Here is a 56,835-nt window from a genome sequence, read left to right on the forward strand (position 1 = left end):
GCGTCACCGTGGGCACGGCCCAGCCCGCGGGCGACGACCCCACGCGGACCACGGCCGCGCACGGCGACCGCGGCCTCTTCGTACGTGCGGGGGCGGAACCGCAGCGCGGTCGTCGGGGCGGTGCGGCCCCAGCCGGTCATGGACACCGTGTCGACAGACATGAAGTGACCGTATAGCCAGAGAAAACCCATTTGAGGGATTTGTTACAGCACTCACCGAAATGGGTGATTGGCGCGTCGGAAGGCCGCGGACACCGGTTTTCTGCGTGCGGAAGGGTACGCGTACGTCATGGACTGGCTGAAGAATCTCCCCCTGATCGGGCCGTTCGCCGCACGGCTGATGGAGACGCACGCCTGGCGCTCCTACGAGACGCTGGACCGGGTCCACTGGGCCAGGCTGGCGGCGGCGATCACGTTCCTCAGCTTCCTCGCGCTCTTCCCGCTCATCGCGGTGGGCGCGGCGATCGGTGCCGCCCTGCTCTCCGACGAACAGCTGGACACGATCAAGGGCAAGCTGGCCGAGCAGGTGCCGGGGATCTCCGACCAGCTCGGCATCGACAACCTGGTGGCGCACGCGGGCACCGTCGGGCTGGTCGCCGGTGCGCTGCTGCTCTTCACCGGCATCGGCTGGGTCGGTGCGATGCGGGAGTGCCTCCGCGCGGTCTGGGAGAAGGACGACCTGGACGAGGGCAACCCGGTCGTCCGCAAGCTCAAGGACGCCGGTCTGCTGCTCGGTCTGGGCGGCGCGGCGCTCGTGACACTGGCCGCCTCCACGGTCGGCTCGACCGCCATCGGCTGGACCGCCGACCTCCTCGGCATCCCCGAGGACGGCGCGGGCGGAGCGCTGCTCCAGGCGGCCGCCCTGGCCGTGGCGGTCTTCGCCGACTTCCTGCTCCTGATCTACCTGCTGACCCTGCTGCCCGGTGTGGAGCCGCCGCGCCGCCGGCTGATCGTGGCCGGACTCGTCGGCGCGGTCGGCTTCGAGCTGCTCAAGCTGCTCCTCGGCAGCTATATGAAGGGCGTCGCGTCGAAGAGCATGTACGGGGCCTTCGGGGTGCCGGTCGCACTCCTCCTCTGGATCAACTTCAGTGCGAAGCTGCTGCTGCTCTGCGCCGCCTGGACGGCGACGCCGAGCAAGGAGGAGAAGAGGGCGGCCCTCAGCGACGAGGAAGACGGCGCACCAGGTCGGGGAGCGGCCAGCGCCGGTTGACCAGGAACACCCCGGCCGCCAGGAGCACCAGCAGCCCGCCGACGATCGACAGCGCGATCCAGACCCCGCTGGAGCCCGCGGGGGCGGCGGGGGACGCGGCGGCTGCCGGCCTGTCCTCTGCCTTGCTCGAACCCCCCGCGGGCCGTGCACCCTTCCCGGTCCCCGTCGCGGCCGACTTGGGAGGCACCAGCTCGCCGACCGGGGTCACCTTGCCGCTCGACGCGAAGCCCCAGTCGAGCAGCGTGGCGGCCTCCTTGTAGACGGCGTGGCTCTCCTCGGACGAGGGGTTCATGACGGTGACGAGGAGCACCTTGCCGTCGCGCTCGGCGACTCCCGTGAAGGTGTTGCCCGCGTGCGTGGTGTAACCGTTCTTGACGCCGGCGATGCCCTTGTACGGCTCCACCCCGATGTCACCGGTGATCAGCCGGTTGGTGTTCTGGATCCCGAAGGTCCCGCGCTTCTTGCCCTTCTTCTTCTCGCCGGGGAACTGTGCGGTCGCCGTAGCGCTGTACTCGCGGAAGTCGGCCTTCTGGAGACCGCTGCGGGCGAACAGCGTGAGGTCGTACGCGCTGGAGACCTGGGTCGGGGCGTCGTAGCCGTCGGGAGAGACGACCTTGGTGTCGAGGGCCTGCAGCTCCTCGGCGTGCCGCTGCATCGCCGCGACGGTCGCGTCCACACCGCCGTACATCTCCGCCAGGACGTGCACCGCGTCGTTGCCGGACTGCAGGAACACACCGAGCCACAGGTCGTGGACCGTGTAGGTGTGGTCCTCCTTGACCCCCACCAGGCTGCTGCCCTCGCCGACCCCGGCGAGCTCCTCCTCGGTCACCATGTGCGTCATGGTCTTCGGCTGCAGCGCGGGCAGGACCGTGTCCGCGAAGAGCATCTTGAGGGTGGAGGCGGGCGGCAGCCGCCAGTGGGCGTTGTGGGCGGCGAGCACCTTGCCGTTCTCCGCGTCCGCGACGATCCACGACCGGCCGGTGAGCTTCTTGGGCAGGACCGGTGCGCCGGGGCCCAGCTCGACCTGGGTGCCCACCTCGCCCAGGCGTTTCCCGCCCACGGTCGACATCGGCCCCGTCGGCTTCGGCTGCTTGTCGTCGGTCTTGTCCTTGTCGGCCGCCCCTGCGGGACCCACGACACATACGGACAGCAATACGGCAGAGAGGACCGTCAACACGGTCTTTTTCAGAGCGGGCACGGTCGGAAACGTACAGGGCGTGGATGGGGATGGGGACCCGGATGGCCTGACCCGCCGGGCGTGACGCCGGGACAGCCCACCCCGGGAACCCGGACTCGAACGCTCCGGCGATACTGGGTCCATGAAGCTCAGCCGCCCCGTTTCCTGGTTCCTGCTCGCCTTCGGGGTGTGGAGCTGGTTCATCTGGATCACTTTCGCCAAGAACTTGTGGAAGGACGGCAGCGGGCTCGCGTTCGACGACGCCGGTGACCCGACCGCGTACTTCTGGGTCCATCTGCTGCTCACGATCACGTCGTTTCTTCTGGGGACGGCCGTCGGAGTCATCGGGTTCCGTGGTGTCAGGGCATTGCGGTCCGAACGCACATGACAACCGGGGCAAAAGTGAGAGTCCGGACAGCAGCAGTCCAGCGGGTGGGCGGGGGAGCGTAAGTGGTAGTGGTCGTTGTTCTGGTGATGGTCGTGGTCGTCGCGCTGCTCGCGGGCGTGCACCGCTATGTGTGGCGCCGGCTCGTCGGTGACACGACGGCGAAGGGGAGCCCCGCGCGGCGCGCGGGCACCATCGCCGCCTTCGTGCTGCCCCTGCTGAGCCTCGGCGCCATGACGTCGGCCCGTGCGGGCTTCCCGTTCTGGCTGCAGCAGGTGCTGGCCTGGCCCGGCTACCTGTGGCTGGCGGTGCTGCTGTACCTGACGATGGCTCTGCTGGTGGGGGAGGCCGCACGCCCCCTGCTGCACCGGTTCCTGGCGCGCAGGTCCGCAGCGGGCGCAGAGGAGGCCACGGCGGGCGCGGAGGAGGCCACCGTGGGCGCGCGGCCCGAGGCCGGTGCCGTCGCGAGCGGAGCCGCCGCGACGAGTGGGGCCGGGGCCACGGGCGAAGCCGCCGCGAGCGGCGAAGCCGAGGTCACGGGCACGGAGAACGGCTCGGACGGTGGCACCCGTACGCGCACGGACGTCGCCCCGCCCCCCGAGTCCCCGGCGGCCCCGACCGTCGTCGACCCCTCGCGACGGCTCTTCGTCGCGCGGGCCGTCGGCGGCGCGGCTGCCCTCGCCGGGCTCGGCACGGTCGGCTACGGCACCTACGGTGTGCTGCGCGGCCCCCGGGTCAAGCGCATCACCGTGCCGCTCGCCAGGCTGCCGCGCTCCGCGCACGGCTTCCGGATCGCCGTCGTCAGCGACATCCACATCGGTCCCATCCTCGGCAGGGCCCACACCCGGCGCATCGTCGAAGCGATCAACGCGACCCGGCCCGACCTGGTCGCGGTCGTCGGCGACCTCGTCGACGGGTCCGTCAAGGACCTCGGCAGCGCCGCCGAACCACTGGCCGGGCTCGAAGCCCGCCACGGAAGTTACTTCGTCACCGGCAACCACGAGTACTTCTCCGGTGCCGCCGAGTGGGTCGACCACGTGCGCGAGCTGGGTCTCCACCCGCTGGAGAACGCCCGGGTCGAGATCGCCGGGTTCGATCTCGCCGGTGTCAACGACGTCGCGGGCGAGAGCGAGGGGCAGGGTCCGGACTTCGTGCGGGCGCTCGGTGACCGGGACCGCAGCCGTGCCTCCGTCCTCCTCGCGCACCAGCCCGTCGTCATCGACGACGCCGTCAAGCACGGCGTGGACCTCCAGCTCTCCGGCCACACGCACGGCGGACAGCTCTGGCCCGGGAACCTGCTGGCCGGTCTCGCCAACCCCACCGTCGCCGGACTCGAACGCTACGGCGACACGCAGCTCTACGTCTCGCGTGGAGCCGGCGCCTGGGGCCCGCCGGTCCGCGTCGGCGCGCCCTCCGACATCACCGTGGTGGAGCTCGCATCCCGACAGGCCTGAGCGCCGCCTGATCAACTGCCCGGCCCACAGCAGGACATGACGCGCAGTCACCCCGCACGCTCACGCAACGAGCTGGGCGGGAGGCTGCGCCATGCCCAATTCCGCCTGTTTCTCGGCGTATATCAACCAAGAAGCTGTGAACACCCGATTTGCTCTTCCAAGTGTGAATAACGTGTAATCAGGTGAGGGTGAACATGCGGCAATGTGCGCATACATGCACATGGGTCGCGGCAGGGCTGGTAGAGGAGAGCACGGCACATGCGGTTGGTCCGGCTTCGGATTCTCGCGATTCTCGCGGTATTGATCATCGCCGGCGTCGGCGCCTGGCAGCTGCTTCCCTCGGACGAGGTGAGCGACGACGCGATCACGGTCGGTACGTCGGACGAGGTCACCAGCCTCGACCCGGCCGGCGCCTATGACGCCGGCTCCTGGGCGATCTACAGCAACCTGTACCAGTCCCTGATGACCTTCAAGTCCGGGGCGATCGTGCCGGAGCCGGACGCGGCCGAGAGCTGCGGCTTCGTCGGGCAGAAGCTCCAGACCTACCAGTGCAGACTGCGGGACGACCTGACGTTCGCCAACGGCCGCGAGGTCACCGCCACCGACGTCAAGTACTCCTTCGACCGGATGCTGAAGATCAGGACGGACGTCGGTCCCTCGGTGCTCTTCCCCAGCCTCGACACGGTCGTGGCCGAGGGGCGGACCGTGACGTTCAACCTCACGGCCCGGGACGCGACCTTCCCGCAGAAGCTCGCCACCGGCGCCGGGTCCATCGTCGACCCCACCCAGTACCCGAAGGACGAACTCCGCACGGGGGACCAGGTCGACGGCTCGGGGCCGTACACCCTGAAGTCGTACGAGCCGGGCGTCCGCGCCGAACTGGTGCCGAATCCCGCGTACAAGGGTGCGCTGAAGCAGACCGGTGTGGCCGTCGACATCCGCTACTTCGACGGCTCCGACCAGCTCAGGGAGGCCTGGAAGACCGGCGACGTCGATGTCGCACACCGTCAGCTGCCCCCCGAGGACCTGGCCGGGCTGGACGTCGCCTCCACCCGGCAGCGCGTCACCGAGGCGGACAGCGCGGAGATCCGCAACCTCGTCTTCAACGTCCGTGACGGCTCGGCGCTCTCGGACAAGCGGGTCCGGCAGGCCGTCGGGTGGATCATCGACCGGGGCCCCCTGGTCACCGACGTCTACAAGAGCACCGTCGAACCGCTCTACTCGCTGATCCCGCAGGGCTACATCGGGCACAGCACCCCCTTCTTCGACTCCTACCCGGAGCCCGACCCGAAGCGGGCCAGGGCGCTGATGGAGGAGGCCGGGGTGCAGATTCCGCTGCCCATCACCTTCGCCCACCGCGACGAGGACGCGAACAAGCAGGAGAGCACCGAGCTGGTCCGCCAGCTGGAGGACAGCGGTCTGTTCGAGGTCACCGAGAAGGCCGTGGAGTGGCAGGCCTTCCAGAAGAAGTACGCGGCGGGCGCGTACGACGCGTACACCGTGGGCTGGCTCCCCGACTACCCGGACCCCGACACCTTCAGCCAGCCGCTGGTCGGCCGCGACAGCAGCCTCCACAACGGCTACACCAGCAAGAAGATGGACTCGCTGATCTCCGCCACACAGCAGTACAGCGACCGCAGCCGCACCTCGGGCGACTTCAAGAAGCTGCAGGAGCTGGTCGGCGAGGACGTACCGCTGATCCCGCTGTGGCAGAAGAAGGACTACGTCGTCAGCACGGCCGGCGTGGCCGGCTCCCAGTACCTCTCGGACGGCACCGGGATCTGGCGTCTGTGGGAGCTCAGCTGGATCTGACGTCCGAGGCGTCCGGGACGTCCGAGGCGTCACGGGTGCCCGCGGTGGGGGCGTCCGGCGCACCCCGGCCCGGGCGCTTCGCCGCGCCGGGCATGAACTCCACCAGGACGTCGCTGAGCTGCCGTACGAGCGGTCGCAGCACCCGGAACCGGGAGAGCGCGATCGCCCGTGCGGCGATCGGCGCGGTGCGTTCGACGAGACGGCGGCTGCGCTCGGTGCCCTCGGTCCGGTCGTAGACCCAGAAGAGCACCAGCCCCATCTGCATCAGCCACATCAACTGCGGCAGCAGCGCCGCCAGTTCCGGGTCGTGCTTGGTGCTGGAGCCGGCCAGGCACCGCTCGTGCACGGAGATGGCCGCCTCACGGGCGGCCACGGACTCCTCCGAGAAGGGGGAGAGCGGGCTGTCCGGGTCGGCGGCGTTCTTGAAGAACTGGGCGGCGAAGCGGTGGTACTGCTCGGCCACGTCCAGCCAGCAGAGCAGCACACCGCGGAGGCGGACGGCGAGATCCCTGTCGCCTGCCAGGACCGGCCGGACCGCCGCCTCGTGCTCGGCGGCGATCCGGTCGTAGAAGCCCTGGACCAGGTGTTCCTTCGAGGAGAAGTAGTAGTAGGCGTTCCCGACGGAGACTCCGGCCTCCTTGGCGATGGCCCGCATCGTCGTCCGGTCGTACCCGTGCTCCTCGAAGAGCCTGAGCGCGGTCTCCAGGATCAGCGTGCGGGTCTGCTCGCTCTTCTGGGCCTTGGCCGTCCTGCCCGCTCCGGTCGGCTTCGCTGCGTTCGCGTCGGCCACGTCCTTCTCTTCCTTCACCACGGTCCCAAGGCTAACCGGGAGATCCGGCCACCGGATCCGGCAGCGGGCACCGTCCGTCGGCGGAGCGGCACGGCTCCGCCGTGACGGACCGGTACTTCGCCGCCGCGAGCACCGTCGCACGGGCGAACGGACGGCCCAGGGGCGTGGTGAGCCAGTGGGCCCTGGGCCGGTGCTCGGCCAGGGCCCAGAGGCAGACGATCCAGGCGGACGTCCCGCGGTAGACCTGCCCCCGGTCCCCGACCACCGTGATCTCCTCCAGCGTTCCCGCGTGGTCGAGACCGGGGAAGCGGTGACGCGCCTCCTGCGAGCCGGCCGGGACGAGATCGAGCGGGACGAGCTGACGCTGCTTCCGCAGCCAGTGCCGCAGATGGACGCAGAGCGGGCACCGGTCGTCGTAGAGCACCGTGAGCCGGGTGACCGGCGGGTACGTGACCGGGGCGGGCGCGGCCCGGCCGGGGATGTCCGTCACGGCCTGCTCACCTCCCGGTGGCGGGCGCTGCCCAGGGGCCCTGGTTCCCGGGTCCGGCCCAGCCCTGCGGCGGCACGGGCGGCGTCTGCTCGCGCTCCATCAGGCCCCGGCGGCGGATCTTGTTGAGCACGTAGACGTTGCCCAGGTGCATCACGCCCAGGACCAGCAGGACGACGCCGACCTTCACCGACAGCGCCTCGAAGAGCTGCCGGGCGTCGGCGACCCCGTCGGCGTTCTTCAGGTACAGGGCCACGAAGCCCAGGTTGACCAGGTAGAAGCCGACCACCAGCAGGTGGTTCACGGCGTCCGCGAGCTTCTCGTCGCCCTGGAGCACATCGCCGAGGAAGACCTTGCCGTTGCGGCTGAGCGTGCGGGCGACCCAGACGGTGAGCGCCACGCTGATGAGCAGGTAGATGACATACGCGAGCACAGTGAGGTCCATGCCCCACCCTCCCTTGAACGCGTTCAAAATGCTGATGTCAGTGACTGTAGACCCGTTTTTGAACATGTTCAAGCAGCGTCCCGGTGAAGGCCGGAACGCTGGATGCGGTATGGGGGTGGGCGGGTGACGCGGGATCAGTCGGCGAGGGCCCTGAGAAGCTCGGCCCGCAGGTCACCCGCGTCCGGAAGCGGTCCCGACGCCAGCACCTCGTTCCACCGGGCCGCCGCCCGGTCGGCACCGGACCGGAACGCACGCCGCAGCGGCACCTGCCCGAAGAACAGCGCGAGCGCGGCCACCGGGCGCAGCAGTGACCGCCCGCGCACGGTCAGGGTGACGCCGACCTCCCACACGCCCCCGGCGGCCGGCCGCGGAGTGACGGTCAGACGTGCCCGCCCGAGCCGGTGCTTGGCGCGGACCGCCAGCGGGGCGCGGGCCGGCGGGAGGGACCCGGGACGCGCGGTCGCGGCGGCCCACCAGGCGGGCAGGTCGAGCCCGGCCCGGCCGGAGGCGCGTTGCAGCGGACCTCCGCCGGGGTTGCGCATGCGGAATCCCACGTCCAGTGCCCCGGGCCGGTCAGGGGTGCGCAGCCGCGCGGTCAGCCGGGCGGTCAGCTCGGCGGACTCCATGCGCTGCTCGACGGCGATGGCGGTGGCGCGCCGCCACTCCCTCACGGTCACGACGATCAGGTCGTCCGAGGGGGCTGCGCGCAGGGCGTCGGTCGCCTCGTCGGCGTCCGAGGTGATCTCGTACCGGGCGCCCGGGCGCAGGTGCCGGCCCTTCAGCAGCCGGATGCCCGGGACCGTCGGCCCGCCGTCCCCCAGCACGATGTCCCCACCCCGCGCCCGCGAGGAGTCGACCGTGTCCAGGACGGCCTTCGCGCACTCCTCGAACCAGTCGCGGTCCAGGGACGTGACGGTGACCGTGTGGTCGAAGCGGGCCACGCGGGACCGTACCCGGTCTCAGACGCTCATGGAGCGCGCGGTGTTGACCTGGGCCATGACCATCGGGAAGGTCTCGGGGCCCATCGCCGGGATCATCGTCGAGTGGTGGCGTCCACCGCTCGTCACCGTGATCTGGACGAAACCGGTCGTCCTCTTCTCCTTCATCAGGAGGAAGAGCAGCCCGATCAGGCAGAAGAGCGCGAAGACGATGGCGAGCACGACCCCCACGGTGGGGATCTTCTCCTCCGTGCGCGACATGTCGGTCGCCGTCCACACCGCCCCCTTGAGGGGCATCGTGCCGGACGGCGTCACGATGCCGTCGTTCATGACGGTGATGTCACCGAGCGACAGCATCGGCACGCCGCCGCCCATGGGCTGTCCCTGCTGGACCGGCAGGTTGAAGCCGGGCTGCGTCGGCTGGCCGGGGCTCGGATAGCCGTAGCCGGGACCGGGCTGTGCGGCGGACTCGGGCAGCGGCTGCGGGTAGCCGTACACCGGAGCCGCGCCCGGCGCCGGGTAGCCGTAGCCCTGGCCGTCGGGCATCGTCGGAGGGTTGCCCGGCTGCTGGGGCGGGCCCCACTTGTATGAGTCGTCCGCGTACGGATTCGGATCGCTCACGACGTTCCCCGTTCTCCATCAGACCCTCTGCTCCCGTGCCGTGCTGCGTCGGGAGAGGGCGAGCCGGTCAGGGCTCCGCATGACCGTACCGTCCCCCGCCCCCTCGACGCACCAAGAGGCCCCGCTTCCCGCACAGTCGGTGCGGGGAGCGGGGCCTCTCGAAGACCACGGCGTGGGCCCGGGAGCCCCGGAGCCCGTGGGTCAGAAGCGACGCGTGATCAGCGCGCGCTTCACTTCCTGGATCGCCTTGGTGACCTCGATGCCACGCGGGCAGGCGTCCGTGCAGTTGAAGGTCGTGCGGCAACGCCACACGCCGTCACGGTCGTTGAGGATCTCCAGGCGCTGCTCGCCGCCCTCGTCGCGCGAGTCGAAGATGAAGCGGTGCGCGTTGACGATGGCCGCCGGGCCGAAGTACTGGCCGTCGTTCCAGAACACCGGGCACGAGGACGTGCACGCGGCGCACAGGATGCACTTGGTGGTGTCGTCGAAGCGCTCGCGGTCCTCGGCGGACTGCAGGCGCTCACGCGTCGGCTCGTTGCCCTTGGTGATGAGGAAGGGCATGACGTCGCGGTAGGCCTGGAAGAACGGGTCCATGTCGACCACGAGGTCCTTGAGGACCGTGAGGCCCTTGATGGCCTCGACCGTGATCGGCTTCTCCGGGTTGATGTCCTTGATCAGCGTCTTGCAGGCGAGCCTGTTCTTGCCGTTGATCCGCATCGCGTCGGAGCCGCAGATGCCGTGCGCACACGAACGCCGGAACGTCAGAGTGCCGTCCAGCTCCCACTTGATCTTGTGAAGGGCGTCGAGGACACGCTCCTTCGGGTCGATCGAGATCTCGAAGTCCTGCCACTGGACCTCGTCGGAGACCTCGGGGTTGAAGCGGCGGATCCGGAACGTGGCCGTGATGTACGGGGTGTCGGCGAAGCCGGCCTCGGCCTTGTCGGTCTTTTCCAGGGTCGGGGTAGCCATCAGTACTTACGCTCCATCGGCTGGTAGCGGGTCGTGACGACCGGCTTGTAGTCGAGCCGGATCGACTCGGTGCCGTCGTCGGCGACCTCGCGGTACGCCATGGTGTGGCGCATGAAGTTGACGTCGTCGCGGTTCGGGTAGTCCTCGCGGTAGTGACCGCCGCGGGACTCCTTGCGGGCCAGCGCGGAGGTCGCCATGACCTCGGCCAGGTCGAGCAGGTTGCCCAGCTCGATGGCCTCCAGCAGGTCGGTGTTGAACCGCCTGCCCTTGTCCTGGATCGACACGTCGAGGTAGCGCTTGCGCAGCTCGGCGATCTTGTCGACCGCGGTCTTGATGGTCTGCTCGGTGCGGAACACCATCACGTTGGCGTCCATGCACTCCTGAAGCTCCGTGCGGAGCGCGTGGACCCGCTCGGTGCCCGTCGAGTTGCGCAGCCGCTCGACCTGCTCCTGGACCAGCTGCGCCGGGTTCTCGGGAAGCTCGACGAAGTCGTTCTTCGCGGAGTACTCGGCGGCGGCGATGCCCGAACGGCGCCCGAAGACGTTGATGTCGAGCAGCGAGTTGGTGCCCAGGCGGTTGGCGCCGTGCACGGAGACACAGGCGACCTCGCCGGCGGCGTACAGGCCCGGGACGACGGTGGTGTTGTCGGCCAGCACCTCACCCTCGACGTTGGTCGGGATGCCGCCCATGGCGTAGTGCGCGGTCGGCTGGATCGGGATCGGGTCCGTGTAGGGCTCGATGCCGAGGTACGTACGCGCGAACTCGGTGATGTCCGGGAGCTTCGCGTCCAGCTGCTCCGGCGGGAGGTGCGTGAGGTCGAGGTAGACGTGGTCGCCCTCGGGACCGCAGCCGCGGCCCTCACGGATCTCCGTGTAGATGGAGCGGGACACGACGTCACGGGACGCGAGGTCCTTCATGACCGGCGCGTACTTCTCCATGAAGCGCTCGCCGTCCTTGTTGCGGAGGATGCCGCCCTCACCGCGGGCGCCCTCCGTCAGCAGGATGCCCATGCGCCAGATGCCCGTCGGGTGGAACTGGAAGAACTCCATGTCCTCCAGCGGCAGACCCCGGCGGTAGCAGGCGGCCTGGCCGTCACCGGTCAGGGTGTGCGCGTTCGACGTCACCTTGAAGAACTTGCCGGTGCCGCCCGAGGCGTAGATGACCGACTTCGCCTGGAAGACGTGGATCTCGCCGGTGGCCAGCTCGTAGGCGACGACGCCGGCGGACTTCTTGACGCCGTCCTCCTCGACGACCAGCTGGTCCAGGACGTAGAACTCGTTGAAGAACTCCACGCCCTCCTTGACGCAGTTCTGGTACAGCGTCTGGAGGATCATGTGGCCGGTGCGGTCGCCCGAGTAGCAGGCACGACGGACCGGGGCCTCGCCGTGGTTGCGGGAGTGACCGCCGAAGCGGCGCTGGTCGATCTTGCCCTCGGGCGTACGGCCGAACGGCAGGCCCATCTTCTCGAGGTCGAGGACCGCGTCGATGGCCTCCTTCGCGAGGATCTCGGCGGCGTCCTGGTCGACCAGGTAGTCGCCGCCCTTGATCGTGTCGAAGGTGTGCCACTCCCAGTTGTCCTCCTCCACGTTGGCCAGCGCGGCGGCCATGCCGCCCTGCGCGGCGCCCGTGTGGGAGCGGGTGGGGTAGAGCTTCGTGAGCACGGCGGTGCGGCTGCGCTTCGTCGACTCGATGGCCGCGCGCATGCCGGCGCCGCCGGCGCCGACGATGACGGTGTCGTACTTGTGGATCTGCATGGTTTCCTCTGGTCCCTCTGTCCCGGCGCCTAGCGGATGTTCGGGTCGAAGGTGAAGATCACCAGCGTGCCCAGCAGGACGGTGAACACCGTGGCGGTGTACAGGAGCATCTTCAGCCAGAAGCGGGTGTTGTCCCGTTCGGCGTAGTCATTGATGACCGTACGGAGGCCGTTGGCGCCGTGGAGCATGGCGAGCCACAGCATCGCCAGGTCCCAGACCTGCCAGAACGGCGAGGCCCAGCGGCCCGCCACGAAGGCGAAGCCGATCTTGGAGACGCCGCCGTCCAGCACCAGCTGGATCAGCAGGTGCCCGATGACGAGAACGACCAGCACGATGCCCGACAGGCGCATGAAGAGCCAGGCGTACATCTCGAAGTTGGTGCGCGAACCCTTGGGGGTCTTGCCCGTGCGCTTGCGCGGGGGCTCGATCACCGGGGCCGGGTTGTCGACGTCGTACAGGCTTACGCCCTCGACGTCGCCGATCGCGGGGGAAGAGGTCTCGCTGGACATTGGCCTCAGCTCCCGAAGACTTCGCGTACGGCGTGACCGAGGACGGGGTACAGGGCCCCGACCATCAGCACGACCCAGATACCCAGGACGGTCCAGAGCATCTGCTTCTGGTAGCGCGGGCCCTTGGCCCAGAAGTCCACGGCGACGATGCGGAGACCGTTCAGCGCGTGGAAGAGGATCGCGGCCACCAGGCCGTACTCGAGCAGCGCGACGAGCGGGGTCTTGTAGGTGGCCACGACATCGTCGTACGCCTCGGGGGAGACACGCACGAGGGCGGTGTCCAGGACGTGTACGAACAGGAAGAAGAAAATGAGGACACCGGTGACTCGATGAGCCACCCAGGACCACATGCCTTCCCGGCCGCGGTACAGCGTTCCAGCCGGCACGGAAGAACCCTCCGGGAGCGGGGATTGGGGTCGGCCGGCTTGACTGTCGGTCTGACCCGGCCGGGTACGGTCCACCGGCCCCGGCCATCGTAGCGACGGTTTGTCGGTTCGATGGCGGCGGGGCCTCCGGTGTGATCAAAGCGGCAATCAATCTGGCACGGACGGGCTATCGGACGGGCTGTCCGGCGACCAGGAAAGGGCCCTGCGAGCTGCCCGCTTCGGTCACGAGGTCGATGATGCGGCCCCGGGCGAGTCGTCGCATCTCCTCCGCGGTGAGGGCCCGCTCCTCGTCCGCGTCGTGCGCGAGCCGGGTACGGATGGCGACGAGCACCTGGTCCACGTGCTGGGAGGGCGGCACGCCGTCCAGGCAGATCACGAACACATGACCGAATCGGCTCTCGTACGCGGCGTGCGCCGCCCGCAGGGCCAGGTGGGCGGCGCGGGGCGCGTCATGGTGCAGGCAGGGGGCGCACTCCGCGGCGAGTGCCTCCGCGATGTCCACCGGGGAGAGGTCGTACCCCGCCTCGTCGGAGGCCGCGAGCAGCGCCCCGAGGTCCGGGTACGGGCGGTGGGCGGCCAGCCGCAGCGCCCAGCGGTGGCTGCCGAAGCACTCCAGCAGGGCTGGTTCGGCGGTGTCCCGGGGCCAGGCGTTGAAGCGACCGAGCCCGCTCGAGTAGGCATTGCCGCAGGTACTCGCCGAGACTGGTTGCGGAACGGAGGGCTCCGCCCCTGCCTCGTGCGGGGCGGGACCGCGGGTCTGGACGGGTACGCCCGCCCGCCCTGCCTGCTGCGGCTGCTTCGGCGGGCCGGCGGGGGGCTCGCTGGACCTGGACAGCGGGAACTCCTCGAATGAATGACTTCTGTGATCTTGGAGAGGGGCCGGAGAGCGAACAGGTTGCGTGGGGGAGAGAGTGAAGGCTGAGATGAATGTGACGCAACGCTAGCGAGACCAGGCAACGGGCGCCCGGTGGGTGCGCGAATTTCACCCGGACGGGAGAGTTTCGGAACGCTTGATGGACGTCTCGGCGGGGGTAATGACCGACTTTCTCCTCTTCTCTGACCTGTTTCTCCCCCCAACCCGGAGGATTCTGAGCGATGTCGCCCTCACGTGGAGTTCTGGTGGCCGGAGCGGCCGCCACGGTCGCCGCTGCCGTCACCCTCACCGTCGTCGCCTGGCCCGAGGGCTCCGGCCCCGGGACGCAGGGCGCGGCGTCCTCGTCCAGCACCTCGTCCTCGCCGTCCCCCTCGCGGAGCTACCCGCTCTCCACGACGCCGAGGACCATACCCGCGGTGCGCGAGCACACCCCCGCACGCGGACCCGGCTGGAAACCCGCGAAGGACAGCACGGTCGTCGTGGCCGATCCCGAGCTCGCCGACGAGGCGAAGCTGCTCGCCGAGGAGCTGGACATCCGCTACCGGGGTGAGGCCTCGGCCCGGCCCGGCGACGTCGAGCTGGCGATCGGGACACCGGGGAAGGGCGCCCCGGAGTCGTACACCCTGAAGACGGCGGGCGACCGGGTGAGGATCAGCGGGCCCGACCAGGCCGGCGTCTTCTACGGGACCCGCACCCTCAAGCAGTCGATGAGCGCCGACAGCACGATGCCGGAGGGCGTCGTGCGCGACACACCCGACCGGGCGCAGCGCGGGCTCAACCTCGACATCGCGCGCAAGCACTACTCCGCCGAGTGGATCGAGGCCCGGCTGCGCGAGATGGCCGACCTCAAACTCAACCAGCTCGGCCTGCACTTCTCCGACGACCAGGCCTTCCGCATCGAATCCGAGTCGCATCCGGAAGTGGTCTCCGAAGAGCACCTCACCAAGGCCGAGGTCCGGCGGATCCTGGCGCTCGCGGAGAGCCTCCACATCACCGTCGTCGGCGAGATCGATTCCCCCGGACACCTGGGCGCCGTGCTCCGCGCCCACCCCGACCTCCAACTGCGCGACACGCAGGGGGTCGCCCGGCAGGGCGCCATCGACATCTCCAGGACCGAGTCGGCGGAGATCGTCGACGACCTGCTGCGCGAGTACTCCGAGCTGTTCCCCGGGGCGTGGTTCCACGTCGGTGCGGACGAGTACCAGGCGCTGACGGTGAGCGACCCGCAGGCCTCCTACCCGCAACTGGCCGCGGCCGCCCGCGAGAAGTACGGCGCCGGGGCCACCATCCAGGACCTGACGGAGGGCTGGCTCAACGACCGGGCGGCGGTCGTCCGCGATGCGCAGAAGATCCCCAAGGCGTGGAACGACGGGTTCTTCAGCGGTGGCCGGGTCACCGCGCACAAGGGCATCGAGGTCGAGTACTGGACGGGCAAGGAGATCGGCGCCCGGCCGCCCCAGGAGTACCTGGCGGAGGGCCGCAAGGTGGTCAACCTCAACGACGAGTTCCTCTACTACGTGCTCGGTGAGCCCAACGACTTCGTCTACCCGACCGGCGAGCGGATCTACGAGCAGTGGACCCCGTTCGTCCTGCGCGGCACCGAGCCGGTCCCGGAGCGCTACTCGAAGCAGATCCTGGGCGGCCGGTTCGCGGTCTGGGGGGACTTCCCGAACGCGCAGACGCAGAAGCAGGTGGCCGACGGTATCCGGATGCCGCTCAACGCCGTCTCCCAGAAGCTGTGGGACCCGGGGAAGCCGGAGCTGACCTGGGCACAGTTCAAGGCGCTGGCCGACGAGGTCGACTCCTCGGACTGATCCGCAACCGCGTGGACACCTCCGTCGGGAGAGGCTAGGTTCCGCTTGCCGCGTGCCCCGGGGAGGGGCGCGCGGCAAGCGCGTTCCGGACGAATCCTGGGGGGTTCCACTTCATGCTGTGCACCACATGCCGTAAGAGACCGGCCACGTCCGCCGACGGCCGCTGCACCACCTGTGCGGCGCTGCGCCGCACGTCGGCGGGCGGACTGATGGCAGGGACCCGGGCGCCGAGGGGGGAGGGGCCGCACCGGCTGCGCTCCCCCGGGGGCCTCGCCAAGGCGGTCGTCGTGCTGCTCGTCGCCGTCGTCGTGGCGGACGTGCTCTCCGTCGCGGCGGGCCTGAACGTCCGGCGCGTGTTCGTCGCCATCGCCGGCGGTGACATGGAGGCCTACGGCCTGACGCTCCAGGCCCACCTGCTCCACCAGCGGGCGTACAGCCTGCAGCTCCTCGCGCTGGTGCCCACCGCCGTCGTCTTCGTCCTCTGGTTCCGCCGTGTCCGGCTCAACGCCGAGGTGTTCGACGCGAGCCTGCAGACGATGCGGCCCGGCTGGGCCGTCGGTGCGTGGTTCGTCCCCGTCGGCAACTTCTGGCTGCCGCGCCGGGTCGCCGGCGGTGTCTGGGCGGCCAGCACCCGCGCCGATGAAGGACGGAGCACGGTCTCCGGGACGCCGATGAACCTCTGGTGGGCGGCCTGGGTGCTCGACCTGGTCTTCGGCCGCTACGCCGCCCGGACGTACGAGCGCGCGGAGCTGCCGCAGGAGGTCGTGGACGCGATCGGACTGGTCGTCGCGTCCGACGTGCTCGACATCGTCGCCGCGGTCCTCGCGATGCTCTTCGTGCGCAGGCTGACCGCGATGCAGGGGGAGCGGGCTGCGGTCGGCCCCACGCCGCCCTCCGCACACCCGGCGAGCGACCCGGCCACGTACTGAGCCGAGCCGACTCCGCCCCTCCGCGCTGCCCGGTGGGCGGCCGGATCCGGCCGTGGCGCCCTCGAAGGGCCGCCGCCCGGACTGCGGTGCATCGGGCGTCACGCGCCCTTGCCCGAGCCGATTTTCTCCTCTTTTACGGATGGTCCGGGCATCAGGAGCCGGTCCGACCGCATCGCACTGTGTCCTCCCGAGTCGTAAGAGTGACGCTTTTCAGCCATTCGGCGCAGTATTCGGTAACGACGTGCGGCGTTCCGCCGTGCGTCGGCTTCCGGTCGGCCGACCGGGTGACCGAGGGAGACGTCGATGAGCCTGCTGGAGCAGATCGCTCTTGCCGACGAGCGAGGGCTGGCGGCGAGCGGGCTCGCCTGTCTCGACCGCTGCCTGCCACCGACCGGCCGGAGCGATCCGGAGCCGCTGCGCCCGCTCTGGGCGAGCTGTGAGAACGGTGCGGACTGGGTGGCCCGGCTCGCCGGCGTCCGCGAGGCGCTGGAGTGTGACGCGCCGGAGGGCGAGGCGTCGGGGGACACGGGGCCGGAGGGCGGCGGGGACACCGGTTCCGTGGCCGCCCGCGTCCGTGCGCTGCTCGCTGCCGCGCCTGCGGACTTCGAGGCGGAGCCGCTGCGCGCGTGGTCCGACGCCTGCTCGCTCCTCGCGCTGGACGTCCACCGCGAGTTCGACCTCCCGTCCGCGGGTGGGGCGGAGCTGCTGCGGCGCTGCCGTGCGGGCGGGACGGAGGGCGTGGGCCCGCTCGTCAGCGGTGAACTGCGCCGTCAGATCGAGATCCTGGACGTCCTGGCGGAGACCGCGGGCACGGTGGGCAGTGGAGCGGGCCTGCTCCGGGTGCTCGACCTGTCGACCGAGGGCCAGCGCGTGCTGCGTGCGGTGATGTCGCGCAGGGCGCGCAGCCGGGCCTGACGGCCGGGGCGGACCCGGGCGGGACGGAACGACGACCGGGGCCGCCACCCCCCACAGGAGAGGCCCCGGTCGTCTTCCACGGAGCCGCAGTGCGGCCCCGTACTCATCTCAGCGCCACGGGTGCGTTTTTTGTCACACCGCGCTGCGTCAGGAGACTGTTGCGGGTTGTACAAGTCATGGACGCGGAACAGTCCGACCACGTAGCGTGCTGATTCGCGCAGGGTGGCGCAGCAGCGATGACCAGCTGTGATTCGGATCAGCAGGGCGGGTTGAGGGAGTGCTGGGGGACGACGCGGAGCTGACCGCCGCGGTGCTCGCGGCACAGGACGGGGACGAGGACGCCTTCCGTACTGTGTACCGCGCTGTGCACCCACGGCTGTTGGGGTACATACGGACGCTGGTCGGCGAACCGGACGCCGAGGACGTGGCGTCCGAGTCCTGGCTGCAGATAGCGCGTGATCTCGACCGGTTCAGCGGGGACGCCGACCGGTTCCGCGGCTGGGCCGCCCGGATCGCGCGCAACCGCTCGCTCGATCACATACGGATGCGGGGCAGGCGCCCGGCGGTCGGCGGCGACGAGAGTGAACTCGTGGCCCGGGCTGCCGAATCGGACACGGCGGGCGAGGCGCTGGAGTCGCTGGCCACCGGCCGTACGCTGTCCCTCATCGCGCAGTTGCCGCAGGACCAGGCCGAGGCCGTGGTGCTGCGTGTCGTGGTCGGGCTGGACGCGAAGAGCGCCGCCCGGACGCTGGGCAAACGCCCCGGAGCGGTCCGCACGGCCGCTCACCGGGGGCTCAAGCGGCTGGCGGAGCTGCTCGGCGCGGACGACGGCCCGGAGGGCGGGATTCCGGCCGCGGGTGCGGGACTCGGAGCCGTGCCCGCACAGCGCCCCGCCCGCAACGGCGCGGCGGCGCCCGCCGGTGTGACGCATTCGCGTCCGTGGACGCAGAAGGACATGTGATGGCCGACGAGCAGGACGAGTGGCTTGACGCGGACGTGGCGGAGAATCTGCTCCGCGGCGATCCCGTCGAACCCGTCGACGATCACGCCAGGAATGCGGCCCGGCGGCTGGAAGCGGCGCTGCGCGAGGTGCGTGCCCCCGGCCCCCCGGGAGGGGAACTGCCCGGTGAGGCGGCCGTGATGGCCGCGTTCCGCGAGGCGTCCGGTGCCCGGACGAAGCGGGACGGCGGGGCGCGGGCCGCCGGACCCGGCGGGCATCAGGACACCCTGCACACCGTACGCATCGGCGCCACGCGCGCGCCCTCGTCCCGGCGCCCCCGCTGGACCCGTCCCGTGCGCTACGGCCTCGCCGTCTCGCTGGCGGGGTGCGCACTCGGCGGGGTGGCGGTCGCCGGGGGCACGGGCATGCTTCCCGCGCCGTTCGGCGGCCAGGGTTCCCCGGCTCCCGCCTCGTCCGTCTCCGTCGCGGCGTCCCCGGAGGAGCTGGGGGCCGAAGTGCCCGAGGCCGGCGGTCCGTCGTCCGCACCGGCGTCGCCCGACGTGTCCGCGTCGCCGACCGCGCCCGAAGGGGCGGACAGGGGCACGGATCCGGACGACGGGCGGAGCCGCCCCGGCGGCGGCACGGCCGGCGGGACGGACCGGCGCAGTGGCGACCCGGACGGCGAGGGCACCCCGGAGAGCACTCCGGACGGCACCGACGGACACGAGACCCCCGGCGGCTCCGCGGGCGGTAAGGGGGCCGATCTCCACGAGAAGGCCGCCCGGGCCTGCCGCGACTACCGCAGCGACGACCTGAGCCGGGAGGACGAGCGACGACTCCTCGATCTCGCGGACGGCGAGGACAACCTGGCACGCTTCTGCGACCGCGTCCTCGAGGACGACGACGCGGACGGGAGCGGCGGCGGCTCCGGCGACGGCTCCGGCGGCCCGGACGGCGGCAAGGGCCCCGGCGAGGACGGCGAGGAGTCTCTTCCGTCGATCTCCTTCCGCACCCCGCCCCCGGAGGGCGGCACGAACCAGCGGTCCACGGCGGACGAGCCGTCCGCCCTCTCCCCGGCCGCGCGCTGACCTGCGTGGATACGGCCTTCGGCCACACGGTGTGACGTTTTCCGGTTGCCCGGCGCAGTACAGAGTGCCGACTGGTCATCGGTAGCGCACACGAGCCGGGGTTCCCCCCGTACCTTCGGCTCGGCGCATCAGGCGCGGGCGGGACACGTTCCCCCGGTCCCGCCCGCGCCCCTTTACCTCTGGACGCCGCTCCCGGTCCGCGCCAGTGGGATCACCCCCGCCGTCCTCTCACCAGTGGACGACGACCTTGTCGCCGTTCTCGACCTGGTCGAAGAGCGAGGCGATCCTCCCCTCGTCCCGCACGTTCACGCAGCCGTGCGAGGCGCCGTCGTAGCCGCGGGCCGCGAAGTCCGGTGAGTAGTGCACCGCCTGGCCGCCGCTGAAGAACATGGCGTACGGCATGGGGGTGTCGTACAGCGTCGAGACGTGGTCGCGGGACTTCCAGTACACCGTGAAGGCACCCTCCCGGGTGGGCGTGTACTGCGAGCCGAAGCGGACGTCCATCGAGGAGACGACCCGGCCGTCGATCATCCACGAGAGGGTGCGGCTGTTCTTGCTGATGCACAGGACCCGGCCCGTCATGCAGCGCGCGTCCGGTTTCGCGACCGGTTCGGCGGCCGGCGGGTCCAGCTCCCGGGCCGTCGGCCTCCGGGTCATCCCGAGCAGCCGCTCCCAGGTCACGGTGTCGGTCCTGCCGGTGCGGGACAGGCCGCGCCTGCCCTGGAAGGACTGTACGGACGCGACGGTCGCGGTGCCGTAGTACCCGGTGGGGCTGCGGTGGAAGTGGCCGATCTGGCGCAGCCGGGCCTGCAGCTCCCGGACCTTCCCGCTCCTGTCGCCGGTCGACATCAGGGTCTCCGGCCGCGGCGAGGGCCGCGCGCTCGGCGTCTCCACCGGGGCGGGGTCCGTGGCCGGTTCGGAGGGCGACACCGACGGGGACGCGCTCGCCGGTCCGCTGCCCGGGGCGGCATCGTCCGTGGGGCCCGTCGCCGTGGCCGCCACCGTCGGCTCCGCGGCGCCGACGGGGCCGGCCCGGCAGCCCGCCGTGAGCGCGGCCAGGGCGAGCAGGCCGATGGCCGCCGTCCGCGCCCCGCCCGCACGCCCGTTCATCCTTACGTGTCCCATCGCGACCCCCTGGCCCGCCCGTCACCGCCCCGGTACCCGGCGCCCGCGACATGGATGTCCTGGAAGACGGATTCCCGTCCTGCCCGGTTGCCGAATCCTGCGCATGATGGGAAACGAGCGTCCGGCCCCGCCGCGGGGCGAACGCTGTGAGCAAGGTCCCAGCCGAGGGCCCTGACGGGTGGTACCGCCGCCGCTAGAGTCCGTCGCGAGATTTGTTACTGAGAAGTAGCTTGAGCGGGAGGCACAGCACATGACGCGTGAGTCCGAATCGGGGCTGCCCATCGAGCCGGTGTACGGGCCGGACGCACTCGACGGCTGGCGGCCCGAGGAGAAGCTGGGTGAGCCGGGTGCGTACCCCTTCACGCGTGGCGTCTACCCCACGATGTACACCGGCCGTCCCTGGACGATGCGGCAGTACGCCGGTTTCGGCACCGCAGCCGAGTCGAACGCCCGCTACCAGCAGTTGATCGCCAACGGCACCACGGGCCTGTCGGTCGCGTTCGACCTGCCCACCCAGATGGGCCACGACTCGGACGCCCCGATCGCCTCCGGCGAGGTGGGCAAGGTCGGCGTCGCGATCGACTCCATCGACGACATGCGCGTCCTGTTCGGCGGCATCCCGCTGGACAAGGTCTCCACCTCGATGACCATCAACGCCCCCGCCTCGCTCCTCCTCCTGCTCTACCAGCTGGTCGGGGAGGAGCAGGGCGTCCCGGCGGACCGGCTCACCGGCACCATCCAGAACGACGTCCTCAAGGAGTACATCGCCCGGGGCACCTACATCTTCCCGCCGAAGCCCTCGCTGCGGCTGATCGCCGACATCTTCAAGTACTGCGGTACCGAGATCCCGAAGTGGAACACCATCTCGATCTCCGGCTACCACATGGCCGAGGCGGGAGCCACGCCCGCGCAGGAGATCGCGTTCACCCTGGCCGACGGCATCGAGTACGTCCGCACGGCCGTCGCGGCCGGCATGGACGTGGACGACTTCGCCCCGCGGCTCTCCTTCTTCTTCGTCGCCCGTACGACGATCCTGGAGGAGGTCGCCAAATTCCGTGCCGCGCGCCGGATCTGGGCGAACGTGATGAGGGAGGAGTTCGGCGCGAAGAACCCCAAGTCGCTCATGCTCCGCTTCCACACCCAGACCGCGGGCGTCCAGCTCACCGCCCAGCAGCCCGAGGTCAACCTGGTCCGGGTCGCCGTACAGGGCCTCGGTGCGGTGCTCGGCGGCACGCAGTCGCTGCACACCAACTCCTTCGACGAGGCCATCGCCCTGCCCACCGACAAGTCGGCCCGCCTGGCCCTGCGCACCCAGCAGGTCCTGGCGTACGAGACGGACGTGACGGCGACGGTGGACCCCTTCGCGGGGTCGTACGTCGTGGAGAGGATGACCGACGACGTCGAAGCGGCGGCCCTGGAACTGATGCGCAAGGTCGAGGACATGGGCGGCGCGGTCGAGGCCATCGAACGCGGTTTCCAGAAGGGGGAGATCGAGCGCAGCGCCTACCGGATCGCGCAGGAGACCGACAGCGGCGAACGCGTCGTCGTCGGTGTCAACCGCTTCCGCCTCGACGCGGAGGAGCCGTACGAGCCCCTCCGCGTCGACCCGGCGATCGAGGCCCAGCAGGCCGCCCGGCTGGCGAAGCTCCGCGCGGAGCGCGACCAGGGTGCGGTGGACGCGGCGCTGGCGGAGCTGCGGAAGGCTGCGCGGGGAACGGACAACGTGCTCTACCCGATGAAGGACGCGCTCCGGGCGCGGGCCACGGTGGGTGAGGTGTGCAACGCGCTCCGGGAGGTCTGGGGGGCGTACGTCCCGACGGACGCGTTCTGAGCGGCCGGTCCCGTGCGCGCGGGTGATCTCCGCCGATCACCCGCGCTCCGGCGCCGTCCCGCCCCGCTCCGGCCGGCGGAGAAGGGGCTCCCCGCCCTGCGCGTCCAGGACGGATCCGCCGCATTCCGAAATGCCTGGACAGGGCGTCGTACCCGCGTGCGACACTCCGTCCATGCTGGGTGTGACCGATCTTCCGACCTATCTCGCCGGCCTGGTGCTGATCATTCTGCTGCCCGGGCCCAATTCGCTGTACGTGCTGTCCGTCGCCGCCCGGCGCGGTGTGCGGACGGGCTACGTGGCCGCCGCGGGCGTCTGGACCGGGGACGCGGTCCTCATGACGCTGTCCGCGCTGGGTGCCGCCTCCCTGCTGCAGACGACGCCGCTGCTCTTCGCCGTCGTCAAGTACGCGGGTGCGGGCTATCTGACCTGGCTGGCCATCGGGATGCTGCGTGCCGCCGTGTCGATGTGGCGCGAGCGGCACCGGCGGGTCGCCGAGCTGACGGAGGCGGACGCGGCACCCGCGGCGGCGGTCGAGCGGCCCTACCGGCGAGCGCTCGTGGTCAGCCTGCTCAACCCGAAGGCCATCCTGTTCCTGATCTCCTTCTTCGTGCAGTTCGTCGATCCGGGTTACGCCTACCCGGCGCTGTCCTTCCTGCTGCTGGGCGCCCTGCTGCAGCTCGGGAGCTTCCTGTACCTCTCGGCGCTGATCTTCGGCGGTACCCGCCTGGCCGCCGCGTTCCGCCGCCGGAAGCGGCTTTCGGCCGGGGCCACTTCGGCGGCGGGCGTGCTGTTCCTCGGCTTCGCGGCGAAGCTCACGTTCAGCGGCGTCTGAGCCGTGCGGGTCCGCAGGGCCCTCAGTGGTGCCAGGCCCGGCCCCCCACGTTGTGGATCATGCGCTGGAGGACCTTGAGGGCGGCGACGAAGTCCTCGTCGGGAATGCCGGCATGGATCTCCGCGCTCGCGCGGGAGACCCGTTCGTACGCCCTCTCCCGCAGCGCGTGCCCCTCCGCCGTCAGCCGCAGCCGGGTGGTGGCGTCCTGGGTGACCAGGCCCTTGACGACGAGCGCGTCGATCTCGGGGTCCAGCCCGTCCCCGACGTTCAGATAGCCGCGGAGCACCGCCACCACCTCGGCCCGTGGCCGCCCCGCGTCGTCCGCGTCGACGAGCTGGTTGATGACCCACCAGGGCGGCTGGGTCAGGCCGTGTTCGGCCAGGGCGGCGCGGATGTGGGTGACAGTGGCCTCGTGGGCGGCCCAGCTCCAGTAGCCGATCGGCTGCCGTGCCAGTCCCGCGTCGTCGTGTGAGTAGTCCATGTCCCCGAACGTAGGAGCTCAAGCACGCTTGAGGTCAAGGGGCGGTTCTCCGCGGGGCGGCCGAGGGCGTCAGGGCCTTCCGCAGCAGCGGGGTGGACCACCGCTCCACGTACCGGTGCAGCAGCCAGGCCAGCGCCAGCATCGCCCCGACCGTGAGCACGGCCGTGAGTGCCGCGGGGACGCCGAGGGTCCGGTGCAGCACCCCCACGACCACCCATCCCAGGTGCTCGTGGACCAGGTAGAAGGGGTACGTGAGCGCCCCCGCGACCGTCAGCCAGGGCCAGTCGACGCGGTGCAGCGCGCCCAGGGCGATGGCGGCGACCACGGCGAAGCCGGCCGTCACGATCAGGATGATCACCGCCGACGAGCGGTACGAGAACGCGTCCTGGCCCGCCGGATGCCACAGGTCCGCCACCGCGTGGTGCTGACCCAGCAGCCAGCTCACGCCGACGATGCCCCAGGCCACCGCGTCGCGGCGGTCACGGTGGACCAGGTAGAGGCCGATACCGCCGACGAAGAACGGGGCGTGCTCCGGCATCAGGAGCACGTCGAGGAACGGCTCCCCGGACGCCTTCGTGAGAGCCGCCGCCAGTGTCCACACGGCGCAGAACAGCACGATCCGCCGCCGGTTCGCCCCCGGCAGCACGACGAACAGGGCGAACAGCGCGTAGAAGCGGATCTCCGCCCACAGCGTCCAGCACACCCCGAGGACCCGGTCCGCCCCCAACGGCTGCTGGAGCAGGGTCAGGTTGACCAGTGCGTCGCTGGGCGACACCGCCTCGTACGCCACCACGGGCAGCGCGAAGACCAGGGTCACCAGCACGACCGCCGCCCAGTAGGCGGGCATCAGGCGTGCCACCCGCGAGACGAAGAACGAGGACAGCGACCGCCCCCAGCCGCTCATGCAGATCACGAAACCGCTGATGACGAAGAAGATCTGCACGCCCAGCGGCCCGTAGGCGAACCACGTGTGGGCGGTCGGGAACTGGACCGCGGGCGAACTGCCCCACGCCGCGGTGATGTCACCGCCCCGGCCACCGTAGTGATAGGCCGCGACCATCAGCGCCGCGAGCAGCCGCAGCCCGTCGAGGGCGCGCATCCGGGAGTGCCGCGGGGCCGGCGGCGAGGAGGCCCCGGATCCGTCGCCGGGAAGGGGAGGCGCGGGGACGCGTGCCTCCTCGGCGAAGCCCGTCCCCGGGGGCGCGGTGGCCGTCGACGGCCCCGCTCCGGTCCTCCCCGCGTCCTGCGGTGTGATGGTCACAGCCACTCCATTCAGCCGGTGCGCCGCGTCAGCGTAGGGCGGGGCAGAGGGACAGAACGGTCAGGAAGCGCGCAGTTTTCCGTGCTGACAGGGCGAGTTCATCTGGCGGTCGTACGGGTTTTCTACCGTGACGCCGAACCGCAACCCGCTGTGCGGACGCCACCCCCGGACCGTTTCGGCGGAGGTGTCCGTGACCGCGTACGACTCGACGCCCACCTCCCCCCACGGGCATCAGACGCTTGGAGCGCCATGACGAAAGCCCGCCCCCGTTGGCAACGGCAACGTGACGTGGAGGTCCCGGCCCCACGCGCGGGCACGGCCCCCATCGCCGTCACCCCCACCGACCTGGACGTGTGCCTGCGCGCCTGCGCCGCCCACAGCGGAAAGCTCGTCGCGGGACTCGACCGGCGTCGCACGGCCCTCGCGGAGGCGTTGCGGCACCTGCTCGCCGCCCATGCGGCGACGGCCCCCGCCGCTCCGGCGGCAGCCGTCCCGCTGCCGCTGATACGGCGCAGCGTCAAGAGCGGGGCGAGCACCGGACCGGTGCTCGGCGACGAGCTCATGGACCCGCTGCTCGCGGTCGGCAACAAGGCGCTGGAGTGCGGCTACGAGGACGAGACGAAGCTCGCCCTGCTCGTCGCCGACACCGTGCTCACCCAGCGCAAGCGCTCCCGCGCGGGCTGGCGGCTGCGCGCCCGGGTCCTGGAGGCGATGGGGTCGGAGACCGCGGCCGTCGACGCCTACGAGCGCTACCTCGGCCTGACCGACGACGACGGCTTCGGTGTGGCCGCCAAGGCCGCCGGACTGCGGCTGGGAGGGGAGATCCAGCACGAGCTGGTCCGGAGGCTGGAGGACGACTGCCCCGGGTCCCGCGAGTTCGCCGCCCGCCCCGTCATCGAGGCCTGGGCCGAGGGCCTGGAGCTGCACGCCCGCGGCGACTGGGCCGGGGCGCAGCCGCGGCTGGTCGGAGCGCTGCTGGCACAGACCCGGAACGGCACCCCGGTGACCGAGATCCAGGAGACGGCGTCCCACTACCTCGGTCTCGCGAGGGAGGCGCACGGCGTCGTCGGCGGCGGAGGCGGCACGGGCGACCCCACCGGGCCCGACCCGCTCACCGAACTCACCGAGCTCTACGCCGAACAGCGCAGGAACCGGTCGCGCGGTGCCGTGGCCGACCCCACCTTCGGGGGCGTCGAGTGGATCACCCTCGGTGAGTTCCGCAACCTGATCGCGGGCCGCTCGATCTGTCTGGTGGCCAACTCCCAGCGGGTCGGCAACGGTTCGATGGGCGCCGAGATCGACGCCTACGACCTCGTCGTCCGCTTCAACTCGTACAAGATCGACCCGGCGGCGACCGGACGGCGCACCGACATCCACGCCACCATCCACAAGCACAGCTTCAACTGGGACCAGCGCGTGGAGACCAGACTCGTCTTCGGAGGGGTCTCCGGCGGCTGGAAGCAGTCCCTGCGCAGCCGGCTCGTACCCGGAGCACAGACCTACCTCGGCGACGAGTCGCTGCGCTGGCCGCTGCGCGACATCGGCAGGACCGGCAGCGACGTGTGGCCCTCCATCCCCACCACCGGCTTCAACATGCTGTGGCTGCTGGACTTCCTGGACGTCAGCCCGCGGCTCGACCTGATCGGCTTCGACTTCTACGAGAGCGGGGCCTACCGGCTGGCCGGCGCGATGAAGATGCCCATCACCTCCGTGCACGAGTACACCAGCGAAAAGGCGTGGGTCATGGAACGCGCCCAGAGCGTCACCGATGCGAGGATCCGACTGCGATGACGACCGCGCCTTCCATCCCGACCGCCGCCAACGCGCTCACCGGCAAGCGCCGGGTCGCCTTCGCAAGCTTCGTGGACGAGAACTACCTCCCGGGATTCCTGACGCTGCTCCGCAGCCTGGCCCTCTCCAACCCGTCCGTCTGCGAGGACTTCCTCGTCCTCCACGACGGCCTGCGCACCGACTCGATCGCCAGGATCCGCGCCCTGCACCCGCGCGTGTCCTTCCGCCAGGTCGACGCCGCGCACTACGACGGCTACGCCAAGGGCGACCAGGACAACTACCTGGTGCGCAAGGCGTACTTCATCCTCGACGTGTTCCGGGTGCGTGACTACGACACCGTGATCACCCTGGACACCGACATGGTGGTCCTCGGCGACCTGGGCGAACTGCTGGAGCTGCGCGACGGCCTCGCCGCCGTACCGCAGTTCTTCTACGGACAGCACAAGCTCAACAGCGGGCTGCTCGTCATCCAGCGCGACTACCTGAGCGACGCGTTCTGCGCGAAGCTGGACGAGGTCGGGCGCAAGGGTTCGTACGAGCTCGACAAGCACGACCAGGGCATCCTCAACGCCGTGCTCGACGGCGGGTTCCTCCACCTCGACGCCCGGTACAACTTCGTCAAGCGACGGCTCTCGGGAGACCTCCCGGTCCCGGACGACACCGCGATCCTGCACTTCACCGGGCGGCACAAGCCGTGGCAGGGCGGAGAAGCCGGCTACGGCCAGGCCGAGGACCGCTGGCACGCGTACGAGCTGTCCGAGGCCGAGTTCCACGACGCCTACCTCTCCCTGCCCGGGGCCAAGCACCACGACCTGCTGGTGCACTACGGCACCCCGCACGTCCGGCGGACCGGTGACGTGGAGACCGCCCGGCGCGTCGCGAGCGCGCACATCGGGGCGGGGGAGTACCAGGAGGCGGTGGACCTCCTGGGCGGCATCCGGATCCCGGTCGACGAGGGCTGGGCGCACGAGGTGCTGGGCCACGCCCTGATGAGCGTCTCCCGCTACGGGGAGGCCCGCACCGAGCTGATGCTGGCCACCGCCGCACCCAACAGGGCGGCGACCTCCTTCGGGCGGCTCGCCCAGATCGCCTGGATCCACGGGGACGACACGGCGGCCGCCGAGTACGCCCTGGACGGGCTCGGCGTCGACCCGACGCACCGGGCGAACCGGCTGATGTACAGGCGCACCACGAGTGCGAAGCAGGCCGCCGAAGGCGCTCCGGCCGAGCAGCTCGCGCATGTCGCCTTCTACATGGAGCAGCAGGGCAACGCAGGGGACAAGCTGCTGCCGGAGAGCGTGCGCCTCGCCTTCGACCGGGACACCGGCCCCGCCCGCTGGCATTCCGTGCACGCCCACCGCCTCTTCGACGAGGCGGCGCTGGAACGGGTCAACGCCCGCCGCGGCCTGGTCATCGGCGGCGGTGGCCTCTTCATCCCGGACACCGCGCCCAACGGCAACAGCGGCTGGCAGTGGAACGTGCCCGACGCGCTGCTCGAGCGGATCGACGTCCCCGTCATGGTCTACGCCGTCGGCTTCAACGCCTTCGACGGCCAGGCCTACGGCCGGAGCCGCGACCGCTTCCTGTCCAGCCTGCGCAAGCTGGTGGAGCGCTCCGCGTTCTTCGGGCTGCGCAACCACGGTTCCATCGAGAAGGTGCGGGACCTGCTCCCCGCCGGCCTGCGGGACAAGGTGCGCTTCCAGCCCTGCCCGACGACCGTGACCCGGCAGACGACGGCGGGCTGGACCGATCCCGCCGAGCGGGAGAACACCGTCCTCGTCAACGCCGCGTACGACAGGGCCGGTCTCCGCTTCGGCCACGACTACGGGCATTTCCTCGGCGAGATGGCCACCGCGGTCAAGGGGCTCGGCGCGCATGCTGAGGTGAAGTGCGTCGCGCACTCCCTGGACGACGAGCGGATCGCGTTCGACCTGCGGCGCGAGCACGGCATCTCGCTGCCGGTGATCCCGATGTACGACTTCGACAACGACGCGATCCGGGACACCTACGCCCGTACGAAGCTGGTCATCGGGATGCGCGGGCACGCGGGGATGATCCCGTTCGGCTGCGGGACGCCGATCATCAGCCTGATCTCCCACCCCAAGATGGCGTACTTCCTGGCGGACATCGAGCGGCCCGAGTGGGGCATCTCCGTCCACGACCGGCGCCTCGGGGCACGGCTCGTCGAGCGGGCGGCCGGAATGCTGTCCGACCACGCGGCGGCGGTCGCCGATGTGCACGGCAGGCAGCAGGAGCTGTGGAAGGTCACCGAGGCCAACGCGGCGGACCTGCGGGTCATCCTGGGCGGCCGGACCGTCTGACGCCATTCCCGGGGACGGCCCGTTCCCGGGAACGGGCGCGCTCCTCGGAGGGCCCGACCCGGGGAACGGGCCCTTTCCCCACACGGGGTCGAACAGAGCCGGGCGGACCTGGTCCCAGGTCCGCCCGGCTCTCGTCATGGAGGTGCCCGCGCTACTTCCGGACGGCCCGCCGCAGCAGCCGCGCCCGGCGCACCACCCGGCGCACCGCCGCGTTCCGGGGGAGGAAGGCGAACTGGGCGGGCACTCCGCCCGGCAGCCCCAGCGAGGTGAGCCGTCGCCGCTTGAAGTACCGCCAGGTCGTCGCGTCCAGCCGGGTGGAGAGGTAACGCTCCGCGTCGGGCCGCAGACCCGGGTGTATGCGCGGCTGCATGGCGTAGCCGACGGCCCTGACCAGGGCCGGCACGTCCGGCTCCGTCCCCGCGGAGGGCCGCTGGGCCTCGACCGACGGGCGGTCGGTCAGCTCGGGGAGCAGCGCGTCCACGAGGGTGACGGGCATCCGGTTGCTGTTCTCGTACGGGGAGAGCCGGTCGAGGAGCATCTCCGTGCCGACGCGTGCGACCGGCAGCCCGTAGAGCGCCGACGCGGTGAGCAGCGCGGTCGAGAAGCAGCCGACGACCAGCGCGGGGCGCATCCGCTGGTAGAGGACCTCGGCGAGCACCGGGGTGGTGAGTATCCCGGCGTCCAGCACGGTCAGTTCGGCGCCGAGCCGCTCCGCCTCCGCCTCCATCCCCCGGGTCCACCGGGCCGGGGCGGTGGGGTGCGGCTTGAACACCAGGCGGGTGTGGCCCAGCGCGAACGCGCCGCGCATCATCCGCAGGTGCAGTTCCTCCTCCTCCTGCGGTGAGATCAGCTTCAGCGCGGAGAGGTACTGGCCGAGCAGCAGCGCCGGCCCGTCCACGGACGGCAGGTCCACGGACACGTCGGCCAGTTCGCCCAGTACCTTGAGGAAGTCCTCGCTCCCCACGACCACCGGTGCCGCGCCGAACTCGGTGAGCAGCAGCGGCTTCAGCCCCGGCACGAGGTCGAGGTGGAGCACGCGCCGCACCCGCGTCCCGACCAGCGGGTCGACCTTGTTGCGGGTGGGGCCGTAGCTCATCAGCCCGTCGGCGTACACGTCGATCGGTACGCCGGTGAAGATCTGGGCCACCCCGATGGCCGGGTCGACCTGGATGGATTCGATCGTCAGCTCGACGGCGTCGTCACCCAGACCCCAGGCGAGCCGCAGGTACCGCTCCCACAGGGGCAGATCGTCCGGCCGGGGCGACCAGGCGCTCGGGTGGAAGGGCGCGATGGTCTCGTTCCAGGACACCACGTCGTCGAACCGCCCGCGCAGCCGCTCGAACCCCGGCATCGCGTCGACGGAGAGCGACGTCTCCGGGACCGCCGCGTTGTTCGCGACGAGGAGGATGCGCCGGTCGGCCTCGCCGAAGAGGCCCGAGTCGAGGGCGGCGGCGAGGGTCGCCGTCCCGTAGAGGGTGGAGGCGAGGAAGATCTGCGTCCTGCGCCGTGCGGTCGGTGTGGTTCCGGCGGAGCCGGTGCGGGGCGTGCTCATGCCGCGGCCACCTCCTTCACGGTGCCGGGCCTGCGCCGCAGCCGGCGCAGCAGGGTCGCCCGCTCGACGTCCATGGAGTCGAGGGCGTCGTCCAGCACCCGCTGCGGCATGCGCTGCAACGCCGCCGCACTCATGGTGCGCAGCGCGCGGGCCACGGCCGGTTCGAACTTCGAGATCTCGGACAGGTGGTGCGTGATGATCGCGCAGTAGGTGCGGACGGCCTTCGGCAGGTACAGGTCCGCGTCACGGTCCAGCGAGGTGTCCGCGATGACCTGGTCGAAGGCCGGGATGAAGTCGAGCTGGCGCATGTCGCCGATCTGGGTGAGGGAGGAGGCGACGCCCCGCCGGTAGAAGATGCCCAGCAGGCCGGACACGGCGAATGACTCCGCCTCGCGGTGCAGTCGCCAGATCCACGGCCGGTCCTCGGCCGTGCGGAGGTTCTCCGGGAAGTGCAGCAGGCCGCCGTCGAGGAGCCGGCGGTGGTAGACGCCCGCCCAGGAGTACGGGTAGTCGACCGGCGTCGACCGCTCGTAGGGCAGGATCACCGCCCGCGGATCGACCACGGTGTCGCGCGGACCGTACGGCACCCGGTGGACGGTGCGCTCGGTGCCCGTGCACCGGACATGGTCCGTCCGGAGGAAATCGCAGCCCAGGGCCTCGATGTTCGCCACCAGCTGTTCGAAATAGCCGGGGGACACCCAGTCGTCGCCGTCCAGGAACGTGATGAATTCACCGCGCGCCGCATTCAGCCCCGTATTACGGGCGGCCGACACTCCGCTTTCCTCCCGTCTGATGTGAACGGCGCCGGGCAGGTCGCGTGCCGCGCGCTCCAGGATCTCCCGGGTCCCGTCGGTCGAGCAGTCGTCGACGAGGATGAATTCGAAGTCCTCGCGGGCGTTGGCCCGCAGGCTTCTCAGGGCGTCGGGCGCGTATGTCTGCACGTTGAAGAACGGCATGATGACGGAGAGCTTGACCACCCGCATCACGCTAGGCCGGGCCCTGGCATGTGCCTTGTCCCCGGCGAGGACGGCGGGTGAACGGCGAATGTAGGAATGGTGAACCGGCCGGATTCCGGGTGGGACGACGGGTGATCCGGGGCCGATTGGCCAATCGTCGGTGGGCTGTTAACCATTTGTTGCCCCCGCGTTGGGCCGCCCATCGAAATGCCTTCCTAGCTTTTAGGACGTGCCTCCACGTACCAGCAATTCGGCTGACCCGGCCGACACCGCAGCCGCCTCCCCGGCCCTCAGGGTCGCCGTGCTCGCCGACTCCGACACCCGGTGGAAGTGGGGCGCGCTCACCGCGCGCCGCCTGACCGCCCCGGGAGACGGGCCCGGCGAGGACGACCGTCCCGTCGAGATCAGCGGACTGCTGCTGCGCGGCCGTGCCACCCCGACCCCCCGGCAGCTCGCCGAGGTCGGAGAGGTCGGCGTGGACGCCGGCCGGGTGCGCGAGGTGACGGCCGTCGAATTCCTGCACGACGTGCGGGACGAGGGGTACGACGTCGTGGTGCTCGCCCTCGTCGGCGGCGCCGTCCAGGCGATGCTGCACGGCCTGGCCGCCCTCGGCCTGCCCCGCAGGCCCGTGGTCGTCACCGGGTACGTGGGGGTCGTCTACGAGAAGCTCGCCGACGGGCTCCTGCTGCGGCACGGCGCGGACATCGTCCTCGCCAACTCCCGTGACGACGCCCGGCGGTTCCGCGCGGTGTACGAAGGGGTCGGCGCCGACGCGTCGGCCGTCACGGAGGCGGCCCTGCCCTTCCTCGGCGGGGCGCCCTACCGGCCCGAAGAGGGCCGCGACACCGTCGTGTTCGCCGCCCAGCCCTCCGTACCGGCCTCCCGGGCCGACCGCACCTATCTGCTGCGCAGGCTCGTCGAGCACGCCCGGCTGCACCCGAAGCGCGAGGTGCTCCTCAAGCTGCGCTCCAAGCCCGGCGAGCACACCACCCACATCGAGGAGCTGCCCTACCAGCGGCTCGCGGAGCGGATCCCGGGCGGGCTGCCGCCCAACTTCCGCCTGGTGTACGGGCACATGGGCGAGGTCCTGGACCGCACCGACCTGCTGGTCACGGTCTCCTCGACGGCGGCGCTGGAGTCCCTGCACCGCCGGATCCCGACCGCGATCCTCTCCGACCTCGGCGTCCGGGAGACCCTCGGCAACCACCACTTCATCGGCTCCGGACTGGTCACCTCCTGGGACGGCCTCGACGGCGGACACCGCCCGCGGCCCGACGAGGAGTGGGTGTCCGGCCAGGGCGTCGCCGCCGACGGCTCGTACGCGTCGGCCTACGACACCGCCAGGGCCAAGGTCGCCGTCCTCCTCGGACGCGACACCCTCCCCGGCCTCGCGCCGTACTACACCCCCGCCACCGCCCCCGGATACCTCCCGGGCATCCTCGCCCGCCACCACCTCTCCGCCGACGGCCACCCGCTGCCGGGCGCCGTGGCGCCCGGGGAGACCGGCCGGGTCAGGGGCGCGGTGCGCCGGACCGTACGCAACGCGGCGCGCGGCGCCTACCGCCACGGCGTCCAGCGGGTCGCCCCCGTGATCCGCCGCATGGGGGACCTGTGACCGCCGACCCCGCCGCCACGACCCTCGCTCCAGGAGCAGCCATGACCCCGCCACCGGCCCCGACCGTGCTCGCCGTGATCCCCGCCCGCGGCGGATCCAAGGGCGTCCCCGCCAAGAACCTCGCCCAGGTCGGCGGCGTCCCCCTGGTGGCCCGCGCGGTCCGTGCCTGCCTCGCCTCCCCGGAGGTCACGGACGTCGTCGTCACCACCGACGACCCGGCCATCGCGGACGCGGCCCGGGCCGCGGGCGACGCGCTCGGCGAGTCCGGCCGGCTGCACTGCGTGCACCGCCCCGCCGCCATCGCCGGCGACACCGCGACCAGCGAGGCGGCCGTCCTGCACGCCCTGGACGCCTACGAGTCGATACGGCCGGGCCGCTCGGCCGACGTGGTGCTCCTCGTCCAGTGCACCAGCCCTTTCGTCACCCGCGAGGACATCGACGGCGTCGCCGCCGCGGTCGCCCGCGAGGGCGCCGACACGGCCGTCACCGTCGCCCCCTTCCACGGCTTCGTCTGGCGCGACGGCAGCCCGGTGGAGGACGACACCTACGGCGTCAACCACGACAAGGCCGTACGCCCCCGCCGCCAGGACCGCCCCCAGGACCTGCTGGAGACCGGCGCCGCGTACGCCATGGACGTCCCGGGCTTCCGCACCCACCGCCACCGCTTCTTCGGCCACACCGCGCTCGTACGGACCGACCCCGCCCGGGTGCTGGAGATCGACGACCCGCACGACCTGGCCCGCGCCCGCGCCCTCGCGCCACTCCTGGACCCGTCACCGCTGCCCACCCGCGAGGACGTCGACGCGGTCGTCCTCGACTTCGACGGCACGCAGACCGACGACCGCGTCCTCATCGACTCCGACGGGCACGAGACCGTCGCCGTGCACCGCGGCGACGGCCTCGGCATCGCCGCCCTGCGCAAGGCCGGCGTACCGCTCCTGATCCTCTCCACGGAACAGAACCCGGTCGTCGCCGCCCGTGCCCGCAAGCTCCAGGTCCCCGTCCTGCACGGCATCGACCGCAAGGACCTGGCGCTCAAGCAGTGGTGCGAGGAGCAGGGCTTCGACCCCGGCCGCGTCCTGTACGTCGGCAACGACGTCAACGACCTGCCCTGCTTCGGCCTGGCGGGCTGGCCCGTCGCCGTAGCGAGCGCCCACGACTCGGTACGCGCTGCGGCGCGCGCCGTCACGACCACACCCGGAGGCTTCGGCGCCATCCGCGAAATCGCGGCCTGGCTCCTGGGCCCCACCCTCACCACCACCCACGCCCCCACCAGGTAAGGAAGCACCACCATGAGCAGCACCTCCCGTCTGCGCACGCTCGGCACCCGCACCGCCGGTCCCGGCAACCCCGTCTACATCACGGGTGAGATCGGCATCAACCACAACGGTGACCTCGACAACGCCCTCGCGCTGATCGACGTGGCCGCCGAGGCCGGCTGCGACGCCGTCAAGTTCCAGAAGCGCACCCCGGAGATCTGCACCCCGCGCGACCAGTGGGACATCGAGCGCGACACCCCCTGGGGCCGGATGACGTACATCGACTACCGTCACCGCGTCGAGTTCGGCGAGGCCGAGTACCAGGCCATCTCCGACCACTGCGCCGAGCGCGGCATCGACTGGTTCGCCTCCCCGTGGGACACCGAGGCCGTCGCCTTCCTGGAGAAGTTCGACGTCCCGGCGCACAAGGTCGCCTCGGCCTCCCTCACCGACGACGAGCTCCTGCGCTCGCTGCGCGCCACCGGCCGCACGGTCATCCTCTCCACCGGCATGTCCACCCCGCGCCAGATCCGCCACGCGGTCGAGGTCCTCGGCAGCGACAACATCCTGCTCTGCCACGCCACGTCGACGTACCCGGCGAAGGCCGAGGAGCTCAACCTGCGCGTCATCAACACCCTGCAGGGCGAGTTCCCGAACGTCCCGATCGGCTACAGCGGCCACGAGACGGGCCTCCAGACGACCCTCGCCGCCGTCGCGCTCGGCGCCGCGTTCGTCGAGCGCCACATCACCCTCGACCGCGCCATGTGGGGCTCCGACCAGGCCGCCTCCGTCGAGCCGCAGGGCCTGCAGCGCCTGGTCCGCGACATCCGCACCATCGAGGCCTCCCTCGGTGACGGCGTGAAGAAGGTGTACGAGTCGGAGCTCGGCCCGATGAAGAAGCTCCGCCGGGTCACGGGCGTCGTCGCCGAGACCGAGAGCGCGCCGGCCGCCGAGCCGGTCGCGGTCTGACGGGCCGACCGGTGAACCTCGCCTTCGTCGAGAGCCCGGTCCAGCTCCTGAACGTCCTGGAGTGGACCCACACCCGGGGAGGCCCGGCCGACACCACGGTCGTCGTCCTCCCCCCGGTCGACCCGATGTCGCGCGGTCAGCTGCGCAGGATGGTGGAGCTGGCCCGCGACGAGGGCATCACGGTCCGCTGGCAGGAGGCGCGCGGGGAGACCGGCGCGCCTCTGAAGGCCCTGCGCGCCCTGACGGGGCTGATCCGCAGGGCCGACCGCATCGTCATCGGGGACCCGTTCTCCCGGTACGTGCAGCTGCTCCTCTCCCTGGTCCGCACCCGCCGGATCACGGTGGTCGACGACGGCACCGCCACCATGGAGTTCGTCGCCCAGCTGGCGCGCGGCGAACGCCTGGTGCGCTGGCACCGCCGCGGCAGCCGCGGCCCGCGCGAACTGCTCCTGGCCCCGGTCACCTCGGCGGCCCGCCGCAGCTTCACCCCGTCGGCGACCCGCACGGTCGAGGTGTTCACCGCGATGCCGGTGGAGGCACCGCAGGGCGTCGACATCACGTCCAACACCTTCGCCTGGACCCGCGAGCGCTTCGGCCCGCCCCTGATCACCAAGGGTGCCGACCTGGTCGGCACGTCCCTGGTCGAGACGGGCGTGGTCGACCCGGTGCCGTACCAGGAGGCGGTGACGGCCCTGGCCCGCACCCACGGCGCGACCCGCTACTTCGCCCACCGCCGTGAATCCGCGGACAAGCTCCACGCCCTGGAAGCAGCCACCGGCCTGGAGATAGTCCGCCCCGACCTCCCCCTGGAACTGATCGCCCGCCGCGGTCCCATCGGTCACACCGTCCTCAGCTTCCCGTCCACGGTGGTCCACACCCTCCCGCTGGCCCTGGTCGGCACCGGGGTGAAGGTCGCGGTGTGCGACATAGCCCCGGAATGGCTCCGCGACACGGCCTCCCCCCGGGCGCACGGCTTCCTGAGCGGCGTCACGGAGACGGCCCGGGACGTGCAACGGCTGTCGCCGTGGCGGGTCACCGCGGTGACGGCGGAGGGCTGAGGGCGGGGGGACGCACGATGGAGTCCGCCGGGCGCTCCATGAACCGGCCCTGCGGATGCCGGGGAAACCGAGGACCGCTCCGGGTGGGCAGCTCGACTGCCAGGTCACCCTGTCCGACGGACCGGGAACGTCGCGGCCGGTCGCCCATGTGGAACGCGAGTCGCCGCCCGGTGGCGTACCCGCCTACCTCGCGGCCCGAAGGAGCGGCGCCCGCTCCTTCGTCCTGTCGGCGGACGAGCACCGCCAGGCCCGGGTCGCCACCCTGGTCACCGTCTCCGCGAGGGGGGACGGGCACAACCTCCCCACCCTCCCTGACCTGTTACGACCAGCAAGTATGACCGATTCGCGGCGAAGAGTCGCGGCCGGTTGCGGTGCCCACAACTGAACGACCCCGACCAGGTGTTGATCGCACCAGGCCGGGGTCTCACCGCAAGATCCCGAAGGCGATCCCGTGGCTACCCGGCAACCTCGGCTCCGCCCTGCGCGCACCCCGCATCCTCGCGCCCGTACCCGAAGGTCAACCCCGGCTACGGCAAGAACATGACGCCGTCGCACACGTCCGGACTTCCGCACGCTGCTCCGGTCCCCCTGACGGCCCGGCCCGTCGCCCGTGAGCTCAGGAGCGGCAGGTCGCTTTCATCTGCGCGGCCGCGTGATGGGCCTTGCCCCAGCCGCTGGACCAGTCGTCACCCCGGTCGAGGAGCTTCACGCCGATGGTGGAGCCCTTCACCGGGAACGTACCGGCGCTGACCCACTGACCGCGCAGACCGGCCTGGTTGACGGTGAAACTGCTGTACTTCGTCGTGCGGTCGTTGGCGTCGACCAGCACGTGATACGTGGAGGGGTGCCCTCCCACGTACAGGGTCGTGTTGCTGTGCGGGATGAACACGGAGATCTGGCAGGTACGCGCTCCGGTGCCAGGCCGCCACCACCACATCACCCTGTTCTTGCCGTCCGTGGCCGTGGATCCCGACATGGGGACCGCAGCGTAACCACCGTTGCACCCGTCACGCGTCCAGGCTCCGGTCGTCCGGGTGTACCAGCCCGCTGTGCCGTCGCTGAAGTAGTTGACCTGCTTGTAGCCGCCACCGGACGGGACGGGACAACCGTGGCCCACGACCCCCGTGTACACGACGGCGGAGGCTGCCTGCGCCTGCGCCTTCGGTGCCTGGGACGAGGCGCCGGATTTCGGGGCGGGGGCCGGCTCGTCCGCGGTGGAGGCGGCAGCGGTACTCGTCCCGGGCTCGCCGGCCCCGCCCTTCGCCTCCTTCGCCGGGGTCTCCCCTCCCGCCGTGGAGCCGGCCGCGTCCGAGCCCGGGCCGGACACCTCCGCACCGCCGCCCGGGACCGTGGCCCCGCCGGCCTTGGGCCCCCCGCTCTGCCGGGCATCGGGTGAGGCCGCCGTGAAGGATCCTGGCGCGTCCGTGCCCCCACCGCCGAGCAGCGTGCCGGGTGCCTCGCTCGCACCGGGCCGCCCACCGTCCCCGTCGTCACCGACGAGGATCAGGAAGGGGATGCTGACGAGCAGGACACCGGCGATCGCCGCAGCCGCCAGCAGCGCCTTGCCGGGGCGGCCCACTTCCTTGCGAGCGGGCGCGCCGGTGCCCGTGGCTGTTGCCGTGGGACCGGGTTCCGCCCCGTCACCCTCGGCGCCGACGGCCGCCGTGGCCGGCCGCTCAACGTCCCTGGAGGCCAGGGACGTTCCGACTGGCGCGGACCCGGCGGCAACTCCGGCCCCTCCGGGATCCCCGGCCCCTTCGGACTGCCCTGATTCCGCGGGCTCTCCGGCCTTCGCGGTGCCCTCGGCAGCCACCGTGCCTGCCCCGGGCTTCTTCGGCTCCCCAGGCTCTTCGGTGCTCCCGGTACCGGCAGCCGAGCCCGCGGCTCCGGCCGCCTCGCCCCCCGGTTCCGGAGCGGAGGAGGACATGGGTCCGGCCGCAGGATCCCGCTCGCCGGACTCCGGGACAGAAACCTGTTCCGGATGGCCGGCCCCACACTCCTGCGTGGCCGGGTTCCTCTGCGTGGCCGCCGCCTCTTCGTGCTGGGCCATGGTGATGGGCTCCTCTGCGTGACAACTGACGGGGGCGGCATCGCGCGGCCGGCAGAGTCGCGGAGCGCGGTCCGCAACAGTTCCCGCGCCCCTCCAGCCTCACAGCGGGCGCAGCCGACAACAGCACGCCGGCGGTCTCCCGCCGTCCGCACCCGTAAACCCCCACGGGCACGGTGGATGACGCCTTCGGGGCCTGCGGCCGACGGACACGAGGCACACCGTATCGCGTGCCTGTTCGAGGGTGATCGCTCGGCCTCCTGAAGGCGCGACGGGAGTGAACAGGCTCTGTGGGAGGCGTGCCTGACGGTGCCTCCGGTAAGCGGCCGCCGGTCAGAAGACAGACCAAGGACACGGCCCGAGGAGAGGGGCGCGTGCGCACGACGGCCCACTAACCCCTCGATGCTCCGGGGGGTACGTGCGTATTGCATCGCTGGAGCCGAGCGCGCCCGGCCCCGTGTCCCGGGTCGCCGATCAGGTCGAGGCGGTGCACCTGGGATGGCCGTCGAGCTGATCGGGCACGCGCGGGCGATGCTGGACGATGCGCGCGCGGACACAGGAGAGGTCCGCCATCTCGCGGCCCGGCTGGCGGAGCCGTCACGCCGCCCTTCTCGACACGGTCGGCCGGAACCTCGGCATCCCGCGAACCCGTGCGCCATCGCACGTCGAGTCGCATCACCGCTGAGAGCTCCCTGGCGAGCCCGCGCCGCTTAACGCGCCGCCGCCGGCTGCCCGCGCGGGGAGGGGGCCGCCACCCGCCCGCAGGCGACGGGACCGCCCTCCCGCGGCCTGGCAGGCCGTACCGGAAGCGGTCCCGTCGCGTTCACGTCGGCGAGACCTCCGTGCCCATGCCCATGCCCGTGCGGACCAGGGCCAGGACCTCCTCGTCCGTGAGGCCCAGCCCCCGGGCGTCGGCGACGAGGGTTTCCACGCGGTCCAGGAGCCGGGCGCGGGCCTGGGTGTTGGGTGCGTCCAGGACCATCGCGCCGCGGCCGCGCCGTAGCTCGATCATTCCTTCGTCGCGCAGGCGCTGGTAGCCGCGCAGGACCGTGTGGATGTTGATCCCCAGCGAGTCGGACAGGGCGCGGGCCGCCGGGAGGCGGTCGCCGGGGGCCACCTCGCCGTCCGCGATGGCCCGCCGTACCCGGGCGGCGATCTGGTCGCCGAGCGGGACGGCGGAGCCGGGTTCGATGCGGAAGAGCATGTCAGGGCCTCGTACTCGCATCGGTCGAAGTGGTGCCGGTCGGCGGGACGGCCGGAACGGTGCCCGCCGTCCGGGGGATCAGTGAGTTCAGCAGGGCGGCGGCTGTGGCGGAGTCGTCCACGGTCACGGCGATCTCGCGGCCGCTCGCCCGCTTCACCACCAGCGCCTCGCCCGAGCGCAGGACGATCCCGGTGGCGCCCGGACGGATCCGCCAGCCCCATCCGCCGAAGTCGCCGAGAGGATTGACCAACCGGCTCGACGCCTCGGACATGTCGGCCAGGGGCACCTTCATCCGGGGCCGGGGGAGCACGGCGGGTGAGACGCTCAGACCGCCGGGGCCGACGGTGACGGTGAAGCGCGAGAAGCTCAGCGTCAGCAGCCCGACGAGGGCGAGCGGTACGGCCACCGGCCAGCCCACCGGCACGACCAGCGCGCAGCCCAGGGCGGTGAGCGCGATTCCGAGCAGGGCCTGTGGCCTGGACGAGACCGTGCGGGTCCAGCCGGCGACCTCGCCGTCGGCCAGGTCGAGCCGGCCGGTTGCCGCGCCGTCCTGGCCGGAGAGGCTTTCCGGCAGCGTCAGGCGCCTCGTGACCAGCCATCCGGCGAGGCCCAGGACCGCACCGACGAGCAGCGCACCGATCTGGTGCCACACCGGCATCCGGGCGTCGGCCGCCGCGTCTGTGGCGTCGGCGTTGACCAGGAGTACGGAGACCAGGGCGGACCCCACGAGTCCGACGGTCCCGTAGGCGGTGACGACCGACCAGCGGGCGAACGTCGCGCCGCGGGTGGCGGCGAGGACGAAGAGCGCGCCCGTGCCCCCCGTCAGTCCGGCGGACAGGACGGCGAATTCGGTCAGGCCGGTGAACCCGTCCGGGACGGTGCCGGCGAAGTGCGTGGCGAGCGGATCGGGCAGCCGGTCGCGCAGAACGGCGAAGAGCACCAGTTCCACGGTGAGCGCGACGGCGAAGGGAAGGGCTGTGAGCGCGGCCATGGTGCCGCGTCCTGTTATCTGCTTCATGTTTACCCCCTTGTTCGCATCATAGTAGAACAATAACGGGAAGGGGGAGTCAGGGGTGGGCTCGGCCGGGTGGAGGCCGGGCTCCGGCCTCGCGGCCCGGTCGGGAATCGCTTGAAAAGCGGGTGAGTTTACCCACCGGGATTGCCCGTCACACGCCGCAACACCATGTTTTGTTCGCCTGAGCGGCTGAAAGTTTGTTGATCTGTGGCCAGTTGAGGGGGGAGGGGGCCTACCCTTCACTGGGTGAACCAGTTGAAGTCCCGCGCGTCCCAGACCGAGGCCGAGCTGCCCGGGGGAGCCGCCCTGCCCGGCTCGCTGCCCGGTGGCCTGTCCGACGACCTGCGTGCCGAGCTGATCGCCTTCCGCCGTGATCTGCACATGCACCCCGAGCTCGGCAACCAGGAGTTCCGCACCACCGCGGCCATCAAGGCCCGGCTGGAGAGAGCGGGACTGGAGCCCAGGGTGCTCCCGACCGGGACCGGACTCGTCTGTGACGTGGGGGAGTGGGACGGCGTGACGCCGATGCTGGCCCTGCGGGCCGACATCGACGCACTGCCCATCCCCGACACCAAGGCCGGCGTCCCCTACCGGTCCACCGTGCCCGACCGCGCGCACGCCTGCGGACACGACGTCCACACGACCGCCGTCCTCGGCGCCGGGCTCGTGCTCACCGAGCTCGACCGGCAGGGGCTCCTGCCGCACCCCGTGCGGCTGCTCTTCCAGCCCGCCGAGGAGGTGCTGCCCGGCGGGGCGGCCGACGCCATCGAGTCCGGGGTCCTGGAAGGTGTCGGGCGGATCCTCGGGGTGCACTGCGACCCCAAGGTGGACGTGGGGAAGATCGGGCTCCGGATCGGCGCGATCACCTCCGCCTGCGACCGGCTCGAGATCATGCTCGACGGGCCCGGCGGGCACACCGCCCGGCCGCACCTGACCACGGATCTGGTCACCGCGGCCGCCCGGGTCGCCGTCGACGTGCCCGCCCTGCTCGCCCGCCGGGTCGACGCGCGCTCCGGGCTCGCCGTCACCTGGGGGCGGCTGGAGACCGGACACGCACCCAACGTCATCCCGCAACACGCCGAGCTGTCCGGGACCGTCCGGTGCCTCGACCTGAACGCCTGGCGCGAGGCGCCGGACCTGGTCCACGCGGCGATCGACGAGGTGGCCGGAATGCATCGGGCCAAGACCGTGATCAACTACATCCGAGGCGTGCCGCCCGTCGTGAACGACGCCGAGTCGATCGGCCTGCTGGACGCCGCCATGACCGCCCGGCGCGGATCGTATGCGATCGAGGACACCGAACAGAGCCTGGGCGGCGAGGACTTCTCCTGGTACCTGGAGCACGTCTCCGGCGCCATGGCCAGGCTCGGAGTGCGTACGCCCGGCGACACCCGCGGTCTGGACCTGCACCGGGGGAACTTCGATGTCGACGAGGACGCGATCACGGTTGCGGTGGAGCTCTTCACCGCCTCCGCGCTGCTCGACGGCAACCGCTCGTAACCGGACAGGACACCTTTCGTTCGCGACGATCCGATAACGGCTTCCGTACAGGTCATTATCTGACATCTACGCGCGTTACGATCGCGGCGAAACCAGCGCCGGAAGAGGCGCTTCGGTCAGGTTTGAAGGAGCCTTCCCTTGCGCCGGATCACCAGGATTGCCACCGTGGGCGTTATGTCCGCGGCGCTCGCGCTCAGCGTTACCGCGTGTGGCGAATCGTCCTCCTCGTCGAGCAGCAGCTCCGACTCCAAGGACAACAAGGCCGCCATCGCCTATGACATCGGCGGTCGCGGCGACCAGTCGTTCAACGACGCCGCGTTCGCGGGTCTGGACCGCGCCGAGAAGGACCTCGGGGTCAAGGGCACCGAGGCCGAGCCCTCCGAGGGCGAGTCGGACGCGGACAAGGTCCAGCGCCTCACCTCGCTGGCCCGCGCCGGCAACAACCCGGTGATCGGCGTCGGCTTCGCCTACGCGCCCGCCATCAAGAAGGTCGCGCCGAAGTTCCCGAAGATCACCTTCGGCATCATCGACGACGCCTCGGTGACCGGCGACAACATCGCCAACATCGTCTTCAACGAGGAGCAGGGCTCCTACCTCGCGGGTGTCGCCGCCGCCAAGGTCACCAAGACCAAGACGGTCGGCTTCATCGGCGGTGTCGAGACCCCGCTGATCAAGAAGTTCGAGGCGGGCTACGCCCAGGGCGTCAAGGACACCGACCCGTCGGTGAAGGTCGTCCCCCAGTACCTGACCCAGCCGCCGAACTTCGACGGCTTCTCCAAGCCCGACCTCGGCAAGGCAGCGGCCCAGGGCCAGCTCGACAAGGGCGCCGACGTGGTCTACTCGGCGGCCGGTCTGGCCGGTTCCGGTGCGATCGAGGCCGTCTCCAAGGCCGGCAAGTGGAACATCGGCGTCGACTCCGACCAGTACAGCCAGGAAGGACTCGCCGCCTACAAGGAATCCATCCTGACCTCGGTCACGAAGGACGTCGAGGACTCCGTCTTCAACCTGATCAAGTCGGTGCAGGACGGCAAGCCCGAGACCGGTGAGGTCCGCTACGGCCTCGACAAGGACGGCGTCGGCCTGGCCATGTCCAACCCGGCGTTCACCAAGATGACCGAGGTCATCGCCGCCGTGGACGAGGCGAAGAAGGCGATCATCGACGGCAAGATCACCGTCAAGACCGCCCCGTAACGACCCCGGTCGTACGGACGGAACCCCGTGGGCCCGGAGCGCGCAGCGATGCTGCTCCGGGCCCACGGGGGTGCTCCTCGAAGAAGTTCCGCCCGATGCAGTGCTCTCTCGGACAGGCTCGAACCCGGCGTTCTGGCCGTGCCAGGCGCATGCGCTTGACGATTCGGCAACGCTACGCGTGTAGACAGCCCTCTGGCGCGATAACTTCACCCAGCCCCCCTGCCCCTCCGCTCCCGCTCCTGTCCGGCCAAGGAGAGTGCGTCATCAACGCGTCCAGCAGCCCCCCTGCCGTAGAACTGCACGGCATCACCAAGCGTTTCCCCGGCGTCGTCGCCAACCATGACATCGGCATCACCGTCCGCAAGGGCACGGTCCACGCCCTCGTCGGCGAGAACGGTGCCGGCAAGTCCACCCTGATGAAGATCCTCTACGGCATGCAGAAGCCGGACGAGGGCACCATCGCCGTGGACGGCGAGCAGGTCTCGTTCACCAACCCGGGCGACGCCATCGCGCGCGGCATCGGCATGGTGCACCAGCACTTCATGCTCGCCGACAACTTCACCGTCCTGGAGAACGTCGTTCTCGGCGGCGAGAAGCTGCACGGCATCGGCTCCGCCGCACGCAGGAAGATCAAGCAGATCTCCGACGCGTACGGCCTGGGGGTCCGGCCCGACGCGCTCGTCGAGGACCTCGGGGTCGCCGACCGCCAGCGCGTGGAGATCCTCAAGGTCCTCTACCGCGGCGCCCGCATCCTCATCCTCGACGAGCCGACCGCGGTGCTCGTCCCGCAGGAGGTCGACGCGCTCTTCGCGAACCTCCGCGAGCTCAAGGCCGAGGGCCTCACCGTCATCTTCATCTCGCACAAGCTCGGCGAGGTCCTCTCGGTCGCCGACGAGATCACGGTGATCCGGCGCGGTACGACGGTGGGCACCGCCGATCCCGCGCACACCACCACCAAGCAGCTCGCCGAGCTGATGGTCGGCAGCGAGCTGCCGTCGCCCGAGACCCGCGAGTCGACGGTGACGGATGTGCCGATGCTCCGGGTCGAGGGGCTCTCCCTGACCGTGACGGACCCGGACGGGGTCGTCCGTGACGTCCTGACCGACGTCGACCTGACCATCCACAAGGGCGAGGTCCTCGGGATCGCGGGTGTCGAGGGCAACGGCCAGACCGAGCTGATCGACGCGCTCATCGGCATGAAGTCGGCCGACAGCGGGGTGATCATCCTGGGCGACGAGGACATCTCCCGTGTGCCCACGCGCAAGCGGCGCGAGGACGGCATCGGCTACATCCCCGAGGACCGGCACCGGCACGGAGTCCTGCTGGACGCGCCGCTCTGGGAGAACCGCATCCTCGGCCACGTCACCGAGAAGCCCAACAGCAAGGGCTTCCTGCTGGACCCCAAGGCGGCGCGCCACGACACCGAGCGGATCGTGCGCGAGTACGACGTCCGCACCCCGGGCATCGAGGTCACGGCCGGCTCCCTCTCCGGCGGCAACCAGCAGAAGCTGATCGTCGGCCGCGAGATGAGCCACAACCCGAAGCTCCTGATCGCCGCCCACCCCACCCGTGGTGTGGACGTCGGCGCTCAGGCGCAGATCTGGGACCAGATCCGCGCGGCCCGCCGCGAGGGGCTCGCCGTCCTGCTCATCTCGGCGGACCTGGACGAGCTCATCGGGCTCTCCGACACCCTGCGCGTCATGTACCGCGGACAGCTCGTCGCGGACGCCGACCCCGCCACCATCACCCCCGAGGAACTGGGCTCGGCCATGACCGGTGCCGCCGCCGGTCACCTCGAAGCAGCACCGGAGGACGAGGCCCGATGAGGAAATTCGACAAGGACCGCCTGATCCTGGGCTTCGCCGGGCCGGCGCTCGCCCTGGTCGTGGCCTTCGCGCTCAGCACCCTGGTGCTGCTCGTGTCGAACCGTGATCCGTTCGAGCTGTACCGGCTGCTGTTCGAGCAGGCGTCGTACTCCGACGTGCAGGTCCTGATCATCAACCAGGCCGGCACGTACTACCTCGCCGCCCTCGCGGTCGCGGTGGGCTTCCGGATGAACCTCTTCAACATCGGCGTCGACGGCCAGTACCGGCTCGCGGCGATGATGGCGGCCCTGGTCGGCGCGAGCGTCGACCTCCCCGGGCCGCTCCAGATCGCCCTCATCGTCATCGTCGCGATGCTGGTGGGCGCGTTCTGGGCAGGTATCGCGGGCATCCTCAAGACGACCCGGGGGGTGAGCGAGGTCGTCGCGACGATCATGCTCAACTCCATCGCGACCTCGCTGATCGCCTGGCTGATCCTCCCGAAGAACTTCGGTGACCAGGCAGCCGGTTCCAACAACCTGACCACGGGCGAGATCCCGGAGTCCGGCTGGTTCCCGGGGCTGTCCATGGGTGCCGACGCCGGAGAGATCTACGGCTTCACCTTCGTCGCCGCCGGCTGCGGCCTCGTGTACTGGTTCGTGCTGAACCGCACCCGTTTCGGCTTCGACCTGCGGGCCACGGGAGCCAGCGAGAGCGCCGCCCAGGCCTCCGGTGTGGACGCCAAGAAGATGATCCTCACCTCCATGCTGATCTCCGGCGCGGTCGCCGGCCTCGCGGGCATGCCGACGCTGCTGGGCGACACCCACACCTACAGCCTCGACTTCCCCGTCGGCATCGGCTTCACGGGCATCACCATCGCGCTGCTCGGCCGGAACCACCCGGTGGGCATCGCCCTCAGCGCCCTGCTGATCGCGTTCCTGGACAAGGCCTCGTCCCCGCTCGACCAGTTCGGGTTCGAGAAGGAGATCGCCACGATCATGCAGGGCCTGATCGTGATCTCCGTCGTCATCAGCTACGAACTGGTCCGGCGTTACGGGACCCGGCGTCAGCAGCAGAAGGTCGGCGAAGAGCTCGCCGCCGGCCACTCCCTCACCACCGAGAAGGAGGCGGCCCTGTGAGCACCAAAGCCCCTGCCGCACGCGTCGCCGCCAAGAAGGGCGGACGCCGCAAACTCTCCCTGCCCGTCGTCCTCCTGATCATCGCCGGTGCGCTCGCCCTCGTCTCGCTGGTCCGCCTGATCAGCGGCGCGAACGACGTGACCTCCGTGGGCCAGGTCGCGGGCGCCCTGGAACTCGCCGTCCCCATCGGCCTCGCCGGCCTCGGCGGTCTGTGGGCCGAGCGCGCGGGCGTCGTCAACATCGGCCTCGAAGGCATGATGATCCTCGGCACCTGGTTCGGTGCCTGGGCCGGATTCCAGTGGGGCCCGTGGGCGGGCGTGCTGTTCGGCATCATCGGCGGCGCGCTCGGCGGTCTGCTGCACGCGGTCATCACCGTCACCTTCGGCGTGAACCACATCGTCTCCGGTGTGGCGATCAACATCCTCGCCGTCGGCGTCACCCGCTACCTCTCGAACTTCACCTTCGCCGAGGAGCCGGGCGGTTCCTCCAAGCAGTCGCCCCGGCTGGAGGAGATCGACAAGATCACCATTCCAGGCCTGTCGGACTGGATGCAGGACCTCCAGCAACACCACTGGTTCTTCGTCTCCGACCTCGCCGGCATCATCGGCGGGCTGGTCACCGGCCTGTCCCTGCTGACCGTCATCGCCCTGCTCCTGATCCCCGTCACCTGGTGGGTGCTCTGGCGCACGGCCTTCGGCCTGCGACTCCGCTCCTGCGGCGAGAGCCCGGTGGCCGCCGAGACCCTCGGCGTGAACGTCTACAAGTACAAGTACATCGCCGTCACCATCTCGGGCGGTCTGGCCGGCCTCGGCGGTGCCTTCCTCGCCCTCGTCGCCACCAGCATCTACCAGGAGGGCCAGACCGGCGGCCGCGGCTACATCGGTCTCGCCGCGATGATCTTCGGTAACTGGATGCCGGGCGGAATGGCCCTGGGTGCCGGGCTCTTCGGCTTCACCGACAGCCTCAAGCTGCGCGGCGGCGCAGAGAACGTGCACGCGATGCTGCTGCTCCTGGCGATCCTGCTGGTGATCGCCGCGGTCTGGCAGCTGTACCGCAAGAAGTACGTCGCAGCGGTGATCTCGGCCGCCTGCTCCGCGCTGCTGTTCACCTGGTACGCGCTGACGGACCAGGTCCCCAGCCAGTTCGTCGACGCCGCCCCCTACGTCACCACGCTGCTCGTGCTCGCGCTGTCGGCGCAGCGGCTGCGGATGCCGAAGGCGGACGGTCTGCCGTACCGCAAGGGCGAGGGCAAGTGACACCGCCCGCCGCGGACGCCGGCCCGGTCGACTGGGAGGCGCTGCGCACGGCCGCCCGGGACGCGATGTCCCGGGCGTACGCCCCGTACTCGGGCTACCCGGTCGGCGTCGCGGCCCGCGTCGACGACGGGCGCACGATCGTCGGCTGCAACGTCGAGAACGCGTCGTACGGCATCGGCCTGTGCGCCGAGTGCGGCCTGGTCTCCCAGCTGGCCGCCACGGGCGGCGGCCGGCTGACCCACTTCACCTGCGTGGACGGCACGGGCTCGGTGCTCGTGCCGTGCGGGCGGTGCCGGCAGCTGCTGTACGAGTTCGGAGGGCCCGAGCTCGTCCTGGAGACCCCGGACGGTCTCCGGACGCTCGACGAGATGCTGCCGCAGGCCTTCGGGCCGCAGCACCTGGGGTAGTACGGGGAGGGGCCGCCGGGGTTCGCCCGGCGGCCCCTCCCCCCTCGCTCACCGGGTGCGGGCCGGCTCGTGCCCGGCGGGAGCGTGAAGTTCCGTACCGGGTGGCCGGCTGCGAGCCGTTCGGTGATCCATCATTCTCTATGCGCGTAGAGTCATTCGGGACTCTTGCGTACGTAACCGGCCGGAAGGACTCCCTCCCATGGACGTAATCTCCGTCATCCGCACCAAGCGGGACCGCGGCGAGCTCAGCCCCGAGCAGATCGACTGGGTCATCGACGCGTACACCCGCGGCGAGGTCGCCGACGAGCAGATGTCCGCGCTGGCCATGGCGATCCTGCTGAACGGCATGAACCGTACGGAGATCGCCCGCTGGACCGCCGCGATGATCGCCTCCGGCGAGCGGATGAACTTCGACGCGCTGTCCCGCCCCACCACCGACAAGCACTCCACGGGCGGTGTCGGCGACAAGATCACCCTGCCGCTCGCCCCGCTCGTCGCCGCCTGCGGCGCGGCCGTACCGCAGCTCAGCGGCCGGGGCCTCGGCCACACCGGTGGCACGCTCGACAAGCTGGAGTCCATCCCCGGCTGGCGGGCCCACATCTCCAACGCCGAGATGCTGAACGTCCTCGACACCACCGGCGCCGTGATCTGCGCGGCGGGCGACGGACTCGCCCCCGCGGACAAGAAGCTGTACGCGCTCCGCGACGTCACCGGCACCGTCGAGGCCATTCCGCTCATCGCCAGCTCGATCATGTCCAAGAAGATCGCCGAGGGCACCGGCGCGCTCGTCCTGGACGTCAAGGTCGGCTCCGGCGCCTTCATGAAGACCATCGAGGACGCCCGCGAACTGGCCTCCACCATGGTCGCGCTCGGCACGGACAGTGGCGTGCGGACGGTCGCGCTGCTCACCGACATGTCCACCCCGCTCGGCCTGACCGCGGGCAACGCCCTGGAAGTCCGCGAGTCCGTCGAGGTCCTCGCGGGCGGCGGCCCCCAGGACGTCGTCGACCTGACGCTCGCCCTGGCCCGCGAGATGCTGGACGCCGCCGGGCTCAAGGACGCCGACCCGGAGAAGGCCCTCGCCGACGGCTCCGCCATGGACGTGTGGCGGCGCATGATCTCCGCCCAGGGCGGCAACCCGGACGCCGAGCTCCCCGTCGCCCGCGAGCAGCACGTGATCACGGCCCCGTCCTCCGGTGTGCTGACCCGCCTGGACGCCTACGGCGTCGGTGTCGCCGCCTGGCGCCTCGGTGCCGGCCGGGCCCGCAAGGAGGACCCGGTGCAGGCGGGCGCGGGCGTGGAGCTGCACGCCAAGCCCGGCGACACCGTGACCGAGGGGCAGCCGCTGCTGACCCTGCACACGGACACCCCCGAGAAGTTCGAGTACGCGCTGAAGGCGCTGCCCGGCTCCTACGACATCGCCCCGGGCGGCACGCCGTTCACCGCCACCCCGGTCGTGCGGGAACGTATCGCCTGACCTGCGGTCTCCCCTTCCGGGCGAACGGGACCGGTGGAGCACCACCGGTCCCGTTCGGCGTGCCGGACCCGGTGACGCACCGCAAGGGGGGGCCCGGCACGAGCGCACCCACCGGGGACGTCCCCGGTGATCCGGGCCACGGGCACGGGCCCGAGCGATGAGTTTCGGGTGGCGCGCCGGTCTCTGTGGTGTGGATGCCCTCACTCCGAACGCCCTCGTCCTCACCGGCCGCGTCACCCGCGCCGATGTGCCGGCACTCTGCGCCCGGCTGCAGGCCCTGCTGGACGGCCGCGCGGTCGCGGTGCCGCCCGCCGCCGCGACCGTCGTGGACTGCGACGTGGGCGGCGTCATACGCCCGGATCTGGCCCTGGTCGAGGCGGTGGCCCGGCTGGGGCTCGTCGCACGCCGTGCCGGGGACGTCGAGCTCCGGCTGCGCAACGTCCCGGCCGAACTCGCCGCCCTGCTCGACCTCGTGGGGCTCACGGACGTGGTGGGTCACATCCGGGCCGACCCGGAGTGACCCCGCTCAGCGGACCACGGCGAAGTAGCACACGTGCTGCACCGCCCGTGTGTCCGGCGTCCCGGCAGGGAGCGGTGGCGCGGTGCCCGTCACGGACGACGGTGACGTGTCGCACGAGCCGCCCTCCGGCTGAGGCCCCGGGGCGGCGTCCCCCGGAGCGCTGCCGGAGGCCGGCGCCGGGCGCGGGCCCGCCGTGGCGGACGGCTCGCCCAGCCACAGCGCGGCCGCCCAGCCACCCGCCACGAGCAGCGCCCACCCGGCCACCACCGGTCTGCCGATCCTCACGACGCGGCGTCGTCCAGACGGTCCGGGAACCCGAACAGGGGGAACCAGCGAGGGGTGTCCAGGAAGCAGTGCATCCCGGAGATCGCGCCGTCCGAGATGTCGATGACCTGCACCGCCCACGGCACGAGGCCCCGGCCGTCCGGATCCGGCTTGTACTGGGCGAAGGCCGGGGTGCCGTTGGCCACCGTCGCCAGCAGCCGGGATCCGGCGCAGGACGCGCCGATGCTGAGCATGAAGCCCGTGATGTCGTCGTGCCCCCGCAGCCAGAGGTCGAACGGCGGCATGGTCATCACGGCGTCCTCGTGGAGGAGCGCGGTCAGCGCCGCCATGTCGTACCCCTCGAACGCCGCCACGTACCGGTCGAGGAGCTTGCGCTGCTCCTCGTCCAGCGGGTTCGCGGTGTCCGGGGCTGAGCTGTCCGTGTCCGCCAGCGTGGCCCTGGCCCGCTGCAGGGCGCTGTTGACCGAGGCGACCGAGGTGTCGAGCAGCTCGGCGACCTCGCTCGCCCTCCACGCCAGGACCTCGCGCAGGATCAGCACCGCGCGCTGCTTGGGCGGCAGGTGCTGGAGCGCCGCGACGAACGCCAGGCGCACGGACTCGCGGGCGACCGCGGCCTCGGCCGGGTCGGCCACCGACGGCAGGATGCGGCCGTCCGGCACCGGCTCCAGCCAGGTGTTCTCCGGGAGCGGGTTGAGCGCGGCCTGCGCCAGCGGGGTCGGGCCGGTGAGATCGACCGGCCTGGCCCGCTTGTTGCCCGCTTTCAGCATGTCCAGGCAGACGTTCGTCGCGATCCGGTAGAGCCAGGAGCGCAGCGAGGAACGGCCCTCGAACTTGTCGAAGCTGCGCCAGGCGCGGACGAGCGTGTCCTGGACCGCGTCCTCCGCCTCGAAGGCCGAGCCGAGCATCCGGTAGCAGTAGCCGGTCAGCTCGACCCGGTGTCCCTCCAGACGGCTGTCGATGTCGGCCGTCGCCGCCTGATCGCTCATCGCTCCACTCCACCCCTGTTGCGCTGTGACACCGCTCACCCGGCACTGTGGAAGCTACCCCAGGGCACTGACAACGGGGTGGGAAGCAGGTAAGCCGCAGCTCAGGTGCCGGGCTTGCGGCCGTACACGAAGACGTCGTCGCCCTTCTTCAGCAGGCTCCAGTACGACTTCGCGTCCGACGGGCGCATGTTGACGCAGCCGGCCGACCCGGGGTTGTTGTACATGGACTTGGTGACCGAGTGGAACGCCTGGCCGCCGTCGAAGAACTGCGCGTAGGGCATCCGCACGTCGTAGAGCGTCGACCAGTGGTCGATGTTGCGCCAGTAGATCTTCGTCGAACCGGTCCGCGTCTCCGCGCCGTTGCGTCCCGTCCGCACCGCCACCGGGCCGAACTTCAGCTTGCTGCCGTCCTGGATCCAGCTCAGCTGCCGGGTCAGGTCCACGCAGGCGATGCGCCCCTTGTTCGTGGGGCACTTCTTCGCGGCGTTGGGGTTCTTCCCGGCCGCCTTCTGGGCGGTGATCGTCTTCATCGTGCGCCAGGTGACCGGACCCGCGTACCCGACGGCGGGCGTGATGCCCTTCGCCACCTGGAACGAGCGGATCGCGTTGCAGTCCGCCGTCGACTGACGGCCGTCGGCGGTCCGCTTCAGGTACTTCTCGACCTGCTTCTGGTACGGGCCCGTCCCCGCCGTGCAGGACGCCGCCTGGGCGGCCGTCCCGGTGCCCAGCACCAGCGCCGGTGCGGCCAGCAGCCCGGCGACGGACAGCGCGGTGCCGCGCCGCATCCGTACGCCGTGTGTCTTCCCCGTGATTCCCATGTACGTCCGCTCCCCTTCGCGTGTCCCGTGCGGTGCCGTGACTCCGCTTGTTGGACGCGCACGGGGGAGCCGCGGTTGTGCTGCGGCAGGTCTCAGTTGTGCAGCGCCACCGCGCGCGGTGCCCGGCGGTGTTCGGTCCGCGCCGCCCGGGTCCCGAGGAGCGTGATCGACACGACGCCGAGGACCGCGACGAGGCCCAGGGCGACGGTGCCCGCCCACCCCCCGGTGTGGAAGGCGACCGCGCCGAGCGTGCCGCCCACGCTGGAGCCCAGGTAGTACGCGGACTGGTACAGCGCCGACGCCTGGGCGCGGCCCGTGGTCGCCGTACGGCTCACCGAGGACGAGGCGACCGCGTGTCCGGCGAAGAAGCCCGCCGTGATCAGGACCAGGCCGAGCAGGACGGCGGCCAGCTGGCCGGCCAGGGAGAGCAGCAGGCCCGCGGCGGTCGTGGAGACGGCGAGGTAGAGCGCGCCCCGACGGCCCAGCCGGGCGACCAGCCGGCCCGCGGCGGCCGAGGAGACCGTGCCGACCAGGTAGATCAGGAAGATCGAACCGACGATGCCCTGCGGGAGGTTGAACGGCGCCTCGACGAGCCGGTAGCCGATCACGGTGTAGACCGCGCCGAACACCGTCATGAACAGGGCGCCGATCGCGTACAGCCGGCGCAGCAGCGGGTCGGAGAGGTGGGTGCCGACGGTCTTCGCCAGCGCCTTGGGGTTCAGCGAACCCGGAGTGAAGTTCCTGGCCTTGGGGATCATGAAGTGGAAGACGACCGCGCACGCCACCGCGAGCAGCCCGACGGCGCCCAGCGCCATCCGCCAGCCCCACGCCTGGGCGACCCAGCCGGAGAGGATGCGGCCGCTCATGCCGCCGATGCTGTTGCCCGCCACGAACAGTCCGATCGCCGCCACCAGGGCCTTGGGCCGCACCTCCTCGGCCAGGTAGGCCATCGCCGAGGCGGGAAGTCCGGCCAGCGCCGCGCCCTGGACCGCGCGCAGCGCGATCAGCCAGCCGAGCGACGGGGCGAAGGGGATGAGCAGCCCGATCAGTACCGCGACCGTCAGTGAGGCGGTCATCATCTGGCGTCGCCCGAAGCGCTCCGAGAGGGCACTCAGCGGCAGGACGCACAGGGCCAGCGCACCCGTCGCCGCGGAGACCGTCCAGCTCGCCTGTCCGGCCGTGGCGCCGAAGGAGGCGGAGACGGCGGGCAGCAGGGCCTGGGTGGAGTAGAGGAGCGCGAAGGTCGCGATCCCGGCGGCGAAGAGCGCGAAGCTCATGCGCCGGTAGCCGGGGCGGCCCGGCTCCAGGCGGTCCGGGCCGACCGGAGCGGCGGGAGCGGCCGGAGCGGCCGGGGTGGCGGTGGTGGCGGATGACGGAGCGGAGGCGTCCAGCGCGATGGTGGACGCCCCGGTACTGGCAGGAGGCATACGACGAACGTAGGCCGAGCGGTTTCATGCGTCCAATGCATGAAACCGCCATAATCGTTCCCATGGTGCATCAGTACAGCTCACAGCCTCGGCTGTCACCGAGCGGTTACGAAGAAGACATCCGGGCCGTGCTCGCGCCACGCCTCGCGTACTTCGAGGCGGTGGCCCGGCACGAGCACGTCACCCGCGCCGCGCACGAGCTCGGCGTACCGCAGTCGACGCTGTCGCGGGCCATGGTCAGGCTCGAACAGGACCTGGGCGTGGCCCTGTTCGCCCGCCGGGGCCGGACGGTCTCCCTCACCCCCGCGGGCCGCACCTTCCTCGGCTCGGCCGAACGCGCGCTGGCCGAGGTCGAGAAGGCGGCCGACTCGGTTCGGGCGGACGCCGACCCGACCGCCGGCCGGGTCGCCTTCGGCTTCCTCCACACCATGGGGTCCGAGACGGTGCCCGCGCTCATCCGCGCCTTCCGGGTCGACCACCCCCGGGTCCGCTTCCAGCTCGTCCAGAACTACGGCGAGGCGATGATCGAGCGCCTACGGGCGGGCGGCCTCGACCTCTGCCTCACCTCACCCGTCCCGGACGCCCCCGACCTCGTCGCGCGCCGACTCGACGAACAGCGGCTGCGCCTGGTCGTTCCCGACGACCACCGGCTGGCCGGCCGCAGGCGCGTCCGGCTCGCCGAGGCCGCCGACGAAACGTTCGTCACCCTCGAACCCGGCTACGGGCTCCGGCGGATCACGGACGACCTCTGCGCGGAGGCCGGCTTCACCCCGCGGGTGGCGTTCGAGGGCGAGGAGGCCGAGACACTGCGCGGACTGGTGGCGGCGGGGCTCGGGGTGGCCCTGCTGCCGCCTCCCGCGGTCGCCCGGCCGGGCGTGGTCGAGCTGACGGTCACCGCGCCGCGCGCAGCCCGTGAGATCGGGGTCGCCTGGCTGGACGGCCACCCCGACACCCCGCCGGTGGCCGCCTTCAAACGCTTCCTGCTGTCCCGCAGGGGGCACCTGCTGCCGGACTGAGCCACGGGAACGGGACGTCAGTGGTGCCGCAGGGATTTCCCGAAACCCGCCGCCAACGGCATCCGCAGACCCAGCGGCGGCGGCGCGGCGAACGCGTCGGCGACCGGCCGGGCGTACGACCGGGAGAACAGTGACCCCCGTACGAAGTCCGCTGCCAACGCCACCACTTCGGCCCGGTGCTGACGCAGCGCGTGCCCGTCCGAGTGGACCTCGAAGCGGCAGGTGCTCCGGTTGGCCTTCTTCGCCCGCTCGGCCAGCCGGTAGGAGAGCTCCGGATCCGTCCGCGCGTCGTTCGTGCCGTGCACGATCAGCACCCGGCGCCCCGCCAGGTGCTTCACCGGCTCGGGCTCCGGCGCGCCGGCGTCCGGCAGCCAGGGGGCCATCGCCAGCACGGAGGTGACGGCCTCGTGACCGCCCGCCCGCAGCGCCGCCCGGCCCCCCGTCCCGTGCCCGACGAGGCAGACCGGGACGTCGCCGTAGCGCCGTACGACCTCGTCGGCGGCCCACCGGGCGTCGGTCACCGGATCCGCGCCGTCGTTCCAGCCGCGGCAGCGGTAGTGCACCACGTGCACCGCGAGACCGTCCTCCTGGCCGGCCCGCGCCAGCGTCCGGGCGAACGGGAGCTGTACCGCGTACGACAGGGTGGAGGGACGGCGCCGCGAATCGGGCTCGCCGTCCGGGAGCAGCAGGACCACGCCGCTGACCTCAGGTGGTGCTCCAGCCGTGTGAACGGCCCGTCCCAGCCTCGCAGCAGGCAGGGGAAGTGCGCGCTGTGCCATGACAGAACAGTGTCAGAAGGGCAGGTGTATTCCACTCGACTTCGCGGTCACTGTTACGCATCGGCAGCCAGCGCTCTACGCGCGTAGGCGCTACAGTGCCCCAATGACGAGCCAGACCCTGAACGTCCCCGGTCCCGACCAGATCCGCCGTGCGCCCAAGGTGCTCCTCCACGACCACCTCGACGGGGGCCTGCGCCCCGGAACCATCGTCGAACTGGCGCGTGAGCAGGGCTACGACGCTCTGCCCGAGACCGAACCCGACAAGCTCGGCATCTGGTTCCGCGAGGCTGCGGACTCCGGTTCGCTGGAACGCTACCTGGAGACGTTCGCCCACACCTGCGCCGTCATGCAGACCCGCGACGCCCTGGTCCGGGTGGCCGCGGAGTGCGCCGAGGACCTCGCCGAGGACGGCGTCGTCTACGCCGAGGTGCGGTACGCGCCCGAGCAGCACCTCACCGAGGGTCTGACCCTCGAAGAGGTCGTCGAGGCGGTCAACGAGGGCTTCCGCGAGGGTGAGCGCCGGGCCCGTGCGAACGGCCACCGCATCCGCGTCGGCGCCCTCCTGACCGCGATGCGGCACGCCGCCCGCGCCCTGGAGATCGCCGAACTCGCCAACCGCTACCGCGACCTGGGTGTCGTGGGCTTCGACATCGCGGGCGCCGAGGCCGGCTACCCGCCCACCCGGCACCTCGACGCGTTCGAGTACCTCAAGCGCGAGAACAACCACTTCACCATCCACGCGGGCGAGGCCTTCGGACTGCCGTCGATCTGGCAGGCCCTGCAGTGGTGCGGCGCCGACCGGCTCGGCCACGGTGTCCGCATCATCGACGACATCGAGATCGCCGACGACGGCAGCGTGACGCTCGGCCGCCTCGCCTCCTACGTACGGGACAAGCGCATCCCGCTGGAGCTCTGCCCCACCTCCAACCTCCAGACCGGCGCGGCGGCCTCGTACGCGGAGCACCCGATCGGCCTGCTGCGGAAGCTGCATTTCCGCGCCACCGTGAACACGGACAACCGGCTGATGAGCGGTACGAGCATGAGCCAGGAATTCGAGCGGCTGACCGAGACTTTCGGATACACGCTCGACGACATGCTGTGGTTCACAGTCAATGCGATGAAATCAGCGTTCATTCCTTTCGATGAACGTCTGGCGATGATCAACGAGGTCGTCAAGCCCGGGTACGCGGAGCTCAAGTCCGAGTGGCTCTTCCGCCAGACGGCCGCGACCAGCGGTTCTTCTCCCGTCGTGGGCTGAGTGAACCGAAAAGGGAACGGCCGGGACCACTGGAGCCCGGCCGTTTTCCGTGTTCCGGCATGTTTACGGGAGGGGCGGCGGGCTGCTTACGTTGCGGAGCCGCTCACATCCCCTTCCCCAAGGATGAATTTCACATGAAGCAGTCTGCTGTCAGGATTCTC

The 56,835-nt window shown here is 71.2% G+C and carries 53 protein-coding genes (2 of these 53 only partly in view); 28 read left to right on the forward strand and 25 right to left on the reverse strand.

Annotated features, from left to right (window positions below; translation table 11 throughout):
* Window positions 1–161, reverse strand: the 5' end (the start) of a protein-coding gene (locus tag OG927_RS20360) for an FAD-binding oxidoreductase (protein ID WP_330320586.1). It extends 1,189 nt beyond the left edge of the window; only the first 161 of its 1,350 coding nucleotides appear in the window; its start codon is at window positions 159–161; the stop codon falls past the left edge of the window.
* Window positions 162–288: 127 nt separating this feature from the next.
* Here OG927_RS20360 and OG927_RS20365 point away from each other — a divergent pair, with 127 nt between their 5' ends.
* Window positions 289–1,209: a YihY/virulence factor BrkB family protein gene (locus OG927_RS20365; RefSeq protein ID WP_056796280.1), complete on the forward strand. Its 921-nt coding sequence runs from the start codon at window positions 289–291 to the stop codon at window positions 1,207–1,209.
* Here the strand turns inward: OG927_RS20365 and OG927_RS20370 are convergent.
* The gene (locus OG927_RS20370) at window positions 1,157–2,407 is read right to left on the reverse strand and encodes a D-alanyl-D-alanine carboxypeptidase family protein (RefSeq protein ID WP_056796276.1); all 1,251 of its coding nucleotides are present in this window, start codon (window positions 2,405–2,407) and stop codon (window positions 1,157–1,159) included. The genes OG927_RS20365 and OG927_RS20370 overlap by 53 nt on opposite strands.
* A 121-nt stretch (window positions 2,408–2,528) precedes the next feature.
* Between OG927_RS20370 and OG927_RS20375 the strand changes: the two genes are divergently transcribed.
* The 3 genes from OG927_RS20375 (at window position 2,529) to OG927_RS20385 (ending at window position 6,037) form a co-directional block, all read left to right on the forward strand.
* Window positions 2,529–2,774, forward strand: a complete 246-nt coding sequence (locus tag OG927_RS20375; RefSeq protein WP_056796274.1) for an SCO4848 family membrane protein — start codon at window positions 2,529–2,531, stop codon at window positions 2,772–2,774.
* A 68-nt stretch (window positions 2,775–2,842) separates the two neighbouring features.
* On the forward strand, window positions 2,843–4,225 hold the full coding sequence (locus tag OG927_RS20380) for a metallophosphoesterase (RefSeq protein WP_330320587.1): 1,383 nt from the start codon (window positions 2,843–2,845) through the stop codon (window positions 4,223–4,225).
* Window positions 4,226–4,483: 258 nt separating this feature from the next.
* Window positions 4,484–6,037 (forward strand): ABC transporter substrate-binding protein, encoded by a 1,554-nt coding sequence (locus OG927_RS20385; RefSeq protein WP_319099777.1) that lies wholly within the window; start codon window positions 4,484–4,486, stop codon window positions 6,035–6,037.
* On the opposite strand, the gene OG927_RS20390 is transcribed toward OG927_RS20385, so the two are convergent.
* The 10 genes from OG927_RS20390 to OG927_RS20435 all read right to left on the reverse strand — a co-directional run bounded on the left by OG927_RS20390 (window position 6,024) and on the right by OG927_RS20435 (window position 13,771).
* On the reverse strand, window positions 6,024–6,848 hold the full coding sequence (locus tag OG927_RS20390) for a TetR/AcrR family transcriptional regulator (protein WP_056796264.1): 825 nt from the start codon (window positions 6,846–6,848) through the stop codon (window positions 6,024–6,026). The two genes, OG927_RS20385 and OG927_RS20390, sit on opposite strands and share 14 nt — an antisense overlap.
* A gap of 10 nt (window positions 6,849–6,858) precedes the next feature.
* Window positions 6,859–7,317, reverse strand: coding sequence for a thiol-disulfide oxidoreductase DCC family protein (locus OG927_RS20395; protein WP_274922777.1), 459 nt, complete (start codon window positions 7,315–7,317; stop codon window positions 6,859–6,861).
* Window positions 7,318–7,324: 7 nt separating this feature from the next.
* Window positions 7,325–7,759, reverse strand: coding sequence for a hypothetical protein (locus tag OG927_RS20400; protein ID WP_056796260.1), 435 nt, complete (start codon window positions 7,757–7,759; stop codon window positions 7,325–7,327).
* A gap of 134 nt (window positions 7,760–7,893) precedes the next feature.
* Window positions 7,894–8,700 (reverse strand): hypothetical protein, encoded by an 807-nt coding sequence (locus OG927_RS20405; protein WP_209469866.1) that lies wholly within the window; start codon window positions 8,698–8,700, stop codon window positions 7,894–7,896.
* Between the two features lie 18 nt (window positions 8,701–8,718).
* The gene (locus OG927_RS20410; RefSeq protein ID WP_056796253.1) at window positions 8,719–9,318 is read right to left on the reverse strand and encodes a hypothetical protein; all 600 of its coding nucleotides are present in this window, start codon (window positions 9,316–9,318) and stop codon (window positions 8,719–8,721) included.
* A gap of 201 nt (window positions 9,319–9,519) precedes the next feature.
* Window positions 9,520–10,287 (reverse strand): succinate dehydrogenase iron-sulfur subunit, encoded by a 768-nt coding sequence (locus OG927_RS20415; protein WP_056796251.1) that lies wholly within the window; start codon window positions 10,285–10,287, stop codon window positions 9,520–9,522.
* Window positions 10,287–12,041 carry a succinate dehydrogenase flavoprotein subunit gene (sdhA, locus tag OG927_RS20420; RefSeq protein ID WP_056796248.1) on the reverse strand — a complete coding sequence of 585 codons (1,755 nt, stop codon included), beginning with the start codon at window positions 12,039–12,041 and terminating at the stop codon, window positions 10,287–10,289. The genes OG927_RS20415 and sdhA overlap by 1 nt, the downstream gene beginning before the upstream one ends.
* Before the next feature lie 29 nt (window positions 12,042–12,070).
* Window positions 12,071–12,550, reverse strand: a complete 480-nt coding sequence (locus tag OG927_RS20425; RefSeq protein ID WP_056796245.1) for a succinate dehydrogenase hydrophobic membrane anchor subunit — start codon at window positions 12,548–12,550, stop codon at window positions 12,071–12,073.
* A 5-nt stretch (window positions 12,551–12,555) separates the two neighbouring features.
* The gene (gene sdhC / locus OG927_RS20430) at window positions 12,556–12,936 is read right to left on the reverse strand and encodes a succinate dehydrogenase, cytochrome b556 subunit (RefSeq protein ID WP_079099469.1); all 381 of its coding nucleotides are present in this window, start codon (window positions 12,934–12,936) and stop codon (window positions 12,556–12,558) included.
* A gap of 166 nt (window positions 12,937–13,102) precedes the next feature.
* Window positions 13,103–13,771, reverse strand: coding sequence for a 2-oxo-4-hydroxy-4-carboxy-5-ureidoimidazoline decarboxylase (locus tag OG927_RS20435; protein WP_056796239.1), 669 nt, complete (start codon window positions 13,769–13,771; stop codon window positions 13,103–13,105).
* Between the two features lie 260 nt (window positions 13,772–14,031).
* Here OG927_RS20435 and OG927_RS20440 point away from each other — a divergent pair, with 260 nt between their 5' ends.
* From OG927_RS20440 to OG927_RS20460, 5 genes are all read left to right on the forward strand, one after another.
* Window positions 14,032–15,624, forward strand: coding sequence for a family 20 glycosylhydrolase (locus tag OG927_RS20440; RefSeq protein WP_330320588.1), 1,593 nt, complete (start codon window positions 14,032–14,034; stop codon window positions 15,622–15,624).
* A 113-nt stretch (window positions 15,625–15,737) separates the two neighbouring features.
* Window positions 15,738–16,553, forward strand: coding sequence for a DUF4328 domain-containing protein (locus OG927_RS20445; RefSeq protein WP_330320589.1), 816 nt, complete (start codon window positions 15,738–15,740; stop codon window positions 16,551–16,553).
* 303 nt (window positions 16,554–16,856) lie between these two features.
* Window positions 16,857–17,468 (forward strand): hypothetical protein, encoded by a 612-nt coding sequence (locus OG927_RS20450; protein ID WP_330320590.1) that lies wholly within the window; start codon window positions 16,857–16,859, stop codon window positions 17,466–17,468.
* 277 nt (window positions 17,469–17,745) lie between these two features.
* Entirely contained in the window at window positions 17,746–18,429 is a 684-nt protein-coding gene (locus OG927_RS20455; RefSeq protein WP_319099766.1) for an RNA polymerase sigma factor, read from the forward strand.
* Window positions 18,429–19,496, forward strand: coding sequence for a hypothetical protein (locus tag OG927_RS20460; RefSeq protein ID WP_330320591.1), 1,068 nt, complete (start codon window positions 18,429–18,431; stop codon window positions 19,494–19,496). The genes OG927_RS20455 and OG927_RS20460 overlap by 1 nt, the downstream gene beginning before the upstream one ends.
* A 228-nt stretch (window positions 19,497–19,724) precedes the next feature.
* Here the strand turns inward: OG927_RS20460 and OG927_RS20465 are convergent, their stop codons facing one another.
* The gene (locus tag OG927_RS20465; protein WP_209469861.1) at window positions 19,725–20,621 is read right to left on the reverse strand and encodes a L,D-transpeptidase family protein; all 897 of its coding nucleotides are present in this window, start codon (window positions 20,619–20,621) and stop codon (window positions 19,725–19,727) included.
* Between the two features lie 250 nt (window positions 20,622–20,871).
* On the opposite strand from OG927_RS20465, the gene OG927_RS20470 reads away from it, so the two are divergent.
* Together OG927_RS20470 and leuE are read left to right on the forward strand one after the other, a co-directional pair.
* Window positions 20,872–22,452 carry an acyl-CoA mutase large subunit family protein gene (locus OG927_RS20470; RefSeq protein WP_330320592.1) on the forward strand — a complete coding sequence of 527 codons (1,581 nt, stop codon included), beginning with the start codon at window positions 20,872–20,874 and terminating at the stop codon, window positions 22,450–22,452.
* Between the two features lie 172 nt (window positions 22,453–22,624).
* Complete coding sequence (leuE, locus tag OG927_RS20475) at window positions 22,625–23,284, forward strand: leucine efflux protein LeuE (RefSeq protein ID WP_056796213.1); 660 nt, start codon at window positions 22,625–22,627, stop codon at window positions 23,282–23,284.
* Between the two features lie 22 nt (window positions 23,285–23,306).
* On the opposite strand, the gene OG927_RS20480 is transcribed toward leuE, so the two are convergent.
* Together OG927_RS20480 and OG927_RS20485 are read right to left on the reverse strand one after the other, a co-directional pair.
* A complete protein-coding gene (locus OG927_RS20480) occupies window positions 23,307–23,765 on the reverse strand; it encodes a MarR family winged helix-turn-helix transcriptional regulator (protein WP_124281336.1) in 459 nt (152 codons plus the stop codon).
* Window positions 23,766–23,799: 34 nt separating this feature from the next.
* The gene (locus tag OG927_RS20485) at window positions 23,800–25,026 is read right to left on the reverse strand and encodes an acyltransferase family protein (RefSeq protein ID WP_330320593.1); all 1,227 of its coding nucleotides are present in this window, start codon (window positions 25,024–25,026) and stop codon (window positions 23,800–23,802) included.
* A gap of 249 nt (window positions 25,027–25,275) precedes the next feature.
* Here OG927_RS20485 and OG927_RS20490 point away from each other — a divergent pair, with 249 nt between their 5' ends.
* Both OG927_RS20490 and OG927_RS20495 read left to right on the forward strand, forming a co-directional pair.
* Complete coding sequence (locus tag OG927_RS20490; protein ID WP_330320594.1) at window positions 25,276–26,817, forward strand: hypothetical protein; 1,542 nt, start codon at window positions 25,276–25,278, stop codon at window positions 26,815–26,817.
* The gene (locus tag OG927_RS20495; protein WP_330320595.1) at window positions 26,814–29,138 is read left to right on the forward strand and encodes a glycosyltransferase; all 2,325 of its coding nucleotides are present in this window, start codon (window positions 26,814–26,816) and stop codon (window positions 29,136–29,138) included. Before OG927_RS20490 ends, OG927_RS20495 begins: the two co-directional genes overlap by 4 nt.
* A gap of 151 nt (window positions 29,139–29,289) precedes the next feature.
* Here the strand turns inward: OG927_RS20495 and OG927_RS20500 are convergent, their stop codons facing one another.
* Window positions 29,290–30,690 carry a polysialyltransferase family glycosyltransferase gene (locus tag OG927_RS20500; protein WP_330320596.1) on the reverse strand — a complete coding sequence of 467 codons (1,401 nt, stop codon included), beginning with the start codon at window positions 30,688–30,690 and terminating at the stop codon, window positions 29,290–29,292.
* On the reverse strand, window positions 30,687–31,667 hold the full coding sequence (locus OG927_RS20505; RefSeq protein ID WP_056797709.1) for a glycosyltransferase family 2 protein: 981 nt from the start codon (window positions 31,665–31,667) through the stop codon (window positions 30,687–30,689). Before OG927_RS20505 ends, OG927_RS20500 begins: the two co-directional genes overlap by 4 nt.
* A gap of 208 nt (window positions 31,668–31,875) precedes the next feature.
* Here OG927_RS20505 and OG927_RS20510 point away from each other — a divergent pair, with 208 nt between their 5' ends.
* Genes OG927_RS20510 through OG927_RS20525 form a run of 4 tightly spaced genes read left to right on the forward strand, consistent with a single transcriptional unit; the run spans window position 31,876 to window position 36,547 of the window.
* Entirely contained in the window at window positions 31,876–33,261 is a 1,386-nt protein-coding gene (locus tag OG927_RS20510; RefSeq protein WP_209469856.1) for a DUF6716 putative glycosyltransferase, read from the forward strand.
* A gap of 41 nt (window positions 33,262–33,302) precedes the next feature.
* Entirely contained in the window at window positions 33,303–34,541 is a 1,239-nt protein-coding gene (locus OG927_RS20515) for an acylneuraminate cytidylyltransferase (RefSeq protein ID WP_330320597.1), read from the forward strand.
* Between the two features lie 12 nt (window positions 34,542–34,553).
* A complete protein-coding gene (locus OG927_RS20520; RefSeq protein WP_056796180.1) occupies window positions 34,554–35,489 on the forward strand; it encodes an N-acetylneuraminate synthase family protein in 936 nt (311 codons plus the stop codon).
* 11 nt (window positions 35,490–35,500) lie between these two features.
* Complete coding sequence (locus tag OG927_RS20525) at window positions 35,501–36,547, forward strand: hypothetical protein (protein ID WP_056796176.1); 1,047 nt, start codon at window positions 35,501–35,503, stop codon at window positions 36,545–36,547.
* A 616-nt stretch (window positions 36,548–37,163) separates the two neighbouring features.
* Here OG927_RS20525 and OG927_RS20530 read toward each other — a convergent pair.
* From OG927_RS20530 to OG927_RS20540, 3 genes are all read right to left on the reverse strand, one after another.
* Window positions 37,164–38,126 (reverse strand): hypothetical protein, encoded by a 963-nt coding sequence (locus OG927_RS20530; protein ID WP_056796172.1) that lies wholly within the window; start codon window positions 38,124–38,126, stop codon window positions 37,164–37,166.
* 1,291 nt (window positions 38,127–39,417) lie between these two features.
* Window positions 39,418–39,798 (reverse strand): GntR family transcriptional regulator, encoded by a 381-nt coding sequence (locus tag OG927_RS20535; RefSeq protein WP_056796168.1) that lies wholly within the window; start codon window positions 39,796–39,798, stop codon window positions 39,418–39,420.
* A 1-nt stretch (window position 39,799) separates the two neighbouring features.
* Entirely contained in the window at window positions 39,800–40,816 is a 1,017-nt protein-coding gene (locus OG927_RS20540; protein WP_330320598.1) for a DUF1648 domain-containing protein, read from the reverse strand.
* 252 nt (window positions 40,817–41,068) lie between these two features.
* Between OG927_RS20540 and OG927_RS20545 the strand changes: the two genes are divergently transcribed.
* From OG927_RS20545 to OG927_RS20580, 8 genes are all read left to right on the forward strand, one after another.
* Window positions 41,069–42,313: an amidohydrolase gene (locus tag OG927_RS20545; protein ID WP_209471276.1), complete on the forward strand. Its 1,245-nt coding sequence runs from the start codon at window positions 41,069–41,071 to the stop codon at window positions 42,311–42,313.
* A 138-nt stretch (window positions 42,314–42,451) separates the two neighbouring features.
* Complete coding sequence (locus OG927_RS20550) at window positions 42,452–43,504, forward strand: BMP family lipoprotein (RefSeq protein WP_056796160.1); 1,053 nt, start codon at window positions 42,452–42,454, stop codon at window positions 43,502–43,504.
* Window positions 43,505–43,743: 239 nt separating this feature from the next.
* Window positions 43,744–45,330, forward strand: a complete 1,587-nt coding sequence (locus tag OG927_RS20555; protein WP_107103333.1) for an ABC transporter ATP-binding protein — start codon at window positions 43,744–43,746, stop codon at window positions 45,328–45,330.
* Complete coding sequence (locus tag OG927_RS20560; protein WP_056796157.1) at window positions 45,327–46,445, forward strand: ABC transporter permease; 1,119 nt, start codon at window positions 45,327–45,329, stop codon at window positions 46,443–46,445. Before OG927_RS20555 ends, OG927_RS20560 begins: the two co-directional genes overlap by 4 nt.
* Window positions 46,442–47,701, forward strand: coding sequence for an ABC transporter permease (locus OG927_RS20565; RefSeq protein ID WP_056796152.1), 1,260 nt, complete (start codon window positions 46,442–46,444; stop codon window positions 47,699–47,701). The genes OG927_RS20560 and OG927_RS20565 overlap by 4 nt, the downstream gene beginning before the upstream one ends.
* Entirely contained in the window at window positions 47,698–48,108 is a 411-nt protein-coding gene (locus tag OG927_RS20570; RefSeq protein WP_056796148.1) for a cytidine deaminase, read from the forward strand. Before OG927_RS20565 ends, OG927_RS20570 begins: the two co-directional genes overlap by 4 nt.
* 199 nt (window positions 48,109–48,307) lie before the next feature.
* A complete protein-coding gene (locus tag OG927_RS20575) occupies window positions 48,308–49,585 on the forward strand; it encodes a thymidine phosphorylase (protein WP_056796144.1) in 1,278 nt (425 codons plus the stop codon).
* Window positions 49,586–49,742: 157 nt separating this feature from the next.
* Entirely contained in the window at window positions 49,743–50,105 is a 363-nt protein-coding gene (locus OG927_RS20580; protein WP_056796141.1) for an STAS domain-containing protein, read from the forward strand.
* A gap of 6 nt (window positions 50,106–50,111) precedes the next feature.
* On the opposite strand, the gene OG927_RS20585 is transcribed toward OG927_RS20580, so the two are convergent.
* From OG927_RS20585 to OG927_RS20600, 4 genes are all read right to left on the reverse strand, one after another.
* On the reverse strand, window positions 50,112–50,390 hold the full coding sequence (locus OG927_RS20585) for a hypothetical protein (protein WP_242413145.1): 279 nt from the start codon (window positions 50,388–50,390) through the stop codon (window positions 50,112–50,114).
* Window positions 50,387–51,376 carry a sigma-70 family RNA polymerase sigma factor gene (locus OG927_RS20590; RefSeq protein WP_056796133.1) on the reverse strand — a complete coding sequence of 330 codons (990 nt, stop codon included), beginning with the start codon at window positions 51,374–51,376 and terminating at the stop codon, window positions 50,387–50,389. Before OG927_RS20590 ends, OG927_RS20585 begins: the two co-directional genes overlap by 4 nt.
* A gap of 101 nt (window positions 51,377–51,477) precedes the next feature.
* Window positions 51,478–52,194, reverse strand: coding sequence for a L,D-transpeptidase family protein (locus OG927_RS20595; protein WP_056796130.1), 717 nt, complete (start codon window positions 52,192–52,194; stop codon window positions 51,478–51,480).
* Window positions 52,195–52,286: 92 nt separating this feature from the next.
* Window positions 52,287–53,621, reverse strand: a complete 1,335-nt coding sequence (locus OG927_RS20600) for an MFS transporter (protein ID WP_056796125.1) — start codon at window positions 53,619–53,621, stop codon at window positions 52,287–52,289.
* Window positions 53,622–53,683: 62 nt separating this feature from the next.
* On the opposite strand from OG927_RS20600, the gene OG927_RS20605 reads away from it, so the two are divergent.
* Complete coding sequence (locus OG927_RS20605) at window positions 53,684–54,637, forward strand: LysR family transcriptional regulator (protein WP_056796122.1); 954 nt, start codon at window positions 53,684–53,686, stop codon at window positions 54,635–54,637.
* Window positions 54,638–54,654: 17 nt separating this feature from the next.
* Here OG927_RS20605 and OG927_RS20610 read toward each other — a convergent pair whose 3' ends face one another.
* Window positions 54,655–55,416, reverse strand: coding sequence for an alpha/beta hydrolase family protein (locus OG927_RS20610; RefSeq protein ID WP_330320599.1), 762 nt, complete (start codon window positions 55,414–55,416; stop codon window positions 54,655–54,657).
* Window positions 55,417–55,519: 103 nt separating this feature from the next.
* Here OG927_RS20610 and OG927_RS20615 point away from each other — a divergent pair, with 103 nt between their 5' ends.
* Together OG927_RS20615 and OG927_RS20620 are read left to right on the forward strand one after the other, a co-directional pair.
* On the forward strand, window positions 55,520–56,674 hold the full coding sequence (locus OG927_RS20615; protein ID WP_056796114.1) for an adenosine deaminase: 1,155 nt from the start codon (window positions 55,520–55,522) through the stop codon (window positions 56,672–56,674).
* Between the two features lie 134 nt (window positions 56,675–56,808).
* Window positions 56,809–56,835: the 5' end (the start) of a hypothetical protein gene (locus OG927_RS20620; protein WP_209469848.1), read on the forward strand. The gene runs 267 nt beyond the window's last position; the window shows 27 of its 294 coding nt (coding positions 1–27); the start codon lies at window positions 56,809–56,811; its stop codon lies off the right edge, out of view.

Source organism: Streptomyces clavifer, assembly GCF_036345975.1.
Taxonomy (GTDB): Bacteria; Actinomycetota; Actinomycetes; order Streptomycetales; family Streptomycetaceae; genus Streptomyces; species Streptomyces clavifer.

Coding starts and splice junctions, on each gene's coding strand:
- OG927_RS20365 (WP_056796280.1), top strand. CDS start 289: ATGGACTGGCTGAAGAATCTCCCCCTGATCGGGCCGTTCGCCGCACGG.
- OG927_RS20375 (WP_056796274.1), top strand. CDS start 2,529: ATGAAGCTCAGCCGCCCCGTTTCCTGGTTCCTGCTCGCCTTCGGGGTG.
- OG927_RS20385 (WP_319099777.1), top strand. CDS start 4,484: ATGCGGTTGGTCCGGCTTCGGATTCTCGCGATTCTCGCGGTATTGATC.
- OG927_RS20400 (WP_056796260.1), bottom strand. CDS start 7,759: ATGGACCTCACTGTGCTCGCGTATGTCATCTACCTGCTCATCAGCGTG.
- OG927_RS20415 (WP_056796251.1), bottom strand. CDS start 10,287: ATGGCTACCCCGACCCTGGAAAAGACCGACAAGGCCGAGGCCGGCTTC.
- sdhA (WP_056796248.1), bottom strand. CDS start 12,041: ATGCAGATCCACAAGTACGACACCGTCATCGTCGGCGCCGGCGGCGCC.
- OG927_RS20425 (WP_056796245.1), bottom strand. CDS start 12,550: ATGTCCAGCGAGACCTCTTCCCCCGCGATCGGCGACGTCGAGGGCGTA.
- OG927_RS20440 (WP_330320588.1), top strand. CDS start 14,032: ATGTCGCCCTCACGTGGAGTTCTGGTGGCCGGAGCGGCCGCCACGGTC.
- OG927_RS20445 (WP_330320589.1), top strand. CDS start 15,738: ATGCTGTGCACCACATGCCGTAAGAGACCGGCCACGTCCGCCGACGGC.
- OG927_RS20450 (WP_330320590.1), top strand. CDS start 16,857: ATGAGCCTGCTGGAGCAGATCGCTCTTGCCGACGAGCGAGGGCTGGCG.
- OG927_RS20460 (WP_330320591.1), top strand. CDS start 18,429: ATGGCCGACGAGCAGGACGAGTGGCTTGACGCGGACGTGGCGGAGAAT.
- OG927_RS20465 (WP_209469861.1), bottom strand. CDS start 20,621: ATGGGACACGTAAGGATGAACGGGCGTGCGGGCGGGGCGCGGACGGCG.
- OG927_RS20470 (WP_330320592.1), top strand. CDS start 20,872: ATGACGCGTGAGTCCGAATCGGGGCTGCCCATCGAGCCGGTGTACGGG.
- leuE (WP_056796213.1), top strand. CDS start 22,625: ATGCTGGGTGTGACCGATCTTCCGACCTATCTCGCCGGCCTGGTGCTG.
- OG927_RS20480 (WP_124281336.1), bottom strand. CDS start 23,765: ATGGACTACTCACACGACGACGCGGGACTGGCACGGCAGCCGATCGGC.
- OG927_RS20490 (WP_330320594.1), top strand. CDS start 25,276: ATGACGAAAGCCCGCCCCCGTTGGCAACGGCAACGTGACGTGGAGGTC.
- OG927_RS20495 (WP_330320595.1), top strand. CDS start 26,814: ATGACGACCGCGCCTTCCATCCCGACCGCCGCCAACGCGCTCACCGGC.
- OG927_RS20500 (WP_330320596.1), bottom strand. CDS start 30,690: ATGAGCACGCCCCGCACCGGCTCCGCCGGAACCACACCGACCGCACGG.
- OG927_RS20515 (WP_330320597.1), top strand. CDS start 33,303: ATGACCCCGCCACCGGCCCCGACCGTGCTCGCCGTGATCCCCGCCCGC.
- OG927_RS20520 (WP_056796180.1), top strand. CDS start 34,554: ATGAGCAGCACCTCCCGTCTGCGCACGCTCGGCACCCGCACCGCCGGT.
- OG927_RS20535 (WP_056796168.1), bottom strand. CDS start 39,798: ATGCTCTTCCGCATCGAACCCGGCTCCGCCGTCCCGCTCGGCGACCAG.
- OG927_RS20540 (WP_330320598.1), bottom strand. CDS start 40,816: ATGAAGCAGATAACAGGACGCGGCACCATGGCCGCGCTCACAGCCCTT.
- OG927_RS20560 (WP_056796157.1), top strand. CDS start 45,327: ATGAGGAAATTCGACAAGGACCGCCTGATCCTGGGCTTCGCCGGGCCG.
- OG927_RS20575 (WP_056796144.1), top strand. CDS start 48,308: ATGGACGTAATCTCCGTCATCCGCACCAAGCGGGACCGCGGCGAGCTC.
- OG927_RS20580 (WP_056796141.1), top strand. CDS start 49,743: ATGAGTTTCGGGTGGCGCGCCGGTCTCTGTGGTGTGGATGCCCTCACT.
- OG927_RS20590 (WP_056796133.1), bottom strand. CDS start 51,376: ATGAGCGATCAGGCGGCGACGGCCGACATCGACAGCCGTCTGGAGGGA.
- OG927_RS20595 (WP_056796130.1), bottom strand. CDS start 52,194: ATGGGAATCACGGGGAAGACACACGGCGTACGGATGCGGCGCGGCACC.
- OG927_RS20600 (WP_056796125.1), bottom strand. CDS start 53,621: ATGCCTCCTGCCAGTACCGGGGCGTCCACCATCGCGCTGGACGCCTCC.
- OG927_RS20605 (WP_056796122.1), top strand. CDS start 53,684: ATGGTGCATCAGTACAGCTCACAGCCTCGGCTGTCACCGAGCGGTTAC.
- OG927_RS20610 (WP_330320599.1), bottom strand. CDS start 55,416: ATGGCACAGCGCGCACTTCCCCTGCCTGCTGCGAGGCTGGGACGGGCC.
- OG927_RS20615 (WP_056796114.1), top strand. CDS start 55,520: ATGACGAGCCAGACCCTGAACGTCCCCGGTCCCGACCAGATCCGCCGT.